Genomic DNA, 41,960 nt, shown 5'->3' with positions numbered 1-41,960 from the left:
GATGGGGTTCTCGGGGGCGGGATGGTCTGCGGCGTTGGCGTTGGCGCCAAAGCGGAAGGCCCCACGAGGTTGGGCCTCGGCATGGCCGAAGAAGCGGTTGCAGGCGGTGACCATCGCTTCGGTGGAGCGGAAGTTGGTCGCCAGCGTCGCGTGGCGTCCCGTGGTGGCCTGGCGTGCGGCCAGATAGGCATGGATGTCGGCGCCGCGGAAGGCGTAGATCGACTGCTTGGGATCGCCGATCATCACCAGGGCGGTGTCGGGATCGTTCGCAGCGACCTGATAGATCGCGTCGAAGATTCGGTATTGGATCGGGTCGGTGTCCTGGAACTCATCGATCAGCGCGACCGGGAACTGTCGGCGGATCGTCGCCGCGAGCGAGGCGGCTTGGGACTGGGCGCTGGGGCTGTCATCAGCAGGGGTCAGCGCAGCGGCCAGTTCGCTGAGCAGTTCGTCGAAGCCCATCTCGGCGCGGATGCGCAGGCGCCGCGGCAGTTCCTCGGCGAGCCAGTGCACGGTATGGGCGAGCAGGCAGGCCTCGAGTGAGGGTGGCGCATTGGGGTTGGTGGCATCGGCGGCTTTCAGGGTCTGCTGCCAGGTGGCCAGGGCGTCGTATACTGGATGCTCGGGCTCGGTTTGGACCGGGGCGTTTTGCTTGAACTCGAACGCGCCTCGGGCAAAGCGTTTCAGTTGCGTCGGCGCCTCAGCGCCCTCTGACCAAGCCCCGATATTAGCAAAAACCTTTTTAAATCCCTCCAGCTGGGCGCTGCCGTGTACCTTCCCGTTGAGGTTGGGTCGCAACGTGACGAGTTGTTCCTCGATCGCTTCGCGATGCTCACGCCAGAGCCTGCGCGCCTCGTCCTCAGCCTCACGCTGTCCGATCCGCGTTGCCAATGCCGCCTGCAGGCAGTCGCCATCCAGCGGCTGGCCCTTGAAGCAGAGTTGGGCATCGCGGCGTTTGAGCCATTCGCTGAGCTTGCCTTGCAGCGCCTCGGGCGAGGCGGCGACCTCACGGATGCAACGCGCCTCGGCGAGCGGACGTCCATAGCAGTGCTTGCGCCAGTAATCGCGCAAGGTCTCGGCGATCAGCTCCTCCTGATCGGTGACTAGGGTGCGCTCGAACAGCCCGCCAGTGGCAAAGGCATGCTCGTGCAGCATGCGCTGACACCAGCCATGGATGGTGGCGATCATCGCCTCGTCCATCCACTCGGCGGCCAGGCGCAGGCGGTGGGCGCAGGACGGCCAGTGCTCGGGCGGGTAGTCCTGACGCAGGGCCTTGAGCGGGTCTTTGATCGGCTGCGCTTCCGCTGACGATGACGGCTCAGAAAACAGCTCGGCGGCCTCGACCAGACGCGCCCGGATGCGCTCGCGCAGTTCCTTGGTCGCGGCCTCGGTGAAGGTCACCACTAAGATCTCGGGTGGGGTCAGTGGCCGCGCGAAGGCCGTCGCCCCCTCGTCGGTGCGGCCATGGCCGAGCACCAGGCGGATGTAGAGCAGCGCCAGGGTGAAGGTCTTGCCGGTGCCGGCACTGGCCTCGATGAGCCGACTGCCCCAGAGCGGGAAGTGGAGCGGGTCCAGAGTGTTTGTGGTGGCTGGCATGGGTTCGGGATCGGGCACTTGTGGATCGGTCATCGTCAAAGCTCCTTGTGCGTGATGGCCTGTTGATAGAGGGGGCCGTAGAGCCGTTCGATCAGCTCATTGAACCCGGCGGCGGCGCTCAGCGTGGTGTAGTCGGGCCAGAAGCGTGGGTAGCCGACATGCTCATCGCGCTCGCCGGAGCACTGATAGCCGCCCTCGTAGTCTTGGACGGGATCGGCACCCTTTTCTTTGCTTTTCTGGCGCAGCACACCAAACGCCGTCTTGCAGGCCAGCGGCAAGGGCTCCGTCAGTCCCTCGATATAGCCCGCCATCAACTCTTGCAGCAGCACCTCGGCCTCGCCTTCTTCCATCGCCGGCAACCAGACCTCGCAGCCAGGGCCGAGCAGGCAGGTGTGGGTCGGCGCCTCGCGCTGGGCGGCCAGATGCCGGGGCCAGTGCGAGACCAGGTGATACCAACGGAGGTTGCCGTTCTTGATTAACTCGCTCGGCTGCAATCGCAGTTGCAGGCGCTCGCCCTGCTCGTTGGCACGCAGCCCGATGAGGCTGTCCTCGAGCAGCAGGTCACCGGCGCTGAGGCTCAGTGCACGGATCGGCACCGCTGTCGGATACTCGGCCAGCAACTCGCGATAACGCTGCAGGGGCGTTGCGAACTGGGCCTGCAAGTCCTCACGCCAGTCGACATCGAAGGGGGCCAGCGGCAACTCGCCGGCGCGGGCGAGCCGACCCACCGCCTGCTGCAGACAGGTCTCACTGGCGATCCCAGGCTGAGCCACGAGTTGTCGTTCGACCCGTTGCAGGATGGCCGCGCGCAGTCCCCAGCGCTGCAGCCCATCGAGGTCGAACGGCTCGTCGTTGGCGTCGATCTCGGCATCGACATTCAGCTGCAGCGCCAGGCGTTGGCTGTAGAAGGTCCGCAGCGGATGGCGCAGGAAGCGCCCCAGCGTCTGCAGGGTGATCGTTCCATCGAAGGTCGGTGCGGAGAGTGTCGGTGGGCGTTCCGGGAACAGGGGCACTTGCGAGGCGGCGTCATCGGCAGGTGTCGAGTCCGGATAGAGCCTGCGCCACTCGTTGGCATAGGTGAACAGCCGTGGGTCGCGCTGGGGCTCGAAGTAGCGCCGGCTAAAAGGCTGCAGCGGATGGCTGCGGGTCAGGGCCGCGAGCAGGGCCTGGCCCGAGGGATCGGAGGCGGCCTCCACAGCCTCTGGAGCCAGCCGCCAGCCGGCTTGGAGGTGATCACGCAACTGTCCCACCAGGACCGAGGGCGGGCGCTCGGAGTCATCGCGCAGGCTGCGCCCGACCCAGCTGATCACCAGGCGTTCGCGCGCGGCGAGCAGGGCTTCGAGGAACAGGTAACGATCGTCTTCGCGCCGGGAGCGATCGCCGGGGCGGTAGTCGTTCGCCATCAGGTCGAAGTCGGCCGGGCGGCGGCTGCGCGGGTAGTCGCCGTCGTTCATGCCGAGCAGCCAGATCTGCCGGAACGGGATCGCGCGCATCGGCATCAGGGTGGCAAAGTTGACCGCACCGGCGAGGAAGCGCTGGCTCAGGGTCGGGGTATCGAGGCTGGGCAGCAGACTGTCGCGTACCACCTCGAGCGGCAGCCGCTCGTCCTCGACACCCCCGTAGGTGCAGTCGAGCAGCCATTGCTCGAGGACTTGGCGCCATTGCGCGAGCGCACGCTCGTCGGCGTCGCTGCAGGCCAGGAACAGGGCATCGATGCGCTCAGCGAGCAGCGCGCTCCAGGCCGCGGGCGTCAGCGGTTGTTGCAGCAGGTTCCAGCTCTCGCCGAGGGCTTCGAGCAGCTGCGCCAAGGGGCCGATCAGGGCGGCGTCCAGGCCGCCGATCTCGTCATAGGGCTCAATGTCCTGCCAATCGTCGCTGCCGCCGGTGGCGAAGCCGAGCAGCATGCGCTTGAGGCCGAAACGCCAACTGTTCTGCTCCAGGCCGGCAGGCAGATCGAGGCCGGCGCGTTGCTCGGCGTCGAGGCCCCAGCGGATCTTGGCGCCCTCGATCCAGTGGTGCAGGCGTGGCAGGTCGGCCTCGGCGAGGCCGAAACGCGCGCGCAACGCGGGGATCTCGAGCAGGTCGAGCAGGTCGCTGACGGCAAAGCGGGCTTGCGGCAGGTTGAGCAGGGTTTCGACACCGATCAACAGCGGATCGCGCTGGCGTTGGGACTGGTCGGTGATCTGAAACGGGATGCGGCGCGGATCATCCCGCTCAAGGCGACCGAACACGGCCTCGATGTGCGGGGCATAGACGCTGATGTCGGGCACCATCACCAGGATGTCGCGTGGATGCAGCGGCGCGCCGGCGCGCTTGGCGGTGGCGAAGGCGTCGAGCAGTTGGTCGTGGAGGATCTCGACCTCGCGCTGCGGGCCGTGGGCGATGAGGAAGCTGAGGCTGCGGTCGTGACGTGGGTCGATGCTGCTTGCCAGGGCGCGACGCTCGTGCAGTGGGCGCAGCTCGAGGATGTCGTCCTGGAGTTGTTGCAGCAGCGTGGCGTTGTGCGGATGGGTGGCGTCGAGCGGGGACTCGAAGAGGTCGATCTTGAGGTTCTGCTCGGCGAAGTGGGCCTCGTAGACGCTGCGATCGTCGTGTTCGTCGAGCAGTCGGATGTAGTCGCGGCCCTGCTTGCCCCAAGCGGCGAGCAGCGGGTGGCCGTGCAGATGCAGCTCGGCGTCCTGCAGATTCTCGGGCACTTTGCGCGTGGCGGTGCGCTGGTAAGGCCGAAACAGTTCGCGAAACAGCTCACGGCCTTCAACCAGATCGCCCCAGTAGTGCTGGCTCGGGTTGTGCACGAAGAGCATGACCTGGGCGACGGGCGCAATGGCCTCGAGCACTTCGATGGCTTGGCGCGGCAGCGAGGAGATGCCGAAGACGATGACCCGACGTGGCAGTTCGCTGGGTCGGGTGACCCAACTCAGGGTCTTGGCCTGGGCGAGGAAACGCTGGTGGATCTGGGCGCGGCTGGCCTCGGCGGCGGGCGCGGGTGCGTTGCGGTCCTGGTGGTGTTTGGCCAGATCCTGGCGCAGTCGGCGCCAGAGCAGCGGTTGCCAGCGGTGTTCCTCAGGCAGTGGGATCTGGGTGCCGTTGGGGCGGATCAGCACATCCTCGCCCTGTTCCCAGGCGCTCAGCCAGTCGGCGCGGTAGACCTGGTATTGGTCGTAGAGGTCGGACAGGCGCGCGGCCAATTGCTGGCGGCGCCGAGCGTCGCCATCGCTGGCGAGGAAGCCGCGCAGGGGATCGAGCCAGGCGCCCTCTTCGGTGTTCGTGGCGAGGCCATCGAGATCGCCGAGCAGCCGATACAGGCGCCAGACGAGCGGCGCCTTGTCATAAGCGGAGATTTCCGGGAGGTCGCCGAGCACGGCGCGATAGGCCTGCCAGAGGAAGCGCGCCGGGAGCATCAGGTCGAGGGCGGCAGCGATGCCGCAGCCACCGCTGAGGTCGTCGTCCTGACTGTCCTCAGCGCGGGGGGCGGCGAGTGCGACCTTCAGCCATTGGCCGATGCCGTTGCTCTGCACCAGAATGACCTCGTTCTCCAGCGGATGGAGCGGATGCCGGCTGAGCCAGGCACTGAGCAGTCCGCGCAGGGACTCGAGTCGGTTGCCTTGGATCAGCATGAAGCCGGTTGGCCAGTCGCTGGCATGCTCCGTCGTTGGGGTCATTCGCGTGCTCCTCTCGTCACTCGTCAGCGCTCGGTGGCTTGATCGTCAGTCGGTTGCAGGGTCGCACAAGGGGCGTCCCCGGTGGATAGGCACGACTCTAGCAGGCTGGTCCGACAAACGCTGTCGGGAGTCTGACTCGGAATCCCGGCCAGGACAGCGCAGGCTCGGGGTTTTGTCGGAGTTCTCGGTGTTGTCAATCAGACTCGGTTGAGGCCAAGGACTCATTGTCGTCCGAGAATGGATTCAAAAAGCGAACACCGCCGTTCTTACCAAGCTCAGACAGCACATTGGTATCGATCAGAAAACCCAATCTGGAACCTCCCGACCATCATCCAGCGGCCGCTCAAAATCGCTGTCCTCGCCCAGATCAGGCATATTGCCTAACAGGCGCTTGATGGATTCGTCCGTTGCCTGGCTGCTTGCAGGCGACTCAAACATGACGGTGACCCGCACCGGGCCGACGGGAATCTCTGGCGGTAACGGCAAGTACAGGCAGTGGTCCTGCGGTACTTCGGCGAACGCCTCATAACGATGTGTAGCCATGTTGGATTGTCCAGATCGATGGAGATGAAGAAAGACTGGAAGCGCATCCAGGGGGCATCGATGGTCGAACTTAGCCTTCGTAGAAAGCCGTACCTGGTGCGTACTGTCAACGACTACGATGTCTAACGCGGACACGATAAGACCCGCAGTCGGGATAGGGCTCAGGCGCTTGGGTCGCCAGGCCCGTCAATCTGGCAGATTGGCTTGACGATACAGCACCGCTCCGCTTCCCTGACAAACGACACGCCTGATAACGCGTAACGATCTTCCATTCCGTCGCCATGAATCCGATATCCCTCACCGAACTCGCCCAGCAAACCCTGGCCATTCAAGACCAAGGCGCTTACCAAGCGCCTTCCGGTCGGCGCGTGGAGATTGCCGGCCAGCAAGCGCAGGCCGTCGATCGGACGCGACTCTATACGCCAGAAGACCTCATCCAACTTGATGGCCAAGCAATGGCCACCCGCGCGCAGACGACGCAGATCACGGTGACCGAGGAAACAACACAGGCCGCCGTCCGTCGTCTCGTCCAAGACGAAGGAATCGAAGATCCTGTTGTGCTGAATTTTGCCTCTGCGCGCCATGTTGGCGGTGGATTCCTCAAGGGGGCTCGCGCGCAAGAGGAGGATCTGGTGCGCTGCTCTGGACTCTTCCGCTGCTTGGAGACCCAGCAGTCAACCTACTATGCGATCAATCGTGCGCAGTCCTCACTGCTCTATACCGATCACATGATCTATAGCCCAGGTGTGCCTTGGTTCCGCGACGAGGCACTCATCTTGCTCGAAACGCCCTTCCTGGCCTCGGTGATCACGGCTCCGGCGCCGAATGCGGGTCCGCATCTGCAACGCCATCCGGGGGATCAGGAGGTGGTGCGCCAGACCCTGCGCCGACGAGCGCACAATATCTTGCGAGTCGCTGAGGCGCAGCGTCACAGCGTCCTTGTGCTTGGCGCATGGGGCGCCGGGGTATTCAAGAACAACCCGGTCGACGTGGCCGCGGCCTTCGGCGAGTTGCTGGAGGGCCCCTTCGCAGGCCATTTTCGGCATGTGGTGTTCGCCGTTGTCGATGCCACGAAGGAACAACCTCGCCTGCGGGCGTTTCAAGCGCGTTTCCGATAACAGCAACGCGCTCGAGCCACTATCCAGTCAGCGCTCGCCTGAAGCGCGCTTATGCCGTTTGCGAGCGATCCTCTGTTTCCTGGAAGCCAGAGTCAACATTAAACCAATTGCATGCATAGCGAACCTGCTTACTGACCGCATTCAGATCATCGTTCTTGATCTTTAATGGATCCCAAGCGGGAAGCTTCGCATAACGACCGCCGTTCCGAAGATCAAGATCTGGATGGTGATCTGTCATGTAGCTTACGAAACAATTTCTGTCCTGAGTTAATCCTGACATTGGTAGGAGGTTGTAGACATGCTGGTGTTGTCCACTATCGGTCAACTGGATGATCATCCGAACAGTCTCAGGAACAAGCATAATGAAAACCGCAACATAGCGACCACTCTCCCAGAAACAGGGGTCGTCGATTACGAGCTTCGGGTATGTCTTTCGCAGATGCTCAGCGATGTCTTCCGCCTGGGAGAAGTGATGATATTGTTCATGGTTGTCGATGATGGCTTGGAGATATCCGTTGCCAGTCCCATGGATAGCCACCTGTTTGTCGATATCGAGTCCTGGAAGCTCAGCGGAAGCCTGTTGCTGTTGGCGAACATACTTCGCGCCGTGACCACGGCTAATGTTGGTCAGGTTATCAATCCCGTAGGCCCAGTTGATCAGCACAGTTTCGACCGCTAGCGCTTCCTCCTTACTGTCGAAGCGACCGATGACCCGAACCCCGACTTGATCGCTCCCTGCAGCGCTGAGAATCTCCTGGATGCGAGCAATCTTTGCGGTGTTCCCCCGCCCCTCTAGCATTGGATTTTTGAGGAGTTGTTGCTGGATTCGCTCGCTCTCATTAAGATGATCAAAGGCCCGTCTCCCGATGCCCTCGCCCACATAGAACGTCTTACCATCCCTTTTGTCGTACAGTTCATAAACGTAGTAATCTTTAAGAACGCCGATGGTTTGCTGAGGTTCTGCCATAGTCTCTCCAATGTGAACGTGAAGGTTTAATCATTCCCGCCGCACGCTTAGGTATGTCCCCTGAGTTATCGTTCTCGGCGCGTAGGCCCGTTGTGTTTGAACATTGGCCTTCGGAGATTACCGCAGTGCTTGATACGCTGCTGGTGCGTCCTCCCGCCAGCGGCATCAGCAGGTCGTTTTCGCGATCCACGATGCGACCGAAGAATAGCGTCTCCCCGAAGGCCGATCGAGCCTACCCGCAAGCGCCACCGGCCCCGTCGGACTCACCCCGCTCCATCAAGGCATCGCAGAGCATGTTGGCAATCAACCGGTGGCTCTGCGGTGTATAGCCGCCACCGAGCACGACAGCCACCGGAACGCCTGCGGCCCGAAGGGTCTGCAACACGAAGCGATCACGCTCCCGTACGCCCTCCTCCGAGATGTTGAGCCCGCCCAGCGGATCGCCGGCCAGAATGTCCGTGCCGGCGTTGTAGAGGGCGAAGCGCGGCTTCACCGATGCCATCGCGCGCGTCAGGTGCGCCCGTAGCAGCCCGAGATAGGTCCGATCGGTCATGCCGCTGATGAGCGGGACGGCTCGGTCGACGCGTTGTTGAGCGACGCGGTCCTGTGGGTAGATGTCCGTATTGAACAGATCGAGCAGCACGACCTGCTCATCCTGGTGCTCGGCGCAAAGCCGCGCCATCCCATTGCCTTGGTGCGCATCGAGGTCGATGTAGAGCACCGGGTCCTGAGTCCCTAAAAGACCCTCCTGGCGTAACCGCACAATGCTGAGATAGGCATCGCCATAGAGGCAAAACCCCTCTCCGCGATCCCGACTCGCATGGTGATAGCCCCCCGCGAGATTGAACGCCAGCCTGTTGTGCATCAGCGCCTCACGCGCCGCCGCGATGGTGCCGTTCACGGCGAGACGCATCGGCCGGAGAATCTCCGCATCGACCAACTCCGCAGACAACTGCTCGACCGGGGGATATTCGAGCGCCCTGGCGACCACGCTCGGCGTCTCGAGCGCCTGGAGGTAACGCTCGCTATGGATCAAGCAGAGTTCGGTGTGGCTGACCTCCTCCGTCACGGGACGCAGGTGTGGCGCCACCCGTTCAGCCCCGAGCCGGGACTCGACCAAGGCCAGCGCATGGCCGTATTTGGCGATGTCGAAGAGATGCGTGTCGGGCAACACCTCTGCCAGGGCGCTGTTGTATCCGCTGGAGTAATGCAGACCGATGCTCATGCGCGCCCCCGATGACGTTGCGAGGCCCGCGCCATCTGTGACGGACGGGATCGCTGGCCGGAAGAGGCCGCATGCGGGAACGCGCAGAGATGAATCAGCCGCTCCTCGATGCACAGTGCGCCACCGGTGACCTGATCGCCACTGATGCGAAGATCCTCGCCCAACCCAACCGCCGGAAACACCTGGACGTCCGTCGCCGCCAGGACGCTCAGGAAAGACGCGGCTGCCTGCTCCGCAGACGGGTGAACGGCCTCCTGTTCGGGCGTCTCAAGCGCAGCATCGAGCGCATCCAGCGCGCAACTGCGAACCAGTTTCGGCAGCGTGGCCGCACAGGTCTCGGCGGCATCGAACAGATCGCAGCTGAGCACCTGCTGGTTGAGCAGGAACAGTGCCCCGCGCTGCTGCTCTACCGGCCGGAACGCGTCGAGATAACCCTGCAGCCGGTCTTCATGCGCGCTGTACAGGGCCGCAGCGGCGTTCGTCGAGGAGCGTACGGCCATCCGCGCCGCCTTCTCGGAGATGTCTTGCCAGACCTCAGATTGATCGCTCTCTCTTGAGCCACGCCGGGCGAGCGACTCGCTGACCTTGTGACTCTTGCGCGCGCGACCAGCGGCGAAGTGCGCTCGACCGGCACTGCGCAGTTCAGCGGCGTCGGCTCGCCACCGACCGGCCTCGACGCAGGAGACCGGGATCGTCGTGGTCCGACCCGCCGGAACCAGCACCGAGAGATTGAGGATGCGGTTCTGCTTGGCGCCCACCAGTTCCTCGCCATCGAGCAGCAGAATGGGGTCTGCGCACTGGTTGTGGACTTGAAGCTCTGGAACCACGCCCGCCTCGGAGACCTCCGTGACACGGGCACAGCCTTGTGCGAGGGCGGCATCGAGCAACCGGTAATCGGCCTCGCCCAGGGTCTCACCGATGAGCGGGATCAGGGTTAGATGCGCGTGCGTTTGGGCGCTGCCCAGGCTGAGGCTTGAGAGGGTATCGGCAATGATCGACATCGGCGGACTCCTTGGTGCGGCTGAGTGGCCTAGTAGAACAGCCCGTCGCGTCAGCATCTGTCGCAAACACCCTGCGACCTTGAGATGAGCCTTGCCGTCTGGCGCGCGATGGTGACTTCATCGGCCCGCGCGCGCGCGTAAACAGGCGCCAATGCTTTATGAAGCTTGCTTATGTAACCTCTCTGGTATATGATATGCGCCATAACCCGGCAGCAATCAGGAGTGCCCCACCATGCAGTTCGACCGTCGCATTCAGCTCTACACGCTTTTGCCCGCTCGCCCTTACAAAGTGACGGTTCGGCAACTCTGGGAACGCCTCCGTGGCTTGGATGCGGAGTTCAATGTCAACATCAGGACCGTTGAGCGCGATCTGTCCTATCTGGCGAGCAGCCGTTTCCTGAACGTCGCGTCCGACGACGCAAAGCCCGCGGGCTGGTATCGCGACACCAGCCTGCTCGCTTCGGACCCGATCTAAGCACGCGCGCAGCGGTCCGCGTTTCTTGGTGCGAATCCGCAGGCGCCCGCCGTACTCAGGAGAGTACGACCTGGCGCCCAGCGACATCACCAAGCGCCATGTGGCCCGTTGCCCGATCAATGGCACAAACTGCCAGATCATCCGATGCACCGCTGCCGCTCCGTTAAGGGGTCGCAGAGCATGTTAGCCGCCTATGGCCTTCACGCTGTCTGACCCCTGTAGCGGTTTCGCCAGTACCGGGCTTTCTCCTCGTCTGGGTCTGTTGCAATCCCCATTTGATAGTGTTTCCACAAATTGCGCTGGGCGGTCTTGTTGCCTTGCTCGGCGGCCTTCTGGTACCAGTAGATGCAGGGATCGACGCCATCGATGAGTGGCAGATCAAAGCCAAGCTGATACCCCGAGCGATAATAGTTGCCCAGCTTCAGCTGGGATTGTTCGTCTCCATTTTCAGCCCTCCCGAGCGTTTCACTGAAGCACTTGTCATCATCGTAGAGAGACAAACGTCACCTCCAAATTGGCGATGTGATGGTTCGTTTAACGGTCACTCATCGCATCACGGCATCCTGAAGAATCCGATGTCCTTCGCCGAACTCGCCCAGCAAACACTGGCCATCCAAGGCCAAGACACTGACCAAGCCCTGGGGCGTTACTCAGCCTGGAGGGTTGCGAGGGTAGCGGCAATAATCGACATCGGCGGACTCCGTGGTGCGGCTGAGTGGCCTAGTAGAACAGCCGGTCGCGTCAGCATCTGTCGCAAACCGCTCGAGGTGCGGATTTCAGCCGAGATCTCTGGCGCGCGAGATCGAGAGTGCTGGTTCCCCCGAAGGAGTGCAGGCATCTTGATGCAGCTCGACCGTCGCAGTCAGCGCTACGCGCTCTTGCCTGCAAGCCCACTGGTCTTTCTGCTCGCTCAGTCACGTCGAATAGAGCGTCCGCTCGATCCCAAATTCCCGCTCTGGCCTCTGCCCCGCCTTAGCCATGAAGAGATCAAACTCGCGCAGCGGGTTCGAGGACACCCAGCCGATGTCGCGCTCGAGGTCAGCCGCATCCAAACCGGCGACGAGCTGATTGGCGAAGGCGACGATGGCTTGATAGATGATCGGCTTGGTGTAGATGAAGCTGGTCTTGTAGCCGCCAGCCCCCCGGAGATCTGCTTCCTCGACATCTTTCGGCAGTGAGGGCAAGGCCGCGTGCAGCCAGCGGAATTGTAGAAACAGCCGCGAGAGCACGATGTCGGGCTTGATCACCGGGAAGCCGAGATCCATCAAGAGGTGAAGGCTGGTCAGATCGCCGCGATAGCCGAGGTGGTCTAACCGTTTGAGGATCTCCCAGATCGCGGTCTGATCACTTGGTAAGTCTCCGGTAATGAAGCTCAGCGCTGTCTGATCCGGATAGAGTTCAAAGTAGTGCTTGAACGCCCGTGCGACGGTGATCAGCTTCTGCAGCTTGGGGAGGTTGGCGACCGTCAGCTTGCCGGCAAAGGGGCCGGTTCTGCCGATGAAGTCCTTTGCACAAGACCCTGTGCCCTCCTCAATCATCGTGTGACCTTTGTTCTTCAGATTCCAGCACGCATCCGAGAACCAGCGATAGTCATCAAAGAGGTCTTTCAGATCCGCGATCTCGTCGGTGGCGATCTGGGAGCGGATGCCGGAGTAGCGGGTCTTGGTCCACAGGTGATGCCAGAGTTGCGTGCGTGCCTCTGGTGTCGGCGAGCGATACTGGTCGAGGTTGGCCAGTGTGCAGATGGAGAGGACCTGTTCGCGAAAGCGAGCTTGATTGGCACGATGCGCGTCACTGTGCTTGGACTCGCCGTCGGGGCAGGTGGCTTCGTCAAAGACCTCGATGCGCAGTTGCCGGTAGCGCTCACGGGCCTGCTCGAGGAACTGTGCGTCAGGCGCTTCGGCCTTGGCGCTGACCGGCTCCTCGCGTCGCTGTGCGGACGTTAAGACGTCCGAACTGTCTTCATGAGCAGGTCCGTGCCGGTGATCGCCAACATCCAGACTGGGCGACAGCTCCCTGCTCATCATCATGGGCACAGCCATCGGTGCCGGGATGCTGCTCTGCTCCGCGCCCTTGAACTGCTCGCGGAAGATCTCTGCGGTGCGCTCGTCCTGGATCGCAAACACCACCGATCGGAAGACGCCCTCAAAGTCACGTTGCAGTGCGTCGAAAAAGAGCCGTGCGACCAGTGTCGGGCTGTTGCCGAAGGTGCCGCATCCCCAGGCGCCGAGAATCAGATGGTGGTGATCATAGGCCTGCGCACAGCTCAGCACCTTCTGCATGCGCTGAGCCATGCGCTCTGTGATCTCATCGCGCCGTTGGGGTGAGCGTTGCTCGATCGCGCGGGCATTGACGGCGGAAGCGCTGATGAAGGCGCAAGGATAAGGTTGCTCCAGCAGTGCGCCCTCGGCATCACGGAAGACCGGTACCGCAGGCGCGTAGATGAGGGCGTCGGAGTGGAAAGGATCGCGATCCAGATGCTGCTCGTAGAACTTGGTCCCTTGCTCAAGGCAGCTCAACAGCCCGCTGGCACCGACCAGCGTCTGTTCCTGAGCCCGGCCGCCTCTTCGGAAGCTGCCTCCCGGCTCAAAGGCATCGGCAAAGTTGAGCACCACCAGCGACCGCCGCCCATCAGCCAGTGCCTGCATGACCTTCAAGGTGGGCGCCTGATGGATCTCGATACGGGTCTGCCGCCGATTTCGGGTTTTTTTGCGTGGCCGCCGCGCAAACTCATCCGGTGCATGGGTGGTCGTGCGTTGAACGGCCTGTTCCAGTGCACGGCGGATCTCGACCTGTTGCCGCAAGGGGTTTTGGTAGTGACCGGCGTTGAGAATGGCCAGGGTCTCCTCGGCCAGTGCGCGGGCACGTTGCTTGGGATCATCGAAGGCTTGCAGCGCCAGGTGGATCTCTTCCTCGCTCTTGTGGGCGAGCTCGCGGATCAACTGCGTAAAGAGCTTTGGCCGCTTCAGGATGATGCCGCGCACGTCGCCGGCGAGTTTTCCCGCCAGGGCCAACAAGACATCCGGATCATCATCCAAGGCCTCGGCGAGCGCGCAAATCGACTCCTCGTTTGGGGGATTCTTGATATCGCTCTCGATGTTGGAGAGATAGGCCGGCGGCAATCCGATTCGCTCAGCGACTTGCCGCATCGAGTAGCGGCGATCGGTCTGGCGCAGTTCCTCACGGCGCGCCTTGATATAGGCACCGAAGGTCTGATGCGTTGTCGGCAAGGTCTCTTCCGCTTGCGGTGCCTGAGCGGCGGGCTCGGGTAGCAGATCGGGATCGATCTGCAGGTGCTCGGCCAGCAGGCGGCGGGTTTTCGCGCTGAGCTTGAGCTCCACGCCCCGCTCGAGGGCGAGCAGATCGCAGGTGGAGAGGCCAACCGCTTCGCAGAGCGCGACGAGCGTGAGATCAGGATCGCTGCGTTGACGCTCGAGTCGTCGTGCGCGGAGGTGTTCGCCGAGTTGGCGTGGGGAGAGTGCCATAGAATCGTCGGATCGTGCATACAAGGGAAGAACAGTCTCTCGCTTGCCAGCGACGGAATCAGTCGCTTCTTAGGATCGAAATTCGGCGTTGTGCGCGCAGTGTCAGAAAAATTTTTCATCCTATTTAGAGTAGGTTGTCATTCGTAACACGCAAAAGTCAAGATCTGTCGCATATCTTGTCTACACTGAACGCTGATTCAACAGCCGCAGCATAGGTTTACAGCATGCTAGACATCAAACACGCCTTACAACAATGCGCAAATCAACAAGCAATCTACAACAACGAAAACGATTTTGAAAATACACTCGTTTCCATATTAGGTGAGCAGGGTTACAATCCACAACGCCAGCAACGATATGACTGCAACGAATTAAGCAATAACGAAGAAATTATTGCAGACATCATCTGCAGTACTAACGGCTCCAAAATTGCGTTGGAGTTGAAATATGTCTTTCTTCGCGATGGTCAACCAGGAGATCCGCCCGCATTTAGCTATGATATCTTGAAAGATTGCGTGAAATGCGAATACCTGATTCGGAAAGAGCAGGTTCATCATGCCTATGTCATTGGGTTAACGAACCTAGAAAGAATCTGGACTGGAAGAGGGCCGCGAGGTTGGTCTCGGGAATACGGGGAAGAAATCTCCAAAAGAAACAGCGATGTGATAACCGGTTTTATTAAGACTCATGGTAGAGATACGAACAGAGCCATTTTTCGACAAAGGCGTTACTCCCTTTTTCTTGAGTATCAGTGGAGTTTCAGCTGGCATGATTTCTCATCAGCTGACATTGAAGACGGCAACGGCAAAACTCGCGCCATTGTTTTATCTCCGAATCTTGGGGCTAAACGAACCGAAAGATCATTCGGTGACTATGAAAGCTGTGCAGTCATCCCCTTTTTAAACTCAAACGATCGAGAAGAGGCTAGACAACGTCGCGAACAGATGCGATAGACGACGGTTCTCACCAACCCCAAGCTGCTTACGGCTATCGATAACCAAGGCGGTTTACCGGGTGGTAGGCAAGGCCACTCAATCATCCTGCAGCACGTAGCCCCCCGCAACTGGCACACATGGATCGTGTGGCCAGTCCCTCCGGCCATCGGATTTTGGCGTTGGCAAAGAACACGCCCAGCGTCGCCTGAGCCAGGCCCTCCTGCTGCGCGCCCAAGACTTTGAGTATGTCGTGCAACAGATACAGCGTCTTCGCTCTGAGCCTCGGAACCCGGTCACGCTGGTCGATCATGCCGACGTAGGTCGGTGAGGCTCGCAGGGTCAGTGCGATCAGCTGCTCCAGCTCATCCGCCGAGAACACCTCAAGGGGGCCTGACAGCCATCCATATCCGTTCATGTCCCCTTCCCGCTTTCAGGCTGTTTGGCATCCTTGCCATCGTCGGTCCCAAAAACAGTCTCAGACTAAGCCGCTTGCGGCTCACCCTGCCCGGCCTTGAGCTGACACTCCGCCAGCAAGCGGCGCAGGAACACCTCCGGTTCCAGCTGTTCACCAAGCAGACGCTGCTGCCGGCAGACGTTGGCTACATCGCCCGGCGTCAGTGTCGTCAAGCGCTCCAAATGGCGGGCCAACCGCTCCGGCACCACGGCGCTCTCATCACCCAAGGCCTCGCGTGCAAAGAGTCGCAGGCGTTGCTCCGGCTTGAGCGCCCGGAACTGCAGCTTGAAGTCGAAGCGCCGCAAGGCCGCTGCATCCAGTCCGCTCATCAGATTGGTCGCGGCGATAAAGATACCCGGGTAGCGCTCCATCTGCTGCAGCAACTCGTTGACCTGGGTGCGCTCCCACTGGCGCTGCGCCTGGCGGCGATCGGCGAGAAAACTGTCGACCTCATCGAGCAGTAACACCGAGCGTTCGGGATCGAGACTGGAAAACAGCTTGGCCAGATTTTGCTCGGTCTCCCCGACATAGGCCGAGATCAGGTCCGAGGCCTGACGGGCGACCAGTTCGCGATCGAGGGCTTCGGCAATCACCTCGGCAAACTCGGTCTTGCCGGTGCCGGGTGGCCCATAGAAACAGAGCCGGCCTTGGCCTTCGCGCTCCAGTGCCTGCACGAGAGCACTCGGATGAATGCTGCCCGCCAGATTCAGATAGGCGACATCAAACACCGTCGCAGACGCCCGCCGCCGCGGCGCTGGGCTACCTTGCAGCAGTTGCCGCAGCGAGGCCACCCCGGCCCGCACGCTGGGCTCGATCGGCGCCTCGGGCTGCAGATCCACCAGTCGCCGTGCGGCACCGAGTTGCGCCGGCATCAGCGCCTCATCGGCCGCCAGTTCATCGAGCAGCGTCGGCGGCAGGCTGAGATCGCCCAGATGCCGCTCCGCCTGTTGCCGACGCACCGAGCGCGGCGGCGTCACAAAGGCCAACGGCAGCAGGAAGCGCCGCTGGAAGGCCGGGTCCATGCCCTGGGTCTGGTTAGTGATCCAGATCGTCGGCACCGGGTTCTCTTCCAGGATGCGATTCATCCAGCCCTTTTGCTCGCCGCTCGGCCGTCCGCTGAGCAGGGCGAACAGGTCCTGGCGCGGGATGATCACGTCCTCGACCTCATCGAAGATGAGGACTGCATCTTTGCGTTTGGCGAGCAGGCGCTGCGCGAGCAGGTAGGCCGACAGGCGCCCACTGCGACTGAGCCCCTCCTCGTCCTCGCCGGCGCTGCGCACCTGATAGGCGCTGAGCCCGCTGGCGGCGATCAGGGTGCGTGCCAGTTCGGACTTGCCAGTGCCAGGTGCACCATAGAAGAGTGCGTTGACGCCGAGCACACTGTGGCGCGCGGCATGGTTCAGCACCCGCTGCACGCGCTCGGCCGCCGTGTGCAGATGCGGGAACGCGCCGAGAGGCCATTGCGCCGGTGGCGCCGGTTCGATCAGCTTGGCGAGCAGGCCCGCTTCGGTCTCGGGCTCGGCCTCGACCAGTTCGACCAAGAGATCGCTTGGCGTCAGGTAATCTTCCAGATCGATGCGCGTCGAGCGCCCAATCTCGACCAGGCCGAGGGCTCTCAGCGGCGCGCGCTTGCTCAGCGCCGCGCGCAGCGTCTTCTCCGGCAGCCCAAGCAGGGCGGCCATGTCGGCACGCAGCCCGCTGATCACCTGTTGCCCAGGACGCGACTCGTTGAGCAGTTGGCGCAGGTCGCGGTTGGACTCGCGCAACTCGAGGAAGTCGAGCACTTGCACGGCGGTGGCGTCGAGGTTGAGACAACGCCCGAGCAGCTTGGCGGTCGGCGCGACGGTCTCCTCGCCATCTGCTGCGGCGAGGGATGCAAGCAGGTCTCGGCTCAGGTGAGTATAGAACTGCTGCAGCAGTTGCAACCGTGGCTTTCCGCGCCGTGGTGTGCTGCGCATGAACGATGGCAGCAGACTTTCATCCTCGTCATCGTCCTTGCGCTGACCCTGCGACCGCTGCAGCCGACGTAAGGCTAACTGGCTGCGCCGGCTGAGCTCGGCCTCGGCAACAGCGAGCGTGGCGTCGAACTGACCGAGCACGGCGGGCTGTAGCAGGCATTGGGTCAACGGCCAGAGGGCGAGCAGGAAGTCCGCATCGTCGAGGCGATCCTTGAAGGCGCTGTCGCTGAAAAACAGTTGCAGGCTCAGCCGCGCCAAGCGGCGGGCCTGGGGTGGCAGGGTCTCGAGGTCTTGGCGAATGAGATGGTCGCTCGGGCTCATGGGGCGCTCCTGTTGGACGGTGGCGAGTGGGGTTGCGTCCAAGTGTGACAGGGCGACGAGACAGAAGCTGTCGGATGCCGGCTCGGCCGAGCCGGGGAATGGGGGTTGCGCGGGCGAAGATATGCAGCGAGCGTCAAGCGATCGGATCGTCAGGGTCTGAGGGATAGAGGCCCGCCATCTTGCGCGCCTGTTCGGCGAGCACGTGGCGCAGTTCGACGGGAGCCAGCACCTGCAGATTGTCGCCGGCGCCGAGCAGCCAGCGCAGAAGCTGGCCCGTCTGCGGAAGCTGGGCCTGAAGACGCACATCGAAGTCGGAATCGTCCGGCTCCTCCTCGCTGGTCTGGTTCTCGCTGAGCGGACAGGCCAGCAGCAGCGGGGTTAGATAGCCGCGCACGCGGATCACCAGTTCGATCTGCTCACCACGACCGAAGTCGATCTTGCCCTCGGCCAAGGCCCGATCCAGATCGAAGTCTTCGGCGGCGCGCGCGGGGATCTGCGGCTTGATCTCGGCGCGGATGAAACGGTGCAGCGCATAGAGCCGCAGGTCATCTTCGTCGTTCTTGAGCGCGAACAGGTAGGAGATCGGCCCGCGCTGGACCAAGGCTTGTGGATGCAGCAAGGGGCGGCTGCGCTCACCGGCGGCGTTGCGGTAGACCACCTGCAGTGCGCACTGCTGGGCCAGCGCGCTGATCACCGCATGCAGCACCTCGGGATAGAGTTCGACCGGACGCAGGCGCAGGCTGTCGGGGACCACGCGCAACTGCTGGTCACTGAGCAGTGGGCAATCGCCTTCATGCAGCAGGCGCTCCCAGAGTCGATCGAGTTGGCGTTTGGGAACGGCCTCGGCGATCAGGTCACGGACCTGACGCAGGGTGTACTCCCAGATCAGGACGTCATCGTCGACCTCATGGCCGATGCGTCGGTAGCGCAGCGGCTTACCGCCAGGGTTGACCGCTTCGATGCAGCCATCCTTGACCAAGGTCTCGAGGTCGCGCTGCAGGGCGCGGCGGCGGCTGTTGGAACTGCCCTTGCCGTAGGCTTCCCCGATGATCTCGAGCAGACGAGTGCCATCGAGACAGTCGCCGGCTTTGCTGCCCGGCTTCGGCAACAGGGCCTCGAGCCGGCGCAGACGTTGGATGCGATCGTAGTAGGCAGCGCTCATGGTTCCAGTATAGGCGAACTCATGGGACAGAAGCTGTCGGATCACTGCGGTTTAATGGGGCTCATCCGCCCTACCTGAGGTATCGCCCATGTCCCGCCAAGACCGTTCTCTGTCCTCCCGCGAACTGCTCAACCGCATCGGTCTCGATGAAGAGACGCCCAACAGCCTGCTGCAGGAGGACTCGCTGGACGCGTTGCTGGGTGACCTCGAGGGGGATCTGAGCGCGGTGCTGCTCGAGCGGTATCGGCTGTTGAACCAGCGTCACGCGTTCAAACCGGGCGATCGGGTGTGTTGGAAGCCGGGTCTGAAGAATCGACGGCTACCGGCCTATGGAACACCCGCAGTGGTGCTCGAGGTGCTGGACCCGCCGATCACCGATGGCGAGACCGAGAGCGGCAGCACCTATTTCCGCGAGCCGCTCAGTCTGGTGTTGGGGCTGTTCTGGGATCGCGAGCCGGGGCGCGGGGATTTTGTGATCTTTCATTTCGATGGGCGCCGGTTTGAGCCCTTTGACCCGAAGCGGGCATGATCGCACAGCAGGTGCCTCGTGCTGCTGAAGAAGCAGTTGTTCAGCAACGTCATCCGGAACTGAAATCATCACTTGTTAGGTGTTCTAATGCAGGCATTCACGCATTTTTCGAAGCACGCATTCGATCGTATCGCGCAGCGAACTCAGCTTCGCTGCGAAGACATTGCGCACATCTTGGACCGGAAACTCGCTCTCAATACCGGCAGAAAGCCCGGCTTAAATCGCAATCATCTCCTTTTTTATAGCATTCCCGATGATGATTTTTTTGTGGCCATCCAAGATGAACTCACAGGTACTATCGTCACCGTGCTTCCGCTTGATTACCATGCCAATCTTGCATGGAACATCTCCAGCGAAGATTGCGCGAGCGCGAAGGCGCTTTGCATGAATGCCGCTGCTGAACATGCGCAGTCACAACGGTCATCTAGCGCAACGACGTTTTTCATACATGGGCATTTTATTGATACCGAAGGAAAGCAAAAAACAAAAGCCCTGCAAAAGATCAATTCAGTAGCATACAAGAACGACCTGGAGAACTTACTCTCCGATCAAGCGATTTTCTCCAAACTTGAGGGCGTTGCCGCAGACAAAGGAATTGACATCAAGAAGATGTTTGGGATCACAATTCGCCTTGGTAGGAAGGGGACACCAAGGATCATCGATCTTAAAGCACCGCCCCCGAATCAGGCGTTCCAGTGGCCTAACATTTAGTCTCGCTTGGCGACGGCGAGAGGATGGTGGCCGTCGCTGAGCCTTCCTGCGATGCAGGATGTTCGATCCAGTGCTTCATCTGCGTGGGCTGGATGCTTTCAACCTCGATCAGGTCGTGTATCGTCAGTGCATTCGATTCCAGGTGGCTGCTTCAACAGGCGGCTCAGGCGATCGACAAGGAGGCCATCATGAGCTTTCGTTTCTGGCGCCGTGTTCAGCTCTTCCCAGGCGTAAGCCTGAACCTGAGCAAATCCGGCGCGTCGCTCTCGCTCGGACCGCGCGGGGCCAAGTACACCATCGGCGCGCGCGGCACCTGCGCCACCGTCGGGCTGCCGGGGACCGGGCTGTTCTACACGGTGCAGAATCTCGGCCGGGCCCGTCAGGATCGGCCCCGCTCCACGGCCCCGGTCACGCCAACGATCCCGGTCCAGGACCGGCTCTCGCTCGGCTTCTTCCTGCGTCTGGTCACCTCGGTCGATGAGCAAGCCTTCGTCGCTGGGCTGCGCGCTCTGCACAGTGGCGACGAGGCCGAGGCCTTGGCGCAGTTGGAGTCGGCCCCCGAGCAGGCCGATGCCGCTTGGACTGCAGGGCTGCTGCGCCTCAAGCGCCACGAGCTCGAGGCGGCGCATGCCCTGCAGCGTCAGGCGACCTTGGGTCAGCTCTACGCCAAGTATCAGGTCAACGCGACCACCAGCTTTTCGGTCACCCCGGGGGTCACGGCCCACATCGGCCCGCGTGAGCGCGGCACCCGGTTGGCCTTGGCCGAGCCGCATCAGCTGCGCGATGAGCACGCGCTGGCCGCCGAGCATCTGCGCCTGATCCTGGCCGAGACCCCGGAGGACGTGGTGGTCAAGGCGGCGCTGGCGGAACTGCTACTCGATGTCGAACCGATCCCACTCGCGAACGCTGATCAGGTGGTGCAGCTGAGTGCGGGACTGGAGAACGAGACCCCGGTGCATGCCGCGCTGCTGCTCTACAAGGCGCGGGCGTTGCGCGCGCTGGGGTTGCATGAGGTGGCGGTAAGCACCCTGACCCAGGCCTATCGGCGCAAGAAGGACCGGCCCGAGGACCTGCTGCGCCAGATCCGTTATGAGCGGGCGCTGGCCTATGCGGATGTGGGACGGCGCGGGGATAGCGGACGGGAGTTGTCGGCGATCTATGCCGAGGACCCGGGGTTTGAGGATGTGGCGGTGCGGTTGGGGGTGCGGGGATGACTCCCGTTCGATTGCGCATCCTCCCCTGTCAGGATTCACCCGCTCATGCCGAGCGCTGCCGGTCCGCCTTGGCGCTTCATCATCACCACACCCGCGCCCTGGGCATGAGCGCGCTCGCAGCCATTGAGCAGGGCCGCTACCCTGGACCCTCCGGTGAGCCAGTCGACTGGGAGCAGGCGGTCAGAGACGCGGTCGCGGCTCGCTGCAGCTTGCCACCGAACGCGGCTCTCCCCTCACCCGCTTGCAGTCGTCATCCAAGTACCGACGTCCAGGTCGTCAACGAAACGACACTGATGGCGGCGCGTTGGCGGGTTGCAGACGGCGACGCCGTGCTCGCGCTGAACTTCGCCAATGGTGTCAATCCAGGCGGTGGCTTCCTGCAAGGTGCCCGGGCTCAGGAAGAAGTCCTGTGCCGCTCAAGCGCGTTGTACGCAACGCTGCGGGGCGATCCGATGTATGCGCATCATGCCAGGCGTCCTCAGCCGGACTCGACTGATTGGGCCATTCTCTCGCCCGAGGTGCCGGTGTTCCGCACTGATGAGGGCACCGCGCTCGAGGCGCCCTGGCCGCTGAGTGTGCTGACCTGTGCCGCGCCCTATGCCCCGGCGCTCGGGCAGCCACTCGCTGGGGATCTGCTGCAGGCGCGCATCACACGCGTGCTGGCCATCGCACGGGCGTTCGGCTACGACACCCTGGTACTCGGTGCCTGGGGCTGTGGCGCGTTCGAGAACGATCCCATGCGCACGGCCGAGGATATCCATGCGGCCTTGTCGGGTCCGTTCAGTGGCGCCTTCCGGCAGGTGGTGTTCGCCATTGCCGATTGGTCTGCGGAGCGCGCGTTCCTGGGGCCATTTCGGGAGGTCTTTGCCGATGCCGGCGCCACAACCGCACTGAGCGGACGGCCCGTGGCATCGGGACCATGAGCAAGGCTTCCCTTGTGCATCTGGACTTGGAGGCGAATGCGCATCACAGCCACCCGTGACAAACGACCCTCACTGCGGTTCGTCCAGGGGATCAATGTCGAGCTGACCTACGGTTGCCAGCTCGACTGCCCGCATTGTCTGCAAGCCGATCACCGTGCCCGTGGTGAGACGGCCTGGGCCGATCCTGGACCGATCCAGCGCGCCTTGCGCGAAGCGCTCGACCTCGGGCTGATCCGTGTGGGGATCAATCTGACCGGCGGTGAGATCCTGCGTGCCGGCAGTCCCGTGCCGACGCTGCTGGAGACGACACGAGCTCTCGGAGTTCCGGTACGTCTCAACACCAATGGCTGGTGGGGACGGGCACGTCAGTTCAGGATCGGCGAACAGGGTTTTGCAACGGCTGAGGAGCTGATTCTGTGGCTACAGTCGATGGGCGTGGCCATCCTCGCGCTCAGTATGGATGAGCGCTTCGTGCGCTATCCCGCGTTGTGGTCGAGCACGGTCACCATCGTGCGACTGTGCGAGCGTCTGCAGCAGTCCTATGAGCTGATCTTCACGGGACTGTCATCGGAGCAGATCGACGTGATGCTGGGCAGACTTGCCGAGGAGACCAGGACCGAACTGCGCATGATGGCGATCAGCGACATGGAGCGTGTGGACATCGGCGCGGCGGTCGGCACTGTGGATCGCGGGATGCTGAATGATCCTTCTCCGCTTGAGCGCTTGCAGCAGACCGACTGCGGGCTGCGCGGTTTCTATCGACCGGTCTTCCTGCATCTGGCGCCGAATGGTGGTGTGCGCAGCTGTCTGTATGCGGTGGGGGCGGGCTGGCTCGGGAATATCCATACCCAATCGATGACGGAGATCGTGGCCGCTTTTGCGACCAATCCGGTGGTCCGTTGTTTCAGTGGAGCCGGCCTGGCGTCGGCCGCGGAGGCGCATTGGTCAAGTATCAGGGATGACAGCCTAAGGCCGTGCCATCCCTGCGCGCTCGCGGTGGAATTGGCACGGCATGTCGATGCACCTCTGCGCGGATGATCGACGCTCAGGTCGATGGAGATTCTGCACCGACAGCGTGCTCCAGCCCCCTCGGGCAGGCCGACGCCCAGCGGATCAACGATCCTGTGGCCAGTGAGGATGCACTGGGTTGGCGGATCGCTCGGGCCATGGCGATTTGAGCCGGGCGCGTCGAAACCGGCATGATGACGCAGATCGCGCCGGTGATGTCGCTGACCGCCCTAATGGAGCCACCCATGATCGGGTTAATGGAGCCACACAGACGTGGCTCACAGGGGTCTCGAACGGGCTGAGCCACAGCGAAATACCAAGCGGGAGCCCAATCGGTTCTTCGCACCCAGGTTCTGTGCTGGGCGCCTTGCTGCTCTCTTGCTACTCGAAACCAACACTGACCGCCGGATCACCAGGCAACCCGCGGTAGCTGACCGTCACCGTCATCCCTGTCTTCGGGGTCAACAGCGGCCCGAATGCGCCGAGGCTGATCAGGTCGCCAGGCTGAAAGCGCTCGCCCTGCGCCAACAGCCAGAGGACGGACCTCAGCGGATGCCCAAGGATGGTCCGTCCGGGTGCGCTGAGCAGCATACGGCCCGTCTGATCGCGGGCCTCGACCTGCATCTCGGCCAGTGCGTTGAGTTGATCCTCAGGTGTCGTCCCAAGCGACTCGACCGGTAGCGGCGCACCGAGCACCCCATAGCGGGTGCCAACATTGATGGCCAAGATCAGCGCTCTGGTCAACCGATCGGGATCGGCCACCACGAGATCCGGCAGTTCAATGAAGGGGTAGAGCACGGCCAGGTGCGCGAGCACCTCGGCTTCGGTCCGCGCTTGATTGATGGCGCGGTCGCCCACCTCGACCAGGAGATCGGCCTCGATGCGTGGATGCACGCCCCAGTGAGCGGACAAGCGCACACCATCCGCAAACAGTCCGTCCTAAAACAGTCGGCCCGAGACCGGCTCATGCACGCCGAACCGAGCCTGTACCGCCGCACTGGTCAATCCGACCTTGTAGCCCACCGGCTCGCCCCAGTGTGGCCGCAGCGCCGCCACCAGTTGCTTCTGCGCACAGTGACCATCGTCCGCGCTGATGACACCGAGGCGATCCACCTCAACCGGCTCACCGGCCCGGATCTGCGCGGCCAGCGCAGCCATCTCGGTCTCCGATGGGCAGTCTGCCAGCACCCCGCCGGAGACAGCCATCAGCGCGATCAGTCGCCAGATTCGCTCAAGCATCGATTCGATCCTGTTCACTATCCAACCCCCTCGGTCCTAAGCCACAGGCCATTCGGCTGGTGAGACGCTTGCGCCCGCGAGCGAGCGGATTGATCCGTGATACAGACGGAATGGTCGACGCTTTGTCATGCCGGCTGTCATCACGCGTCGATCTTTCGGCAACCTGGTGCCCGCCAGCGGCGCCTAGAGCATCGCCCACTTGGCGAAGGTCGCGGCCTGCCCCGCTGGGCACCCCTGTGCGTCATTCAACGTCCACACCGTCGCCTGCTCGATCATGAAGCGGCGCCCGGATGAGGAGACGCGCACACCACGATAATCGTCGATGAAGCCCCGTTCAGAGACCGCAGCGAGCAAACGGGCGCGCTCATCACGACTCAAGGGCTCGGCGGAAAACCGCGAAGGCAGGGACGTGATCTGCGCCCAGGTCATCTCGAACAGCCGTTGGGCGGTGAGATTGGCGTAGTTGAAGATCGGATCACGCTCGGTCCCGTGCGAGAGCACCACGAATGGGGCTTGGTAGAGTGCCTCGGCCAGCGACTGGTCTGCCTTGGCAACGAGCAAGTCCGCTCCGCTCAGGCGCCGATAACACGTGCACAGCAGCGCGACATGCTCGGCGAGAAAGGCATTGTCGGGAGAGGGCTCGGACGGCATGGTGGGGCTTCCATCAAGTATTGACAGGCGGTAACTCGCACTCGTGGCTTATCGTCGGATTCCAGGAGCCTCATGATCCTCAGGCTCAAGGGGTCCGCTAACCGATCCAACCCTTGGCGAGATTCGCAAGACAAAGCCGAGAACCCCTGACACTGAATCCCATGACCATCGACGATACCCAATCTGCCGAGCAACAGCTCTTCAACACGGGCACCCTGGTTCCGTTTCGGGTTCTCGACACCCAGACGGAGATCGCGCCGGATCAGGAAAATCTCTTCGTACGCGTCGAACTCATGCTCGAGGACGACCAGGAAGAAGCCGACCCGGAAGAGCTTGTTGAATGGGGCGCGTTCGGCTTCTTGTTCGCCCTGGCTGCACTCTCGTTCCATGATGCCCGGCCGCGTGGCACCTCAGCAATCGAGTTTCACAGCGCGGACCTGTTCACGGTTGCCGATTGTCTGCAGGCCCTCTCGTTCGGGCGCTACGGACTGCGCATCGAGACCGACTATCTGCGTGGACGCAGCATGAAAACAGCGGTGACCATCCAACCCGACGGCAGGGTCACCCTGACCACCTGGGGCAGAGGCAAGAGCGCCTTGCATTGGCTCGACCGTCTGCAAGGCAAGCGGCGCCTACAGGCCGTTTCGACCGGGCCGGCGGCGAGCTGAGGACGCGATTCATCTAGCATCGGCGGGCATCCTCTGGCACCGTACAGAGAAGCACCACTTTAGAGTGCCAGATTCACTATCTCACCCATTGGAGCCGACCCGATGAAGCTAAGACCATTCGGCCTGCTTGCGCTCGCCTTGCTCGCCCTTGCCAGCCTGTCCATTGCCGCCGAACGCGGACCGCCCGTGCCCGACTATCCGTTTCAAGAGGTCGCTGCAGGCGTCTTCGTGATCCAAGGCCCCATCGCCTATCCGTCCCCAGAGAATCAGGGCTTCATGAACAACCCGGGTTGGGTGGTCACCGATGCCGGCGTGGTCGTGATCGACCCAGGCGCGAGCGTCCAGAGCGGCGAGATGGTCTTACGCGCGCTGCGCAAGACGACCGATTCGCCGATCATCGCGGTGCTCAACACGCACGTTCACGGCGACCATTGGCTGGGCAACCAGGCGATCCGGGCCGCTTATCCCGATGTTCCGATCTATGCCCATCCCAACATGATCGAGGCCATTGAGGACGGCGCCGGCGAGCAATGGCTGGACCTCATGCTGAGAGCCACCGAGGGCGCAACCGCCGGCACTGAGGCGGTCGGACCCACCCAAGCCGTGGGCGGCGACACTGAGCTCCAGCTTGGTGGGCTCACCTATCGTATCCACCATTGGGGTCAGGCGCATACCAACAATGACCTGATGATCGAGATCCCCGAGCGCGCTGTGCTGTTTGCCGCCGACAACGCCAACAACCAGCGCATCGTGCGCCTGGACGACGCCTCCTTCGCAGGCCTCATCGACACGCTGGAGCGCGCCAAGGCGCTTTCGGTCGAGGTCGTGGTACCGGGCCATGGCCCGACCGGCGGCCCCGAGATCATTGAGGAGAATCTCGTCTACGTCGCGACCCTCCGTCAGGCGGTGGCTGAGCTATTCGATGAGGGGATGAGTGACTTCGAGATGAAGAACCCCATCGCCGAACGTCTAACCGCCTACCAGGACTGGGCCGGCTTTGACGAGGAACTCGGCAAGCATATTTCCCTGGCCTATCTGGAAGTGGAGGCCGACGCCTTCTGAACACAGTGCGGGCCTTGCGCCCGCCCTTCGCCCCAATGACCCAATCAGGATCTAGGTGCTTGAGCGGCGGTCGCCTGGGGTGCGATCAGGATCAGGTCGCCGACCTTCTCGATGAAGTGCAGCCAATAGGGCCAGGCCTCGGTGAGGCTGGCGAAGTAGCGCCGGACCTCAGGAATCTCGACGACCTCGCGCGGATCAGCGTCCCAGCCGGTGAAGACCACCGCGCCCCGGCCTTCCCAGCGCTCGGCCAGTTCGCGAGTCTCGGTCATTAACTCGAGCTGCTGCAGCACCGGGGCGATGTCGCCGGCCTCGACCTCGGCGCGCGCGATCTCGATCAGCAGCCGATCCTCTTTCGCCGGTGACAGACGCGCCTTTGGATAGCGGAGGGGGCGGTTGTTAGGGTGTTCGGACTTGCTCATCCGCTCAGCATAGCAGCCGTGGCTCACGGGTCGGGTGCGGCGGGTCTGGTCGAGGCGCCGTGCGCTGCTTTGGGTACCCTCGTCTGATGAACGGCCTATGATGCCACGCGCCGGTCGTTTCCGCCTCAGCAGTGCGCCACCGGCAGCTCGTCGAGGCGCGTGGTGTAGCGCGGCGAGCGGAACTGCTCGCGTCGGCGCCAGCGCGGTGCTGGGCGCGCATTCGCCAGCGTCAGGCTGCCGCGACCGAAGCGGCGGTTGATCTGATCCAGGGTCGCCATTAGCGCCTGGCTGCGCGCATCCGCGGTTGGCTCGGCGAACAGGTCCGGCTGTCGCTCTGCGGCGCGACTGAGATCGAGCAGGATGACCCCGGCCTTCGCGTAGGCCGGTCCCGGCTTGTAAATGCGGTTGAGCCCGGCGCGGGCGGCGGCGACCAGCGCGCGCGTGTCCGCCGTCGGGGCGGCCAGCGGTACGACCCGGCTGGCGGCATAGGGTGCGGCATCACGGCGAAAGGCACTGCTGCGGATCTCCACCAGGATCGCCGCGGCCTCGCCCTGCTGGGCGCGCAGCTTCTCGGCGGCACGGCTGGTGAAGCTGGTGATCGCCTCAGTCAGCTCCGCGAGGCTCGAGACCGTCGCGCCGAAAGTGCGGGAGCAGCGGATCTGCTGCTTATCCGGGCTCACCATCTCGAGGTCAAGGCAGGCGATGCCGCGCAGCTCCAGCGCGGTGCGCTCGAGCATCACCGAACTGTGGCGGCGCACCTGCGCCGGCGGGGCTCGGCGCAGATCGAGCGCGGTGTCGATGCCCAGGCGCGCCAGCCGTTGAGCCAGGCGGGCGCCGACACCCCAGACCTCGCCCACCGGGATCGGCGCGAGCAGGCGCTCGACCTCGCCGGCCTCCAGCGCCTCGAGATCACAGACCCCGGCCCAGGCCAGGTGCTGCTTGGCGAGATGATTGGCCAGCTTGGCCAGGGTCTTGGTCGGGCCGATGCCGACACAGACCGGCAGCCCGGTCCAGCCCAGCACGGTGGCGCGCATCCGCTCACCGATGACCGCGGGCGGCCCCGGCAATCCGTCCAGCGCGAGGAAGCTCTCATCGATCGAGTAGACCTCCTGCCGCGGGCTGAAGCGACCCAGGATGCGCATGACCCGATTGCTCATGTCGGCGTAGAGCGCGTAGTTGCTCGACAACGCTGTGACTGCCTCAGCCTGACCCTGCAGCCGTCGCCGGGCCTGGAACCAGGGCTCGCCCATCTTGATCCCGAGCGCCTTGGCCTCACGCGAGCGCGCCACCACGCAGCCGTCATTGTTGGAGAGCACCACCACCGCCCTGCCCTGCAGCCGCGGCTGGAACACTTGCTCGCAGGACGCGTAGAAGCTGTTGCAGTCGACCAGCGCGACGGGCATGCCGGTAGCCGTCGCTCAGACGCTCTTGATCACACGCGTGACCACACCCCAGACCTGCAGCTCCTGACCGTCCTTGAGCTCGATGGCCGGATACTGCGCATGCGCGGCCTCCAGCCGCACCACCTGCGCTTGGCGGTGCAGGCGTTTGACGGTGAACTCGCCGTCCACCACCGCGATGACGATGCGCCCATGGCTGGGCTCGAGTGCGCGGTCCACCAGCAGCAGGTCGCCGTCGTCGATACCGGCGTCCACCATCGAGCAGCCACGCACCCGCAGCAGGAAGCAGGCCTCCGGATGCGGTGCCAGCAGCTCGTTGAGATCGATCGCCGCGTCTTGGTCGTCCTCGGCCGGCGAGGGAAAGCCCGCCTGCACCGGCCAGCGCAACCGGGGCAGTGGTCGATGGCTGCGTGTGGCGAGGCCAGACAGGACGCCGAGGGGTTCTGCGGTGGTCGCAACCGGTGGCGTGGACAACACGCCACCGTGCGCGCGACCGACACTGAAGCCTAAGCCTGGCTCGGGACGTGCAGGATGAGACCGGATGACACGCTCAGGCATGGGTTGGCTCAAGGTCGGCGTAGTGAGGGTGTGAAAAGACAGTTTAGCCGAGCGCGCCGCAGCCTGCCGCGGTGATGGTCCTCCCTGCCGCGGCGGCGAGCCATACAGCAACACCAGATTCCTTACTACCTTCCGTCATCCGCGGACTGATCCCCATTCCAACCATGCGGGTAGCATCCAGCTTAAGGTCTTCGAGCGCTTTATACATCGCGTCGTATTCAGCGATCTGGAAATCAAGTCCGCACGCTAGCCAGACCATCGCCACCTGCGCCTGCTCGACAGGCCCAGCGGCGGCGAGCGCAATCGGATCGACAATAGGGCCACGAACGCACGGAATATGCACGTTTGCCCCAAGCAGGCGCTCGCCGCGCTCGGCGGCGCAGTTGATGAGCGCTGTCGCCGTCTCAGAGAGACCGACGCCTGAAGTCATCACCCAGCCGGTTCGCAGATCAGAGTCTACCGCAGCTTGTCAGACACCTCCTGTCGCACGGCTTTGGTTCAATCGCCGTAACACACCACGGAGACGAACCATGCCGAGCCGCACCCGAGTCCAACGCCCATCCTCCTCAACCGCATCCGCGCGCCCACAGTCGGCAGCACAAGGCGCTGGCCGCCTGACCTTCTGGCGCGCCGATTTCGCGGACATCCCCGCCGCACCACGACGACTGGCGCGCCTGGCTGTCGAACTGCGCGCCCTGCTCGGTGCGGATCGCAGTGGATTCTCACGCCGCGTCGAGAGCGCCGCCCTGCTGAGTCTGCTACTGCCGCTGCTCGAGCCGCAAGCGCTGGCCAACTGGGCCGCCGCACATGAAGACGACCTCGAGCCCGAGACGCTTGCGGCCTTCACCGCCGATGCCCTCGCCGCCGACACGCTCGAGCTCGACGATACGGATGGTCACCGACTCCTGCGCAGCCTGTTCGCGAAGCGCACCACCGCGCTCCAGGCCCGCCTGCGAAGCGCCGACGGCACGGCGCCGGTCAGCCCGACTGTGCAGCTCCTCGCCGAGGTGTTGGGCCTGAATGCGATCGAGGCGCAGCTGCTCGATTATCTCGATCACCATGCGCGCTCCGAGCCGCTGCGGACGCTGCTGCGCTGCTCCGCACGCGCGACCAGCCTGATCAACCGCTCCCGACTGAGTCGCTTGCTCGCGATCCCCGAGCCAACACTGGCCGAGGCCCTCAAGACCAACGCGCCCTTGCGTCGGCTGGGATTACTGGATTACGAGCCAGAGGCCGATCTGGAAGATTTCCTCACCGCGAGTGACCTGCTGAAGTCGGTGCTGGACGCGGCGCCCACCAGCCGCGAGGCGTTGCTCGCGCTGCTGATCGAGCCGGCGCCGGCCGCCGACTGGACGCTGGCCGATTTTCCGCATCTGGCGAGCGAGAGTGGTGCGATCTCAGAGACCCTGGCGCAAGCCTTGGCGACCCGAAGCCAGGGGGTCAACGCCCTGCTCTACGGCCCGCCCGGGACCGGCAAGACCGAGTTCGCCCGGGCACTGGCTGCGGATCAAGGCTTGGCGCTCTATCAGGTGCGCAGCAGCGATGAGGACGGTGATGGCCTCAATCGCCGCGGACGGCTGTCGGCCTACCTACTGGCTCAGCGCCTGCTCGAACGGCGACCCGATGCGCTGTTGCTGTTCGATGAGGTCGAGGATGCGTTCGAGTCCAGCGACAACCTGCTCGCGTTGTTGCGCGGACAGCGCACCGGCCAGCAGAAGGGCTGGATGAACCGCATCCTGGAGGAGAATGCGGTGCCGGCGATCTGGATCACCAATGATGCCGAGGCGATGGACCCAGCCTTCCTGCGTCGGTTCTTGCTGCCGCTGGGGTTTCGCTCGCCGCCGCGCTCGGTGCGTCGGCAGATGGCCGAACGGCAGTTGGGCCACCTCGGCGTGTCGCCGCAGCTGTTGGATGATCTCGCGGCCGATGCGGCGCTGACCCCGGCGCAGTTCGGTGCGGCGCGACGCTTGGTGACGCTGCGCACCGCTGCCGATCCGGATGCAGTGACCCGCGCCGGGATCTCGGCGCAGCGCAGACTCTTGCAGGGCGCGCCGGTCGCGCGTCGGCGCACTCCCGCAACCCGCTTCGATCCGACGTTCCTGAACCTGGAGGGCGAGCTGAGTCCGGCTCAGCTGTTGCAGGCGCTCGAGCGAAGCGGTCAAGGCAACCTCTGCTTCTACGGCCCGCCCGGAACCGGCAAGACCCAGTTCGCGGAGGTGCTCGCCGAGGCCCTGGATCGCGAGTTGATCGTGCGGCAGGCCTCCGAGCTGGTCTCAGCCTATGTCGGGGAGACCGAGCAGAACCTGGCACGGCTGTTCCAGGATGCTGATCCGGTGCAGAGCGTACTGCTGCTCGATGAGGTCGATAGCTTCCTCACCGATCGCAGTCAGGCACGCCACAGTTGGGAGCGGACTCAGGTCAACGAGCTGCTGCAGCAGATGGAGCGCTACCCCGGCATCTTCATTGCCGCAACCAATCGCATGCCGAGCCTGGATCAAGCGGCACTGCGGCGCTTCGAGATCAAGCTACAGTTTCGGCCGCTCAATCGCCAGCAGCGGCGGGCGTTGTTCGCGCGCGAGGTGTTCGGGGATACTGAGACCGAGGTGCCGGCCCTAATCGCGCGGCATCTGGATGCGTTGGAGTCGCTGACGGCCGGCGATGTGGCGACGGTCTGCCGCCAGCGGGCGTTGCTGGCTGAAGATCTCGGCCCAGAGCAGTTCCTCCGACGATTGGTGGTGGAGTGTCGGTTGAAGGGTGCGGGACAGGTCGAGGCGGCCTAGCTCATGCCATCTGCAACATGAGCCGCGACGGGCTCATCAACCCTGGGTCTTCTTGGCTCGCGTCGGGCAAGCTTCTTGGGTCTAAAGGCGACGAGGTAGACCACGCGAATGTTCGAGCGAGCGACTGAATTGAATACACCAGCGGCTGGAACACTCGGCATCTTCTGGTTCTATAAAGATCAACTGTTGGCTTGCACGGTCCCATTGACGCAAGCCGAGCGCCGCGGTCAGCGGCTCGATAGCCCGCTGGGGCATGTCTCGGTGTGGCCGCGGCTGGTCGCTCAACATCGCAAGAGATGGCCCCTGTTGAGCATCCTGGAGTACGACGAGGTGCCGCGCGGTCGGGTCATCTTCGACCTGCTGAAGCAGACCTTCGTCGTCTACATGGATGAATCCCTGTTCGTACGCTCAGCTGCGGGACTGCGCCCGGACCCAATCGTCGCTGAGGCGCTGCGCACGTCCTTTGGATTACAGGAGCAACAGATCTGCTTCGCGACCGATCCGCATTACCGCCTGATGCTGTCGGTAGCGGACGATGATGGGCGCTAAAGCTCAACCCGAGCGTGCATCAAACGACACAAGATGTCGCACTAGAATGCTATTAATAGTGGCTGCAGAAGGTTCAGTCAGCTGACGCGGGCGGCCAACCGCCCATCAACGCTGCAACGCGACCGGCCATCCGCGGCAACTCACCCGCGGGTGAAACCTTGGGCGATGCTGACCTCACTGATAGGAGACCACCTCATGTCCGAATCAACATCCGGTATGGCAGATCTGGAGCAGCTCGTTGCACGGCATGATGAACGACCGGAGGCCCAGGCGCTGCTCAACGCACTCAAGCGCAATCAGGCCGCACTGTCGAAAATGCTCGCCAAGTGTGACGAGGGGCCTCCTGAGGCGGAGGACTGCATCTACCGTTTTTATCATGGGAGCCGCAAGGTCTACATGATACAGAGCCTCACCGAGGAAATAGCCCCGCTCTTGCAGCAGCAGATGCCGGATCGCCCATTGAATCCAGAGTTCGTTGAAATCCTCCAACAAGGCACAGGGCTCGAGCCTGAACGAAGACAGCCCGAACGTCGGGCCAAAGCGACGCGTCACATGCTGGAGGCGTATTTTCACGCTCACTATTTTCTGGAGATGGCCGTCAAGTATGGCCGCGAATTGGAGTACCCGCCCTGCTTGATGCCGAGCGGATGGGCGGCGCTGCTGTACCTCTACAACCTGCGTTGAGCCAAATGCCGGGGCGACTCCCGGGCGCAAGAGCCAACTCGTGTTGCCCCAACATGCACGGGCGAGGAATCACCTAAACGATGAAACGACGCACCTTTATCCAATCCATCGGCGCCGCCGGCGTACTCGGGCTTGGCGAGCAGCTGGCCCTCGCAAAGGTCAGCAACTCGAATGCCTCCGTGCAAACGCTCACGCCTGTTGTTGAGCGATTACCCGAGGTCTTGGCCGAGGTCGGAGCCGAGCAGCACACCCTGCAGGCGTCCATGGCAGCCTCAGCGGCCGAGCGTAGCGACGACGCTGTCGAGTTCGGTCTTGCGTGGGAACTGGGTGACTACCATTGCTATCCGCTGCTGATTGGATTGGGAGCGCGCGCCGAGTATGTACTCGATGCCATCCACACCGCCGGCAACCTCCCGCTCGACGCCGGCCTCTACCGCACCGGTAACCAGCGACACCAGCAGGCGCCGAACTGGCTGGCCCAACGTCTCCAAAAGACCGCCGCCGTGGTGCTACTGATCGATCCCGATGATCCGGCCGCGCTTGAGGATGCGCACGTCTGGGCGCGATACCTTCAGGAGGCAGACATCGATCTGAAGGCGGCATTGGTGCTCGAGGCCGAAGACGCGGGCTTCGATCCCTCTTGGCGGAGCGAGCTGGCACTGACGGTGATCGATATCCGCGCCGGCGACGGCGGCCTGGAGACGACCACCCTTGTCCGCGCCTTGCTACCCTGTCTGCTGTTCCAGCAGATCGCGCTGATCGGTGTCGATCTGGCCGATATCTGCACCCTAATTGCTTCCGGCTCCCGCGCTTGGACCACGGCGGTGCATCTGCGAGCGCCCGATGACGTCACGGTAGCCCTTGCGCGCGCCTTCGCCAACCTGCCGTCAATCAGACCGACCGGTGCGATGGTTTGGGTCACCAGCGGCCTGGATTACAGCCTCCGAGAGTTCGACGCGATCGTCGAAGCGTTGCATCAGTGGACAGGTGATCCGATCACGTTCCTGCATGCGCCTTCCTTGGATGACCGCTATGCCGACGGTGAGCGGTTGCTGAGCCTGACGCTGTTCAGCGACTGAGCGCGACCTCGCAACATCATCAATGAGAGATTATCCGGCGCACCAGCAGAGAGCACGGCCTCCCGGTAACGGCTGACCTGCTCCGTCACGGACAGCTTCGCGTGATAGAGCCCCATCAATTGGGCCTCGCCGAGGGTGTCATGAACGCCGTCGGTACACAGCATCCAGGTGTCTCCCGGCATGCAGTCGCCCTGCTGCCAATGGACGGCGAAGCCGTCTTCCGCCTCGTCGGCGATCAGCATGTGCTCCAGATCGTCATAAAGCTGCCCGACCGACTGATCCGGGCCAATCTCGCCGCGCTCGATCATGGATTGACGATAGGTGTGATCCTTGGACAGCCGCTGCCAGACCCCATCGCGACGGATGCGATAGACCCGCGAATCGCCCACATTGATCACACTGAAGCGTTCATCACGCCATTGCAGCAGGGCCAGGGTGCAGGCGGCACCGTGGGTCCGCCGATGCCCTGCCAGCTGGCGGCACAACGCGGGATGCACCTGGCTGCGGATCAGCCGGGGACCGATCCAGCCGTCTTGCCACCACTCGGGCGGTGCCTGATCGGCACGCCGCAGTGCCTCCAGCACCGCGCGGCTGGCCCGATGCGGAACGGGACTGATCGCCACCCCATCGGCGACCGCGCACAGACCGCCGGATCGACTCAGGATGCTGTCGGTGATCGGCCAATCCGGGGATTGAACGATGTCCTGTCCCACCAGCATGGCATCCTGCTGGCTCCGCGCTACCCGTCCCCGGTGCTGGGTCACGGCCACCTGGATTGCGTCGGTCATGGGCGAATCCGCAGGCAGTCAGCGCCGCTGGTGGTATAGCCGCTTGGATAGGGACCGACCTTCGCCAGCGGTTGCGGGTGCAGTCGCGTGTCCACGACACCGGCCAGCGGGAGCAGCATCAACAGGCCCAACCAAGGGTGCCAAACAGATCGGACTGTCATCGGTGACCTCCTTCACGCAGGGTGTGCAGTGTGCCGGATGAAGTGTGCAGGATTAATGCGACAGTCTCTGTCGTAAACAACCGGAGAATGGGGCGGAGTTAAGACCTCATCGGAGATGATGATGCCTCAAACGCGCGTGCGGAAGACGAACCTGGTGCGGGTGTTCTATCGTGTGGAGTCTGTGGTCTCCGCCTCCCAGTCATTGAAATTGATGGCGATGGTTTACCTATCACCCGCTGCGTTTACGTTTAAATTGAAGACCAGTCCGGTATCGCGGTTTTAGATGTCGTACACTGGCACAGCCAAGAATTCGTTGTCCGCACCCAACACCCAGCTGTTTGAGAGCAAGCATGCAGAATCACAGAGTAAACTTCTCGGATATTCAAGATAGGGCGTCAATTTAATGCTGAAAACAACTTTTTTTCATGATCTGCCAAGTGTCAGAGACATTCTCGCCGACGCGCAGACGGTCTTTGTTATCCCAACCTTTCAGCGCCCTTATGCTTGGGAGGAAAAACAGATCCGGGATTTACGTCAGGATCTCGCTCATGCGGAAGTGATGAGCGTTCCCCAGCACTATTTCGCCCAAGCGCATGTCGTCGAGGTCAAAAAAGGACATAGTGCAGATGGACATAGTGCCCAATTTCCTCTGCTCGATACCGAGCATCCGGCATTGGACACGGCTCTTGAGCATTACCGAATTGGTAACATCCGTCAACTCTATGCTGTCGTCGATGGCCAGCAGCGACTGGTGACTCTCTATCTGTTGTCGATCTTGCAGGAGCTATTGGCGCCCTCGCCGGTATTGCCGGCGCCCTATCCAAATCTTTTCCAACTCATGCTACCCAATGGAGCCTACTTACCCAGAATTATTCTTGGCACTGCGACAGATCATGTCTTTTTTGCTGCGATGATCGACTGGCTTCACGGGCAAAGACCTGGCACTGTGACAGCAACTGTTATTGAAGGCCATATCAACGGATTGATCACCACACCTAATAGCCCCGCGCAGGAACGTCTAAAGAAGGCAGTGGCCTTGCTGCTAAATGAATTCTTCCTCCCTCCTCATACCGTATCATCCATCCCAACGCTCGTCACACACCCCATGGTCAGAATGGGTTTGACGGAACTCGGCACAGATTATGCCCTGACTTCTTTCATTACACTCAATGATCGGGGCAAGCCCCTAAGTCATCTGGAGCGCATTAAAGCTTTTTGGCTGGAACGGGCGATCATGGCCAGACAAGCTCTGCCTCTCATCGTCAAGATTCATAGTGTCTTTGGGGATCTGTACCGGACCGCTGATCGGTGTGTCCACGCCAAGCTGGCAAAAACACTGGAAGAAGCTGAGGATATGCTATGTCAACTTCTATATCACTGGCTGGACATGCAAAATCCCCAGCATGAACTGTGGTACGGTGCCGGTAAAGTCTATAGTTGGTTCTTGGAGCAACCATCCCCTCTAAGCATTTCTGATTGGATTCAGGCAGCCGAAGAGTTGCGGGATCAACTGGATCATCTATGTACGGCCTATCTGGACCCAGCTTTGCCATCGGCGCTAGCGCCGTCGATTCACTATCCGGTAACATCGACACTACATGAAGACTACTTTGCAGTCTTGATTCGACTTGGACTACCACCGCATCTTCTGGCGCTTTTGCTGAGATTCCGCCAGCAATTCGCTGGTCTCGAATGGCATGACCGACATCCTTTCCCGGTCGCTGTTAATCCGAAATTAATCCAACCGATCTGCGATCTGCTAAATGAAAAAGCCGGCAACTTGCCACTGGAAAACTATCGTCAACGTATTGACGCTCATTTACCCATCAGATGCGGCAATCCCAAAAACAGTGGATACCTAGTAACTGCGAATAAATCCATCCTCGAAGCAGTGGAGCGCATTGCATTGCTGGCATGGAAAGCAAACTCAAATCCACGGGTCGGGTTTACCAATTCCTGTGCTATGACTTTTTTAAAAACGTCAAACGTCACGACCGAAATCACTAGATGGTATGCGTTTTGTAATTATGGTGCGCCCTATGACCAGTATTATATCGATAATCTATGCTATCGTAATGCATCCAGTTCAGAACGCCACCTGCTGTGGGAATGGGAGCGCTCGCTCATTGAGCAGGTCAAAGGGCAACCAATTCCACGCCATCCTGGGCGACCACCTTTAGAGCTGGAGCATGTATTGCCCGAAGCCTGGAAGGACACCATTGCTAAATCCGGGCAAACCTTCAATCAATGGGGTTTCAAAGACGAGACGGACTTTCAACTCAACCTATTGCAGAGAATCGGCAATAAGGCTCTACTTTGGAAACGCTGCAACGAATCGGTAGGCAACGACCACCCTGACATCAAAGCGAACCACTATGTTGGCGGGCTGTGTGCTCATGCGCCGAATGCCTCTGAACTCAAGCAAATCGAGCAGCTTGGACAGGGTTTACAAGGTCTGGGCGCAGGCCCCAATCCCGTCTTCAAGGAGTACATCGAGCTGCGCTGTGCAGAATTAGCGGCATTTGCTTTACGGCGGTTTTGTTGACAAATGATTCCGTAGGCGGAGATTTACGCCAAATGGACGAGCATTCACCCCGTCCCACACATTTTGATGGCAGAACGGTACGGTTCAAATCATTCCGGGCGGGGCGAATGCCCCGTCTGGCTGGAGTCATGTTGCGCATCTATTCAGGATAACGCTTCCGGTTGTTGCCATTCTCCGCTGTCAATGTCGAGCGTCGACTGATGGCGCACGCCGATGTCCACCCAAATCCGCCCGATGCGGAGACAGTCGCTGAGGCTCAAGGCCGGTTGGCTCAGACCATAGCTATGATCGTAAAGATCGTGGAACAGCCAACAATGCGGGATCGTATCCAACGGTCCCGGAAAGCGGCGAATGGTCTCGCGAAAATCCTTGTCCAGCCTCGGAGCGTCCGTGTCATTGCCTTTCATGGACGTATGGCGCACGGTCAGAAAATTGTCGCTGTCCTCATCGATCTCAGGATCGTCCTCGCGCAGCATGAACGAGAGCGTGACATCGATTTCAAAGTCGTCAAGGGGGTCACCCGGATCGGCGATCCGAGCGCACATTTGGGCGCAGACCGCTTGATCGACCCGGTGGAGGTACGCTTGCAGGTATCCCAGACGGTCATTCAGTCGCACGAGGCGGTCGATGTCCTCCGGGCTGAAGTCGTCGTCCGCCGTCTGCTGGGCGGGGAAGAGTGACTTCATATGGTCCGCTTTTCGACGCAGCCGTTCCAGCGCGTCAGCCGCGTCGCCGATCCGATATTGGAAGTCCGCTAGGGCTTCACGCTGTTTGGGTGTCATCGGTGATCTCCAGGCCTGGATGATGAGTCTGGACGAGCTTAGCAACGCTGTGCGACAGAAGATGTCGCTAGAGAGTAGAGGGATTGCCCTTTCACCGCTCGCGCCGCCAGTCCGCTCCCCGATAGACCCGCACCGGATTGCCACGAATCAGACGGGTATGCTGCCGCCAGCGAGCCGTGTCAGCGGCACGGGTCTGGGTCGCAGCGCGGGCATCGAATTGCTCTGCCAGCCGCGCGAGGGCGAGCCGGCGATTGAGATGTTGCGAGCGTTCTTCCTGCGCCATCGCGCTGAGACCCGTCGGCAGATGGGTGACGCGCACGGCGCTTTCAGTCTTATTGACATGCTGCCCACCAGGGCCGCTCGCCCGCAGGGTCTCGATGCGCACGGCGCTGTCATCCCAGCGGTCGGCGGCCGGTTCCGCAAAGGCGGCGATGCTGACGAACCAGTTCTTGCGAGGATGACGCGGTCGATAGGGACTGGCACCGGTCCATTGAATGGTGCCCAGCCAGGAGGCGACATGACGCTCGGCATCCGCACCGCTGACCCTCAGCAGGATGGAGCGCGCATCGCCGCCATGCGCGCCCGGCGTTCGAGCAATCTCGTTGACGGCCAGTTTCTGTGCCATCAGATCGCGGATCAGGATCGGTGCCAGACGCCCGACCACCCACTCGCATTCAGCCGGACAGCGCCCGGCGGAGAGCTGCAGCCAGAGGGTCGCGTCACTCATCGACGACCCCGCTTGGGCTTGCGGACGCCTGGCTGTTTGTGGGCCGGGAGGCGGACCTTATAGGTCAGCACCGGGCGCAGGGTGGCGATGATGCGGCAGAGTCCAGCGTCGACCAGATCGGCCACTACGCGGTCGACGCCCTTGTAGGCCTCGGGCGCTTCGTCGTAGAGCAGCTCTTTGTCCTCGCAGATCACCTGGCCGCCAAGCGCGGTCTTCTTTAGATCCTCCGGACGCTGGCGGGCGCTCAGTCGTCCGCGCGCTTCACCGCGCTTCCATTTGCGCCCGGCGCCATGGGCGAGTGAACGCAGGCTGACGTCGTTGTTGGTGCCGGGCTGGACCAGATAGGACAGCGTGCCGCGGGAGCCAGGGATCACGATCGGTCCGCGATCCGCCGGCGCCGCTCCCTTGCGATGCAGCCAGAGCCGTTCGCCCGCCCAGTCGACCGGCTGCACCAGGTTGTGCCAGACATCGAGCCGCCGCTCGGCCTCCAGGCTCAGGGCGTCGAGGAGGCGCGTGGCGATCAGTCGGCGGTTGGCGTCGGCCCAGTGCAGGGCTTGATCGTGCTGCTTGAGATACGCGCGGGCCGGGGCGGAATCCGGCTCCAACCCGCGATGCCCCTGAGTGTCGATCACCGCCCGCAGGACCGACTCGCCCAATCCGCGCGAACCGCTGTGGATCAGCAGGAGCAGTCGGTCTTTATCCAACTCCAGCGCCGCGAAGGTGTCACTGTCGAGAATCTCCTCGACTGCTTGCACTTCGGCGAAATGATTGCCACCGCCGATGGTGCCGAGCGCGCTGTCGAAGGCCGTCGACGCGAGTCCCTGCGCGCGTCGCCAGTGCTCGAGGTCACCGTCCCAAGGGCCTTCCAGGCCGGTCAGGCGTGCGGCGGCGCGCTCTGGTTTGAACTTGTGCGTGGGCTGATCGGTTTGCCAGAGCGCCATGCCGCAACCGATATCGTTACCGACCAGGGCCGGGTAGACCAGTTCGGCCAGGAAGGCGGCGCCAATCGGATAGCCTTTGCCGGGATGCAGGTCGGGCAGGCCAACCGCTGCACGCATGCCGGGAAGCGCGGCGGTCTGCTCCAACTGACGCAGCGCTTCGCCTTCGATCCAGGTCTCCGGGGATGCAATCAGACAGACGGCAGGCATGCGTCAACCTCTTGGGTGCTGACAACGTTGGCGGGCAGTGCGTTTAGCGGCACGCTCACAGCGTCACGCCCAGTACACAGCGCTGCGCGGGCCAGTCATCGTGCACAAACACCGAAAGCACCATCATCTCTAGCTCAGGCAAGGCTAGGCGCGCGGGAAGCTGTTCGCCGAGTGCGTCGTAATCGTGGATGGTGAATCCAGGGCCGGCATGCACAAAGCCCAGCAGCCCCTTGGACGGCGAGGAACGATACCGGCTGCCCAACCGCTGCAGGGCCGCATCACGCTGATCCAGTCGGCTCCAGGTCGTCGCTGCAGTCTGATGCGAGCGGTCAAGACGCAGTACTGTCCGCACATCGCCAGGGTCGTAGCCGACAGATGCGGTGGAGAACAAGAGCGTGCCATCGATGAGTATCTGTGCCGCCAGACGCTGGTAGGCGCTTGAGCGCGGCGCCAAGTCGATGACGGCATCGAAGTGTTCCTGGAGCGCGGCGCGCCAGTGGGTCTCCCGCGGTGCTGCTGAGGTTGTCAGCGAATCATTGAGCAACAGCGCGATGCAATAAGCGCACTGTGGTGGTCGCCAATTCCTCTCCTGTGCGGCCAGATCGACAACCGCCAGGGGATCGCTGGGATCGACCAGCAGCACCAGATAATCCGCCGGTGCCGGCTGGTTGCGTAGCCAGTCGGTGAGCATCTGGGGGTTTGGCGCGTGATGGACCATGAGTTCGACCTGCGTCATGTCCGTGCGCGCCTGTATCGCTTGCATCAGCGCCGCTGCCGCTGAACCCAAACCGATGCAACAGGAGCGTAAGGTCATTAGCCAGTCGTTGGCCTTCACATCGCCCAGTGCGCAGTGCGAGGCTGGCTTGTCTGGCTCGGCCCCCGATGACCAGGGTGGCAACCGGCCCTTGCTGTTGACGGCCGCAAGTCCTGGCAGCGGACTCAGCAGCGTGGCACTGAAGCCCTGGAGTAACCGTCGTCGTTGCATGTTCAATCCTCCATCCATTTGATGCCGCGTCGATCCCGATAGACCCATTCATGTGGCTCAGTCTAATCCTTGTTTGCGACGATGGTTGTCGCATCCCGACCGGAGATCGTCAGGCATCGGCCCGAAGCAGGCCGGATACAAGAGACAGACCCGAAGTGGCTAACCGCTTCTGACCATCCTCAAGACTTCTTCTCTTTCATCGAAAAGAATGACGCCATCGCGCGCGACGCGGTTCAGCACACCCTGTCTATGACAGATGGTCGCGACAGCGCCTGTCGCACCAGGGGACGCATCGTCAGAGCGCAGCGCCAAAGCTGATCCGCCAGTCTGGGTCAGGAGTTCGTTGCCCTTGGTGCCTGTTGTCTCATCTCAACCAGGCCAGCCAGGAGCCTTGCAAAGGGTTCGATCTGTCGTCGAACACTGGCGTCCTCCAGCGCGGCGATGTACC

At 62.5% G+C, this 41,960-nt stretch carries 39 protein-coding genes; 15 read left to right on the top strand and 24 right to left on the bottom strand.

Annotation, left to right across the window (positions count from 1 at the left end):
- The 3 genes from CKO42_RS20465 to CKO42_RS20455 all read right to left on the bottom strand — a co-directional run.
- Positions 1 to 1,629, bottom strand: a 1,629-nt coding sequence (locus tag CKO42_RS20465; protein ID WP_242479568.1) for a UvrD-helicase domain-containing protein, incomplete at its 3' end; no start/stop codon positions are given.
- Between the two features lie 2 nt (positions 1,630 to 1,631).
- Positions 1,632 to 5,258, bottom strand: coding sequence for an exodeoxyribonuclease V subunit gamma (recC, locus tag CKO42_RS20460; RefSeq protein ID WP_200248125.1), 3,627 nt, complete (start codon positions 5,256 to 5,258; stop codon positions 1,632 to 1,634).
- A gap of 297 nt (positions 5,259 to 5,555) precedes the next feature.
- Positions 5,556 to 5,801 (bottom strand): hypothetical protein, encoded by a 246-nt coding sequence (locus tag CKO42_RS20455; protein ID WP_200248123.1) that lies wholly within the window; start codon positions 5,799 to 5,801, stop codon positions 5,556 to 5,558.
- Between the two features lie 281 nt (positions 5,802 to 6,082).
- Here CKO42_RS20455 and CKO42_RS20450 point away from each other — a divergent pair, with 281 nt between their 5' ends.
- On the top strand, positions 6,083 to 6,919 hold the full coding sequence (locus tag CKO42_RS20450) for a TIGR02452 family protein (RefSeq protein ID WP_200248120.1): 837 nt from the start codon (positions 6,083 to 6,085) through the stop codon (positions 6,917 to 6,919).
- Positions 6,920 to 6,968: 49 nt separating this feature from the next.
- Here CKO42_RS20450 and CKO42_RS20445 read toward each other — a convergent pair whose 3' ends face one another.
- From CKO42_RS20445 to CKO42_RS20435, 3 genes are all read right to left on the bottom strand, one after another.
- Complete coding sequence (locus tag CKO42_RS20445; RefSeq protein ID WP_200248116.1) at positions 6,969 to 7,886, bottom strand: GIY-YIG nuclease family protein; 918 nt, start codon at positions 7,884 to 7,886, stop codon at positions 6,969 to 6,971.
- 232 nt (positions 7,887 to 8,118) lie between these two features.
- Positions 8,119 to 9,111: a histone deacetylase family protein gene (locus CKO42_RS20440; protein WP_200248113.1), complete on the bottom strand. Its 993-nt coding sequence runs from the start codon at positions 9,109 to 9,111 to the stop codon at positions 8,119 to 8,121.
- Positions 9,108 to 10,112: an ARPP-1 family domain-containing protein gene (locus CKO42_RS20435; protein ID WP_200248110.1), complete on the bottom strand. Its 1,005-nt coding sequence runs from the start codon at positions 10,110 to 10,112 to the stop codon at positions 9,108 to 9,110. Before CKO42_RS20435 ends, CKO42_RS20440 begins: the two co-directional genes overlap by 4 nt.
- A 232-nt stretch (positions 10,113 to 10,344) precedes the next feature.
- On the opposite strand from CKO42_RS20435, the gene CKO42_RS20430 reads away from it, so the two are divergent.
- Entirely contained in the window at positions 10,345 to 10,587 is a 243-nt protein-coding gene (locus tag CKO42_RS20430; RefSeq protein ID WP_200248108.1) for a hypothetical protein, read from the top strand.
- Positions 10,588 to 10,787: 200 nt separating this feature from the next.
- Here the strand turns inward: CKO42_RS20430 and CKO42_RS20425 are convergent, their stop codons facing one another.
- Together CKO42_RS20425 and CKO42_RS20420 are read right to left on the bottom strand one after the other, a co-directional pair.
- Positions 10,788 to 11,087, bottom strand: a complete 300-nt coding sequence (locus CKO42_RS20425) for a tetratricopeptide repeat protein (protein ID WP_200248105.1) — start codon at positions 11,085 to 11,087, stop codon at positions 10,788 to 10,790.
- 414 nt (positions 11,088 to 11,501) lie between these two features.
- Complete coding sequence (locus CKO42_RS20420) at positions 11,502 to 14,072, bottom strand: TIGR02452 family protein (RefSeq protein ID WP_200248102.1); 2,571 nt, start codon at positions 14,070 to 14,072, stop codon at positions 11,502 to 11,504.
- A 224-nt stretch (positions 14,073 to 14,296) separates the two neighbouring features.
- Here CKO42_RS20420 and CKO42_RS20415 point away from each other — a divergent pair, with 224 nt between their 5' ends.
- Positions 14,297 to 15,025: a hypothetical protein gene (locus tag CKO42_RS20415; protein WP_200248099.1), complete on the top strand. Its 729-nt coding sequence runs from the start codon at positions 14,297 to 14,299 to the stop codon at positions 15,023 to 15,025.
- A gap of 82 nt (positions 15,026 to 15,107) precedes the next feature.
- On the opposite strand, the gene CKO42_RS20410 is transcribed toward CKO42_RS20415, so the two are convergent.
- The 3 genes from CKO42_RS20410 to CKO42_RS20400 form a co-directional block, all read right to left on the bottom strand.
- Positions 15,108 to 15,422 (bottom strand): hypothetical protein, encoded by a 315-nt coding sequence (locus CKO42_RS20410; RefSeq protein WP_200248097.1) that lies wholly within the window; start codon positions 15,420 to 15,422, stop codon positions 15,108 to 15,110.
- A gap of 65 nt (positions 15,423 to 15,487) precedes the next feature.
- Positions 15,488 to 17,740: an AAA family ATPase gene (locus CKO42_RS20405; RefSeq protein ID WP_200248095.1), complete on the bottom strand. Its 2,253-nt coding sequence runs from the start codon at positions 17,738 to 17,740 to the stop codon at positions 15,488 to 15,490.
- A 133-nt stretch (positions 17,741 to 17,873) separates the two neighbouring features.
- A complete protein-coding gene (locus CKO42_RS20400; RefSeq protein WP_338034963.1) occupies positions 17,874 to 18,947 on the bottom strand; it encodes a helix-turn-helix transcriptional regulator in 1,074 nt (357 codons plus the stop codon).
- 43 nt (positions 18,948 to 18,990) lie between these two features.
- Between CKO42_RS20400 and CKO42_RS20395 the strand changes: the two genes are divergently transcribed.
- From CKO42_RS20395 to CKO42_RS20375, 5 genes are all read left to right on the top strand, one after another.
- Complete coding sequence (locus tag CKO42_RS20395; protein ID WP_200248093.1) at positions 18,991 to 19,431, top strand: hypothetical protein; 441 nt, start codon at positions 18,991 to 18,993, stop codon at positions 19,429 to 19,431.
- Positions 19,432 to 19,518: 87 nt separating this feature from the next.
- The gene (locus CKO42_RS20390) at positions 19,519 to 20,142 is read left to right on the top strand and encodes a hypothetical protein (RefSeq protein ID WP_200248091.1); all 624 of its coding nucleotides are present in this window, start codon (positions 19,519 to 19,521) and stop codon (positions 20,140 to 20,142) included.
- 188 nt (positions 20,143 to 20,330) lie between these two features.
- The gene (locus tag CKO42_RS20385) at positions 20,331 to 21,356 is read left to right on the top strand and encodes a DUF4236 domain-containing protein (RefSeq protein ID WP_200248089.1); all 1,026 of its coding nucleotides are present in this window, start codon (positions 20,331 to 20,333) and stop codon (positions 21,354 to 21,356) included.
- A 104-nt stretch (positions 21,357 to 21,460) separates the two neighbouring features.
- Positions 21,461 to 22,279 (top strand): TIGR02452 family protein, encoded by an 819-nt coding sequence (locus CKO42_RS20380; protein WP_242479567.1) that lies wholly within the window; start codon positions 21,461 to 21,463, stop codon positions 22,277 to 22,279.
- A gap of 36 nt (positions 22,280 to 22,315) precedes the next feature.
- Positions 22,316 to 23,317: a radical SAM protein gene (locus CKO42_RS20375; protein WP_200248084.1), complete on the top strand. Its 1,002-nt coding sequence runs from the start codon at positions 22,316 to 22,318 to the stop codon at positions 23,315 to 23,317.
- Positions 23,318 to 23,668: 351 nt separating this feature from the next.
- Here CKO42_RS20375 and CKO42_RS20370 read toward each other — a convergent pair whose 3' ends face one another.
- The 3 genes from CKO42_RS20370 to CKO42_RS20360 all read right to left on the bottom strand — a co-directional run bounded on the left by CKO42_RS20370 (position 23,669) and on the right by CKO42_RS20360 (position 25,177).
- A complete protein-coding gene (locus CKO42_RS20370) occupies positions 23,669 to 24,199 on the bottom strand; it encodes a fumarylacetoacetate hydrolase (protein WP_200248082.1) in 531 nt (176 codons plus the stop codon).
- Positions 24,200 to 24,226: 27 nt separating this feature from the next.
- A complete protein-coding gene (locus CKO42_RS20365) occupies positions 24,227 to 24,526 on the bottom strand; it encodes a hypothetical protein (RefSeq protein WP_200248080.1) in 300 nt (99 codons plus the stop codon).
- Between the two features lie 183 nt (positions 24,527 to 24,709).
- Positions 24,710 to 25,177 carry an MEKHLA domain-containing protein gene (locus tag CKO42_RS20360; RefSeq protein ID WP_200248078.1) on the bottom strand — a complete coding sequence of 156 codons (468 nt, stop codon included), beginning with the start codon at positions 25,175 to 25,177 and terminating at the stop codon, positions 24,710 to 24,712.
- Positions 25,178 to 25,338: 161 nt separating this feature from the next.
- Between CKO42_RS20360 and CKO42_RS20355 the strand changes: the two genes are divergently transcribed.
- A complete protein-coding gene (locus CKO42_RS20355) occupies positions 25,339 to 25,845 on the top strand; it encodes a hypothetical protein (protein ID WP_200248076.1) in 507 nt (168 codons plus the stop codon).
- Between the two features lie 102 nt (positions 25,846 to 25,947).
- A complete protein-coding gene (locus CKO42_RS20350) occupies positions 25,948 to 26,907 on the top strand; it encodes an MBL fold metallo-hydrolase (protein WP_200248074.1) in 960 nt (319 codons plus the stop codon).
- 44 nt (positions 26,908 to 26,951) lie between these two features.
- Here the strand turns inward: CKO42_RS20350 and CKO42_RS20345 are convergent, their stop codons facing one another.
- The 4 genes from CKO42_RS20345 to CKO42_RS20330 form a co-directional block, all read right to left on the bottom strand.
- Positions 26,952 to 27,326 carry a hypothetical protein gene (locus CKO42_RS20345; RefSeq protein WP_200248072.1) on the bottom strand — a complete coding sequence of 125 codons (375 nt, stop codon included), beginning with the start codon at positions 27,324 to 27,326 and terminating at the stop codon, positions 26,952 to 26,954.
- Between the two features lie 125 nt (positions 27,327 to 27,451).
- Positions 27,452 to 28,729 carry a Y-family DNA polymerase gene (locus CKO42_RS20340; protein ID WP_200248070.1) on the bottom strand — a complete coding sequence of 426 codons (1,278 nt, stop codon included), beginning with the start codon at positions 28,727 to 28,729 and terminating at the stop codon, positions 27,452 to 27,454.
- Between the two features lie 15 nt (positions 28,730 to 28,744).
- Positions 28,745 to 29,284, bottom strand: coding sequence for a LexA family protein (locus CKO42_RS20335; protein WP_200248068.1), 540 nt, complete (start codon positions 29,282 to 29,284; stop codon positions 28,745 to 28,747).
- Positions 29,285 to 29,327: 43 nt separating this feature from the next.
- Positions 29,328 to 29,714, bottom strand: a complete 387-nt coding sequence (locus CKO42_RS20330; RefSeq protein ID WP_200248066.1) for a hypothetical protein — start codon at positions 29,712 to 29,714, stop codon at positions 29,328 to 29,330.
- Between the two features lie 100 nt (positions 29,715 to 29,814).
- Here CKO42_RS20330 and CKO42_RS20325 point away from each other — a divergent pair, with 100 nt between their 5' ends.
- From CKO42_RS20325 to CKO42_RS20310, 4 genes are all read left to right on the top strand, one after another.
- Positions 29,815 to 32,064 (top strand): AAA family ATPase, encoded by a 2,250-nt coding sequence (locus CKO42_RS20325; protein ID WP_200248064.1) that lies wholly within the window; start codon positions 29,815 to 29,817, stop codon positions 32,062 to 32,064.
- Positions 32,065 to 32,172: 108 nt separating this feature from the next.
- Positions 32,173 to 32,613: a hypothetical protein gene (locus tag CKO42_RS20320; RefSeq protein WP_200248062.1), complete on the top strand. Its 441-nt coding sequence runs from the start codon at positions 32,173 to 32,175 to the stop codon at positions 32,611 to 32,613.
- Positions 32,614 to 32,808: 195 nt separating this feature from the next.
- Positions 32,809 to 33,297, top strand: a complete 489-nt coding sequence (locus CKO42_RS20315) for a hypothetical protein (protein ID WP_200248060.1) — start codon at positions 32,809 to 32,811, stop codon at positions 33,295 to 33,297.
- Between the two features lie 80 nt (positions 33,298 to 33,377).
- Complete coding sequence (locus CKO42_RS20310; protein WP_200248058.1) at positions 33,378 to 34,376, top strand: hypothetical protein; 999 nt, start codon at positions 33,378 to 33,380, stop codon at positions 34,374 to 34,376.
- Here the strand turns inward: CKO42_RS20310 and CKO42_RS20305 are convergent.
- Both CKO42_RS20305 and CKO42_RS20300 read right to left on the bottom strand, forming a co-directional pair.
- Positions 34,328 to 35,164, bottom strand: a complete 837-nt coding sequence (locus tag CKO42_RS20305; protein ID WP_200248056.1) for a PP2C family protein-serine/threonine phosphatase — start codon at positions 35,162 to 35,164, stop codon at positions 34,328 to 34,330. The two genes, CKO42_RS20310 and CKO42_RS20305, sit on opposite strands and share 49 nt — an antisense overlap.
- Entirely contained in the window at positions 35,161 to 35,325 is a 165-nt protein-coding gene (locus CKO42_RS20300; RefSeq protein WP_200248054.1) for a hypothetical protein, read from the bottom strand. Before CKO42_RS20300 ends, CKO42_RS20305 begins: the two co-directional genes overlap by 4 nt.
- A 403-nt stretch (positions 35,326 to 35,728) precedes the next feature.
- Between CKO42_RS20300 and CKO42_RS20295 the strand changes: the two genes are divergently transcribed.
- Positions 35,729 to 37,870, top strand: coding sequence for a DUF262 domain-containing protein (locus CKO42_RS20295; protein WP_200248052.1), 2,142 nt, complete (start codon positions 35,729 to 35,731; stop codon positions 37,868 to 37,870).
- 143 nt (positions 37,871 to 38,013) lie between these two features.
- On the opposite strand, the gene CKO42_RS20290 is transcribed toward CKO42_RS20295, so the two are convergent.
- From CKO42_RS20290 to CKO42_RS20275, 4 genes are all read right to left on the bottom strand, one after another.
- Complete coding sequence (locus CKO42_RS20290; RefSeq protein WP_200248050.1) at positions 38,014 to 38,652, bottom strand: hypothetical protein; 639 nt, start codon at positions 38,650 to 38,652, stop codon at positions 38,014 to 38,016.
- Between the two features lie 91 nt (positions 38,653 to 38,743).
- The gene (gene prfH, locus CKO42_RS20285; protein ID WP_200248048.1) at positions 38,744 to 39,379 is read right to left on the bottom strand and encodes a peptide chain release factor H; all 636 of its coding nucleotides are present in this window, start codon (positions 39,377 to 39,379) and stop codon (positions 38,744 to 38,746) included.
- Positions 39,376 to 40,527 (bottom strand): RNA ligase RtcB family protein, encoded by a 1,152-nt coding sequence (locus tag CKO42_RS20280; protein WP_200248046.1) that lies wholly within the window; start codon positions 40,525 to 40,527, stop codon positions 39,376 to 39,378. The genes prfH and CKO42_RS20280 overlap by 4 nt, the downstream gene beginning before the upstream one ends.
- Before the next feature lie 55 nt (positions 40,528 to 40,582).
- Entirely contained in the window at positions 40,583 to 41,512 is a 930-nt protein-coding gene (locus CKO42_RS20275; protein WP_200248044.1) for a hypothetical protein, read from the bottom strand.
- Between the last annotated feature and the right edge of the window lie 448 nt (positions 41,513 to 41,960).

This window comes from Lamprobacter modestohalophilus (genome assembly GCF_016583905.1).
GTDB classification, from domain to species: domain Bacteria; phylum Pseudomonadota; class Gammaproteobacteria; order Chromatiales; family Chromatiaceae; genus Lamprobacter; species Lamprobacter modestohalophilus.
Note: the sequence above shows the minus strand (reverse complement) of the source record. Positions and strands in the feature narration are given on the sequence as shown.

Bases quoted from the DNA above. Each gene is read 5' to 3' on its own strand.
- CKO42_RS20360 (WP_200248078.1), bottom strand. From the start codon at position 25,177: ATGCCGTCCGAGCCCTCTCCCGACAATGCCTTTCTCGCCGAGCATGTC.
- CKO42_RS20320 (WP_200248062.1), top strand. From the start codon at position 32,173: ATGTTCGAGCGAGCGACTGAATTGAATACACCAGCGGCTGGAACACTC.
- CKO42_RS20275 (WP_200248044.1), bottom strand. From the start codon at position 41,512: ATGCAACGACGACGGTTACTCCAGGGCTTCAGTGCCACGCTGCTGAGT.
- CKO42_RS20390 (WP_200248091.1), top strand. From the start codon at position 19,519: ATGCAGGCATTCACGCATTTTTCGAAGCACGCATTCGATCGTATCGCG.
- CKO42_RS20365 (WP_200248080.1), bottom strand. From the start codon at position 24,526: ATGCTTGAGCGAATCTGGCGACTGATCGCGCTGATGGCTGTCTCCGGC.
- CKO42_RS20350 (WP_200248074.1), top strand. From the start codon at position 25,948: ATGAAGCTAAGACCATTCGGCCTGCTTGCGCTCGCCTTGCTCGCCCTT.
- CKO42_RS20290 (WP_200248050.1), bottom strand. From the start codon at position 38,652: ATGACACCCAAACAGCGTGAAGCCCTAGCGGACTTCCAATATCGGATC.
- CKO42_RS20300 (WP_200248054.1), bottom strand. From the start codon at position 35,325: ATGACAGTCCGATCTGTTTGGCACCCTTGGTTGGGCCTGTTGATGCTG.
- CKO42_RS20330 (WP_200248066.1), bottom strand. From the start codon at position 29,714: ATGACTTCAGGCGTCGGTCTCTCTGAGACGGCGACAGCGCTCATCAAC.
- recC (WP_200248125.1), bottom strand. From the start codon at position 5,258: ATGACCCCAACGACGGAGCATGCCAGCGACTGGCCAACCGGCTTCATG.
- CKO42_RS20435 (WP_200248110.1), bottom strand. From the start codon at position 10,112: ATGTCGATCATTGCCGATACCCTCTCAAGCCTCAGCCTGGGCAGCGCC.
- CKO42_RS20455 (WP_200248123.1), bottom strand. From the start codon at position 5,801: ATGGCTACACATCGTTATGAGGCGTTCGCCGAAGTACCGCAGGACCAC.
- CKO42_RS20410 (WP_200248097.1), bottom strand. From the start codon at position 15,422: ATGAACGGATATGGATGGCTGTCAGGCCCCCTTGAGGTGTTCTCGGCG.
- CKO42_RS20310 (WP_200248058.1), top strand. From the start codon at position 33,378: ATGAAACGACGCACCTTTATCCAATCCATCGGCGCCGCCGGCGTACTC.
- CKO42_RS20415 (WP_200248099.1), top strand. From the start codon at position 14,297: ATGCTAGACATCAAACACGCCTTACAACAATGCGCAAATCAACAAGCA.
- CKO42_RS20345 (WP_200248072.1), bottom strand. From the start codon at position 27,326: ATGAGCAAGTCCGAACACCCTAACAACCGCCCCCTCCGCTATCCAAAG.
- CKO42_RS20335 (WP_200248068.1), bottom strand. From the start codon at position 29,284: ATGCCTGAGCGTGTCATCCGGTCTCATCCTGCACGTCCCGAGCCAGGC.
- CKO42_RS20420 (WP_200248102.1), bottom strand. From the start codon at position 14,072: ATGGCACTCTCCCCACGCCAACTCGGCGAACACCTCCGCGCACGACGA.
- CKO42_RS20380 (WP_242479567.1), top strand. From the start codon at position 21,461: ATGAGCGCGCTCGCAGCCATTGAGCAGGGCCGCTACCCTGGACCCTCC.
- CKO42_RS20375 (WP_200248084.1), top strand. From the start codon at position 22,316: ATGCGCATCACAGCCACCCGTGACAAACGACCCTCACTGCGGTTCGTC.
- CKO42_RS20325 (WP_200248064.1), top strand. From the start codon at position 29,815: ATGCCGAGCCGCACCCGAGTCCAACGCCCATCCTCCTCAACCGCATCC.
- CKO42_RS20430 (WP_200248108.1), top strand. From the start codon at position 10,345: ATGCAGTTCGACCGTCGCATTCAGCTCTACACGCTTTTGCCCGCTCGC.
- CKO42_RS20305 (WP_200248056.1), bottom strand. From the start codon at position 35,164: ATGACCGACGCAATCCAGGTGGCCGTGACCCAGCACCGGGGACGGGTA.
- CKO42_RS20405 (WP_200248095.1), bottom strand. From the start codon at position 17,740: ATGAGCCCGAGCGACCATCTCATTCGCCAAGACCTCGAGACCCTGCCA.
- CKO42_RS20445 (WP_200248116.1), bottom strand. From the start codon at position 7,886: ATGGCAGAACCTCAGCAAACCATCGGCGTTCTTAAAGATTACTACGTT.
- CKO42_RS20395 (WP_200248093.1), top strand. From the start codon at position 18,991: ATGTCCCGCCAAGACCGTTCTCTGTCCTCCCGCGAACTGCTCAACCGC.
- prfH (WP_200248048.1), bottom strand. From the start codon at position 39,379: ATGAGTGACGCGACCCTCTGGCTGCAGCTCTCCGCCGGGCGCTGTCCG.
- CKO42_RS20385 (WP_200248089.1), top strand. From the start codon at position 20,331: ATGAGCTTTCGTTTCTGGCGCCGTGTTCAGCTCTTCCCAGGCGTAAGC.
- CKO42_RS20450 (WP_200248120.1), top strand. From the start codon at position 6,083: ATGAATCCGATATCCCTCACCGAACTCGCCCAGCAAACCCTGGCCATT.
- CKO42_RS20440 (WP_200248113.1), bottom strand. From the start codon at position 9,111: ATGAGCATCGGTCTGCATTACTCCAGCGGATACAACAGCGCCCTGGCA.
- CKO42_RS20280 (WP_200248046.1), bottom strand. From the start codon at position 40,527: ATGCCTGCCGTCTGTCTGATTGCATCCCCGGAGACCTGGATCGAAGGC.
- CKO42_RS20315 (WP_200248060.1), top strand. From the start codon at position 32,809: ATGTCCGAATCAACATCCGGTATGGCAGATCTGGAGCAGCTCGTTGCA.
- CKO42_RS20295 (WP_200248052.1), top strand. From the start codon at position 35,729: ATGCTGAAAACAACTTTTTTTCATGATCTGCCAAGTGTCAGAGACATT.
- CKO42_RS20340 (WP_200248070.1), bottom strand. From the start codon at position 28,729: ATGCCCGTCGCGCTGGTCGACTGCAACAGCTTCTACGCGTCCTGCGAG.
- CKO42_RS20355 (WP_200248076.1), top strand. From the start codon at position 25,339: ATGACCATCGACGATACCCAATCTGCCGAGCAACAGCTCTTCAACACG.